Genomic DNA, 56225 nt, shown 5'->3' with positions numbered 1-56225 from the left:
ATGCTACCTTCAAAAGCTTGGTTTGTTCGGTAGATGGCATCAGTAAACGCTGTGTCATCGTCACTCTCTTGTCCACGCGAGAGATGGCGAAAGGCCGTCTCTATGTGCAATAAGACAGCCCTTAATCCAGGAATATATTCGCCTTCTTCGAGGACGATGATTTTTTTTCTTAGTGTGTCAACCAGATCCATAATTTTCTGAGTTCAATGTTGATTAGATCAAAACTATAGAGAAGGAACGGCTATTTCACAGATGGATACGTTCTGCAACTAAAATATGCAACCAGCTCGATACATGCCTGCTCATTGACTCACCCTGTGCCCGTACTAGAAAGATCGTTTGTGGCTGGGTGCGGATTACATTGATGAGCCATGGCAGGCTGCCGGCATAGGGTTGCCTGCGCCTGGGAACTAGCGTAAGCGGCTGCCTATTTGGCAATACCTGTTATTTTAGCACAGGAGCATTTTTATTTGCTTCGGTCTGGAATCTATCAATGAGCCCCTCTGCGGCCTGTGGGGCTCTGTGCCACCTTTCTCCGCAATGTGCCACTTACCTGTCTCTGAGCTGAAACTCACGAGGACGCCATAGTGTGGGCCCGCTTTGATGCGATAACATCGCAGTAACACATAATTTACAGGACACTAGAATGGCTTGCTCCAGAGGGGCCGCATCACCTGATACGCATACGCAGCGCCGACTCTTTGCAGCATCGGCTGGCTACTGTCAAAATCCAGGATGCTCCAACGAATTATTTGTGGACGTAGCAGGCAAGTCCATTCACATCGCAGAGATGGCCCACGTGTTTGCGGCTATTGATGGCGGGCCTCGGACTAATCTAGTTCTCAGCAAGGAGGAGCGCGGAGCCTTCGAGAATCTGATCATGCTCTGCTCCAACTGTCACACGATGGTGGACAAGGCACCGGATGCCTTCCCGGTTGAGATGATGCTGCGCTGGAAGCGTGAGCACGCAAACAAGCTCCAAGGGCTTTTCGGCGCGGTGAAGTTTGGCGACCGCGCCAGTGCCCGCCAGGCGGTGGAGCCGCTCTTGACGGAAAACCATGCAATCTTCAAACAGTATGGTCCTCAAATCGATGCCGCCAGCAACCCGGAGAGTGGCACCGCCGAGCAGTGGAAGCGTAAGATGCTCGCGCGCATCCTCCCCAATAGCAGGCGAATGCTCACGATCTTTGACGCCAATCGCCATCTGCTTGACGGCAATGAGAAGGCGACGCTGGAACTGTTCCGGCAACACATTGATGATCTGGAAGCTTTCCATGTCGAAGGAAATAGAGAAGATGCTTCTCGCTTCCCGTGGGAGTTATCCAAAATTTTGGAAGACTGACGAATGAGCAATCATGTGACCAATTGGGTCGCCGATAAGCTGGTGGCTACGGAAGATATCGAGATTGTCGACCGCACTCCTGAAGATTTTTTGGTCGTCAGAGCGAAGGATGGCTACACGTTCTTGGTTGCCGTTCTAGGTGTGCAGGATGTAGTAGGACTTTCGGATGTGGAGCCTCTTTTTACCGCTGCTACAAAGCCGCAATTCGTTGTGAATGTTCCTTCTAAAACCTTGTGGAGCGGTTCAGCCATCAATCACATTCATGCAGAGTCTGCGGCGTTCGGAACGCTGGGCGATGTCTCTCGGGCTGCCAATATGGGGGACGCCGGTTCCTATCGCGATAAGAACATGGTTTTTTTCATCAACGCGATGGAGCAGCACTCGAACGTATCCAGTGTGACCTACATCTATGGAACGGTTTTCAAAGTTGATCGCAAGGTTGGCGCGAGCCTAGTCGTTGCAGTTATTGATACATACAACATGAGCGCCGAGGATGTGCGGAACACCAGGAGCCGTTTTGGTCACTTTGATGTCGTCGTCAAATCCACGAGTTATGGTTCAATCACTAGCCAAGCTGAAGCGGCTGCTCAGTCGATGGGGGCGCAAGCGTTGACGTTCCGCCAACTGATGGGAATGCTCGGCAATTGATTCGGCAGCGCATAATTGCCAATCTTCGCGAGTTTGCAATCTCGCTTGGACAAATGGCTGAAGGAACTCAGTGGCATCTTTTCGGCTCAGTCGACCGGGACGAGCCGGACGCAGCAGACATCGACTTGATGATCCTCTGCACTGGCGACGACCAAGCCGACACCCTTCGACGAGCAATCGACCCTGATGCTTTTTTACTACCGCTTCATCTGGCCCTAATGACCTTTGACGAGGCAGCCGAGATCGACGCGGTCAGCACACAGCACAGCAGCACCATTTTCCCGTGAACTGCCGCGGCAGACGTGGAGCCTAAAATCTGGAATGTTGGGCAGAAAACTGGGGCGTCACTTGCCACGTAAGTAGTACTGGCAGCAGAACACTGGGCAGTATTTTTGCCAATAGGACGACGGGTACTGTTTTACAGAAATATGGGCGCCAGTTCTGAACGGAGAGCATTCTAGAGACATGCTTTTCCATTGAACAATTCATCGTGAAAAGAGGTCACGCACTCGTTCGAATGGATAACCCCGAGGCTGAGGCTCCAAGGTGGAGAGATCAATGAGCCGCTGTTTCAAGGCAAGGAGCTTCGGGCGATCGAAGGCTGGCTTGGGTGGCTCGCCTTGTGGGGGCATTTGATCAGGCTTGCCCTGCATACGCCGCCTGACAACACCATAATAGTGATTGACGGCAACGACACACGAATTACTGACTATCAGTGCTTGCGTTCACGAAAGCCGCCTTTACCTGCTCGACGCTGAGCCATGTGCGCCTCGAGTGAACGACGCGATGGCAGTTCGAGCATAGGAGCACCAGGTCGACCACCTTGGTTTTTTCTCCCGGCTCCATTGTGTGGACCGGCTTGGTGTGGTGAACGTCAATGATGTTGATACCGAGCTCGCCATATCGCTTCGAGAAGTCGAAGCCGCAAGCTGCGCAAGCCAGCCGGCCATGCAGCTTCATCGCTTGTGCTTTCGCCTCAACTACGAGCCGTCTGTCCCGCTCTCTGTACCGATGCATGCGCGTGGCGACCTTGCCTTCTTCAGCCTCCTCAATTCCGGGCTCATCAGGGCCCGCCAGGTCCTCATCGGCCAGATGTTTGGTGATCCCTTGGCGAATAAATTGAGCGACTTCGGCAAGCCTCACTGGGTCGCTAGCAAACTGATCCCAAACACGAGCTTCGTCTTGGTTACCTCGGGTCAGACCCGTCTTGCCCTCTGCCATGTAGTCGGGATCGACGCGTCTAAAGTTCATCAACTTCATGTAGACGCCGTTCGTGTTCCGATAGGTTGTGCTTGTTCGCTGGCGCAGCACAGCGCCAAGCTGGTTCAGCACCTCAGATAGCTCTTCTATTTCCGGAGAGTCCTTTCCGGGCGGGGAGGTGCGGTGCTGCATGTAGAGGTCGAGCGCGAGGATCAGCTCGTCCCTCGACCAGATGGCGTTGCGCTTGGCCTTCCTTTCCTCGATGACAGCATGGGTCGGCTCTTCTGTCACGAAGCTGAACGCCCAAGCTTTTATCGCTTGCTCTTCTTTTGCAAGCGCGTCTTTCCAAATCAGGTGCGCCTGCCCCGGAAGCCGCTCGGTTTCCCGCAGAACCTTATCGAAATCCTCATCAGTCCACTCCCTGAGCTGAGCTGCACACTGCATCCCCTTAACCGGGAACTCCCACGTCTGTCAATCAGCGTCGAATTTTGACCACCTGTCAGCGTTGAATTTTGACCAGGCATCAGACCGCTTTCCGGCGCTTCTTGAACCGGTAGGAATCGTTCCCCGTCTCCAGAATGTCGCAGTGGTGCGTCACCCGGTCCAGCAGCGCCGTCGTCATCTTCGCGTCGCCGAACACGCTCACCCATTCCCCGAAGCTCAGGTTCGTCGTCACGATCAGGCTGGTCTTCTCGTACAACTGGCTGATCAGGTGAAACAGCAGCGCGCCGCCTGATTCCGGAAACGGCAGGTAGCCCAGCTCGTCCAGGATCACCGCGTCCATCAGCATCAGTTGACGCGACAGGTGCCCGGCTTTGCCGGCGCGCTTTTCATGCTCCAGCAGATTGACTAGGTCCACCGCGTTATAGAACCGCACCCGCTTGCTCTGATGGATCGCCGCCACCCCCAGCGCTGTCGCCAGGTGGGTTTTGCCCGTCCCGGTGCCGCCCACCAGAATCAGGTTGCGCGCTTCCGCCAGGTAGTCGCCGCCGGCCAGCGCGGTCAATCTGTCTGACTGCAGCGGACTTTCCGCCCAGTCAAAGCCTGTCAGATCTCGGTGGTGCGGGAAGCGCGCGGCTTTCATCTGGTAGCTCAGGCTGCGCGCTTGGCGGTCGGCCTGTTCCGCCTCCAACAGTCGCAGCAGCATCGCTTCGCCGGTCAAAGGTTGGCGGCGGGGTTCGGCCATCAGTTCTCCCCAGGCGCTGGCCATCCCGTACAGCTTCAGCGCTTTCAGTTTGCTCAGGGGATCAGTCATGGCAGCCCTCCAGCAACTGGTCGTAACGCGCGCAGTTCGCCGCCGGCGCTTCTTTCAGCTGCAAGTTCTCCATCACGCTCAACGCTGCCGGACGGGCGGGTTCGGTCAGCCGGCGCAGCTCATTCAGAATGATGGGCGCGCTGATAGCCTTGTGCTCCAGCGCCAGCTGGCAGGCCACTTCCAGCGCTTCCAGGCCGGTTTCTCGCGCGGCCAGCAGCAGATCGGCGAAGGCCCGATCGCCTTTGGCTTCTTTCATCAGCGCCTGGCGCACGGTTTCAATCGCCGCCGGCAGCACCCATTCGACAAAGGGCCGGCCATGCCGCAAGGCGCCGGGTTTGGTTTGCAGGATCGGCACGTAGTGCCAGGGTTCGCAGATCCACTGATCCCGCCCGAAGCGACGGTCGTGGCAGGCGATCTCGGCGCCGTCGGCGACGGCGCGGATCTGGCCAGCGCTGACGCGCACCGACACCACCTTGCCCGCCCATTGCGCCGGCACGCTGTAACGATTGCGCTCTATCGTCACCAGGCAGGTGCTGGAGACGCGCAGCGCCTGCTCCACATAGCTGTCGAACGGCATGGCGATCGGCGTCAGCTGCTGCCGCTCGTCTGCCCAGGCTGCGGCCACCGTCACCGGCTGGTGCGGGTGTTGGCGTTGCCCCAGTTCGCGGCAGCGTTGCGCCAGATGGGCATTGAGCGCCGCGAAGTCGGCAAAGCGCGGGGTGGGCGTGAACAGCCATTCCCGGATATTGCCGACCTGATTCTCCACTTGCCCTTTCTCCCAGCCCGATGCCGGCGTGCAGGCCACCGGCTCGAACAGGTAGTGATTGGCCAAAGCCAGGTGGCGGCTGTTGAAACGGCGGGACTTGCCGGTAAAGATGGCGTCCACCACTGCCTTGAGGTTGTCGTAGATCACCTTGCGCGGCGCGCCGCCAAAGAAGGCGAAAGCCTGGACGTGAGCGTCCAGCACCATTTCCTGGGTTTCGCGCGGATAGGCGATGACGAAAGGCTGGCGGCTATAAGCCAGGCGGAAGTGCGCCAGCTTGATGGTCTGGGCGATACCGCCGAGCACCACCTGCTCGTAGCTCCAATCGAATTGGCAAACTTCGCCGGGCGCGAAGAGCAGCGGGACGAAAGCCTGCTTTGGGGTGAGCGTGCCGGGCTGAGCGGCCTTCCAGGCTTTGACGTGGCGCTGGATGCTGTCGTAGGCGCCCCTGTACCCCTCGGCCTGCAGGCATTCGAACAGGCGGCGGGCGGTACGGCGTTGGGCCTTGGGGAGCTGGCTATCGCGCTTGAGCCAGGCGTTCAGCGTGTCCATGAAGGCGCCGAGCCTGGGATGGCGCGGCTGGCGCTGATATTGCGGGGCGGTGGTGGCCTTGAGGTATTTCTTGACGGTGTTGCGGGAGAGGTTGAGGGAGCGGGCAACAGCGCTGATGCTCTCGTTGCCCACCAGGTGACGGCGTCGGATCTTGCCGATGGTTTCCATGCAAATCACTCCAGGTTTGCCCTCGCCAAAAAGACGAAGTGTGGCACATGCCCGGGGTGGTCAAAATTGGACGCTGTTTACCCCGGGAACCTGGTCACTTTTGCACGCTGTTTAACATCCCACGTCCTGCGCTCCTGCGACCATGCCAACTCAAACTGAGCCTCTGCTGCAAGCCCCAGCGGGGGAAGCCCTGCTCGATAGCATGCGAAGTCGATGCGCGACTGCATGTTGCCATGTGCTCGACCGTACTTCTGCATGTCGTAGAGGCCGATTGCTGCAGCCGCCTCTTCGTTGGAAAACGAAGGGATAACACCGTCATTGCCTCTTGCCGCATTCTTCAACCAAGCGATGAACGCTTTGGTCCTGGTCTGCGTGTCGCTGCTCTCTTGTGCAGGAGGATTCGATAATTCGTTGGGCATGCCAAGGGCACGACGGGAATACCAGTTGGCCCGTTCGCTAAATTCGTCCGCATGGTCTACGACAATCTGCTCATAGGAGATGTCGCTGTGATTCGCCTCTGAAAGTGTGCGAAAGCCCTCCGTAGGGCTGCCCCTACAAACGGCGCTTTCCGCTGCGCCTATCAGCCCCCGATTGCGTAACTGATCGAAGGTGCGTGTCGCATGGCTGGACTGAAGCTCCTTGAGCGCTACATACTGGCTAACCGCCAAGACAATCTTCTCTTCAGCAGTGGATAGATTGGTCAAGTTCAGCCCGGTCTTTTGGGCCACCAGTTCTCGTCCAAGTTCAACTGAGCGTCGGTCGAGCGCCGCCTTGACTTCGGGCGTGAGGCGATCCATTGCCGCAGCATTCTTCGTGAACGCTTGATACTCCTTCCAGTCCCTCAACCCAGCAATCGTTCGAGCTATCTTTTCGTCCATGAGCTTCTCACCTACGGTGTTCAAAACAAGCCAACGCAAACGTAAACGCCAAAGCTTACCATTAGCACGGTAGGTTGGGCTGAACTTGTGAAGCCCAACGTTTACCGCGAAATTGCAGCAACCTATCGAGATAGCCATTATTTTTTTAGAATCCGCTTCGCGGATAATGTTTAACATGCCGGTTCCGCCCGGCAAACGGGCAAGGGGATTGCGCGGCCAATCCCCTTGCAACCCCAGGCCGCCCCTACAGCGCCGCGAAACCCCGTCTTTCAAACCAGACTCGGGGAGCTGCCGGAACTAGCGGCGCGCTACCGTCGCGCCGCGTCGAACAGCCGGCAGCTTAAAACCCCGAGTCTGATTCGAAAGCCGGCTTGCGCTGAAGGGGACTATGGGCACATTGGTTCGGTCTAAAAATTTAGAGAGTTGAATTGAAATGACATCACTATTACATGAAGTATGGGAAGAAATTGACGAAGATGGTCAGTCTTTGCCCGGCCTTTGCTTGGCAGGGCATGATGGTGATGGATTCAGGGCATTACTTGGCCCAGGCTCCCGGCTTGTTACAACGTTCTACGCCTCTTCCCATTTTGAAGCAATGACAAAGTATTATAAAATTGTTGGTTATGGCGAGTATGTGAACGACGAATCATGGTCACATGAACCATTTGATGTGCAACGCTAACTACAGTGCTAGATCCAAACCTTTATGATACTAAAATCTAGCTTACCTCTACCCACAACAATATAAAATGACAGCTTGCCCAAGATGCCAGCAAGGCGAAATTAAAGCAATGATGCTGCGAAAAACAAAACAGCCAATTTGGGTTTGCGAGGAATGTGACGCTGCTTGGCTAAACAACGAAATATCGTTTAATAGCTTTGAGGACTATGGGATTATCATGAAAAGAATGGGACTGCCTCCACTCTGGTCTGAATTAAGTTAGCCCTGAACGCAAATCAAAAATTATACTAACACGATAGATTACATGTAGGCTAACTTGAAACTAAATACCGCGTACACCGCATATTAATCATTACACATCGCGGTGGAACGCTTCTACGAGGCTTCCGCCCTACATCTGTCTCGTAGGGCGGAAGCCCCGGCCCTTTCGGGGCGTTCCGCCGAACATGCAAGTACATTATTGGATGACGGGAAAGCGAGTTTTGACTGCGCTACCAAGCCAAGCAACAGGCACGCAAATTCAGCTAACATCATTGAAAATCGAAACTTCGCGGGTCTCGCCCCGCTGGCGAGGTTCTTTCTTTTGCTTCGCCAAAAGAAAGAACCCAAAGAAAAGGCGACCCGGGGCGCTTCGAAACCCCGTTCAAAATGGTGCGCCCCAGGCGCTGCTGAACTCTCAGCGTGTGAATCTCTGATTCGCTCAGCGGTACGCGCTAACGTCGCGCCGCTCGAACAAGCGGCAGCTTAAAACCTGGGCCGCATCATTTTGAATGGCTCGCACCACGGGATATTGGTTCATCATTTATGATGAAATCATTTTAAAAGCGGTGAATCCAAATTCTTACTGCGATATTGCAGGGCATTCAGTAGTAGGCACTACCGTCGCCTCACGTTGAAAGCCAACAGCTCAAAAACTCGAGCCTGATTCGAAAGACAGCTTGCACTGAAGAGAGACTGGCAAGCCGGTCCAATTGCGCCAATTATAACGCTATACATAGGAAGAGATTGAAATGCCGTGGGAGAAAATCTTACCCGTATTCTTCATTGCGCCATTACTCATTTACGGCATATCTCTCGAAAACAAGCGCCGCGCAAAAATTGCTCAAGGCATGGCAAAGGATTGGTTACAGGCCAGTTATGCTGGATGCTATATCCGATCAATGCAATCTTCGACAAACCGTTGGCCTGTTGTAGTTACTATGAAAGTTTACACATCAAAGGATGAAGATTTCGAGATCAAGCTGAAAGTTGGGTCATTTTTTGGCGGGGTGTTTAACGATAAAATCCACATTGTTTACATTCGAAAGTTAAAAATCCAAGATTAAATATCCACAGAATAGAAAATGATAGCGCACCGTGCACACCGGATATCATCGTTGCGCATTGAGGCGGAACGCCTCTGCGAGGCTTCCGCCCTACGAAAAAGTTGCAGTAGGGCGGAAGCTCCGATTTCATCGGGGCGTTCCGCCGAACATGCAAGCAAAATACGGGGTAAGCCTGTTTTGATCGCGCTACCAAACCAAGCAGCAGGCAGCCAGATTCAGCTAGTTATCCTTGATAATCGAAACTTCGCGGGTCTCGCCCCGCCGGCGAGGTTATTTCTTTTGCTTCGCCAAAAGAAATAACCCAAAAAAAAGGCGACCCGGGGCGCTTCGAAACCCCGCCCCAAATGACGCGCCCCAAGCGCTGCCGAACGCTCTGCGTGCGCATCTCTGATTCGCTCAGCGATGCGCGCTAACATCGCGTCGCTCGAACAAACGGCAGCTTAAAACCTGGGGCACATCATTTTGAACGGCTCGCGCCACGGGATGTTGGCGCCTCAATACTATCTTAACGTTTTAAAAACCATGTGCAATGACATGGATTACTCAACCCAAAGAGTCACGACTCAAAAACAGCCCGACTTCGTATGAGGATGCTTCGATAATCGAAATTATACTAGGCTTATAAATAAAAGTTTTAAGCCCCACAGCAAGAATATCACCAATGCAGCTTTTAACTATTGGAATGTGTGACGCCGGAATTTCCAGAACTGGAACAGAGGCATCATCCCAAAAAATATAAAGAATTCCACTTTTATTGTCGAACTTGGCTAACAAATCACTGACATCTCCGCGTACCGAAGAATACCCATCGCAATTTTTGAGACTGCCAGATACTGAAAATAGGAATTTCTTTTCAATATCAGAAAAAACAGCTTCAGCATCATCGGCACTTATAATCTTTGCACCACCACCCAAAGCTTGTAAACATTCGTCAAATAAAACTGACATAGCTATCTCCCAAAGCCAAGTTACTGCCCATTCTACCTGACTGGATTGACCTCAAGCAGCTGCACTGTTAAATTGACAGCCGGTGCTCAACACACCTCTCCGCTAGCGGTTAGCCCGCGCCCGTAAGTCGTGGCTTTTTTGCGTCCATAGGTTTCCTGTCGTGCCGCTATCCCGGCGCGTCCAAAGCTTATGGCCGGGTAGCGTGCAGCCATACAATACCCCGGCAACGGGGGAAATCTGTGGGCCGTCTAGCGGCGGTGTTGAAGTACCCGGCCGCCCCTCTCAACAGGGGGCGCTTTAGACAAAACCGCTAGGAGTCCATGATCATGGATGCTCGTCTTGTGTTTGTCGTTTCTCTCTCCCCTCCCCTCATTCGCCCTCCCCGCCGTTTTTCGCGCGCGGTGTTGCGTCTGCGCGCCGCGTATCGGCTGGCGTTTTTGGCGGCGCGGTTTGCGCGTTTGCTTGGGGAGGCTCGGCCATGAATGCGGCTATCGATCAGCAGGTGAACACGCCGCTGCGGCTGGATTTCGCCAAGGGTTTGGCCATGCGGGTGGTGCGGCGGCCGGAGGGATTTTGGCTGGTGGCGGCGGAGGTGGCCGCGTGCATGAAGCTGGAGGTGAAGGATTTGCTGAAGGCGCTGGGCGAGCCGCTGGGCCGGCCCTTGCGGCTGGCGGGCGAGGCGGAGCCGGTGCTGTGCCTGTCCGAAGGCGAGCTGGACGAGGTGTTCCGCCGCATCAAGAAACCCGGCGCGCGGCGGCTGCGGCGCTGGTGGCTGGAAGAAACCCGCCCAGCCTTGCTGCAGGAGGCCGGCGCGGCCAATACGGCGGAAACCCTGCACCTGGCGCTGGCCCTTGCCGCGGAGGCGGCGCAGCAAGTTAGCCGCGCGGTAATGGAGGCGGTGCTAAGCGAACCCGGCACCTGGCAGCATTCACGCTGGGTGGTGGCGCTGGACTACGCGCCCAACAACAAGCAGCGCTGGCCGCACGGCAGGCTGATCGGCCTGAACTGCAGCGTGTCCACCCTCAGCGCCATGGCGGAGCGGATCGCCCCGCCCGGAAAGATGCCAGCCACCAGCGCGGAGCTGCTCAAGCTGGCCACCGCTTGCCAGCTGCGTTTGGCGCAGCGGATAGACAAGTTCGTCAACTAGCCGCGCTTCGCCATAAAAAACACCGCTTCAGCTATCCGAAGCGGTGTTTTCGTTTACCTAGCGCATTCAGCAAACTCTGGCGGGATGGCCGCTCGTAGGCAGATAGCCCCGATTTCATCGGGCGCTCCGCTGAAACTAAACGACGGCTTTGCTGATTTTGCGCGTGGCAACGGTATGTTCAACGGTGAAGCGCTTGCGCCCCTTCAGCCTGCCTTCCAACCCAAATCCAGATTATCCGGCCACATGAAGTACGGCCCATGCTTGGGGCTGTATTTGAACTCGCCTCCGGCTTCTTTCCCCGCCTCCGTCAGCTTGGCTTTGCCTTCTATGATTTCCAGATACCCCTGCGCTACCAGTTGATCTATCAAGGCCTGTGTGTTTTTGAGGCCCAGCTTGGCCGCCAGCCTTGAACTGGTGAGCTTGCTGGCAGGCTGCCCAGCCACAAGCTCTGGTTCTGGCTCTGGCCTTGGGGGTTCAGGCACGCGGGTCTCTGCCAGAGGGATGCCGAAACGAGCGTGGTAATCGTGCGTTAATGGCTTATGTTGGCTGGCGATAGCCTTGGCCAGCTCCATTACCGTTTCGCTGCTTACCACTTTGGCCAGGCTGGAGATGGCTTGGGCAAAGCTGATGTCGTCATAGGTGCTCAGCCATTCCTTGATTTTTTCCGCTTTGATGACGTTCTTGGTATCTAACTTTTTGGGGCGGGTGATGCGTTGTTTATTGCTGACCATCACCACGTTAAAAAATGAAGGTCTCATTTTTAGCCCCAGGCGCGTGGGCAAGGGCAAGGTCTCGCACAGCTGCGCCAGCACAGCGATATGCTTTTCGTTCTGCGCCAACGGGCTGGGAATGCCGCGCGGCTTTTTTTGGTACCAAGCGGTAAATTCTCCCGCTTCGTTGATCTGCAGATCAGCGGTGAAGTTTTTAGTCTCCACCACGTATATCTCCATCATGCGGCCTATCAATAAGTGGTCTATCTGCGCCACGCGGCCTTGGTGTTCAATGCGCAGGTCATGGATAACAGCCCAGTTTTTAGAATCTTTCAGATAGAAATCAAGTTCATAGGCGCTGTTGCGCTCGCCCAGCTCGCCTTGCTGGATGGCATATACTTCTTTTTCCAGCAGTTCTCGCTGTTTTTCGCTGAGGTCGGATCGGGACAATAATTGCTTGAGCTGCTGGATTTGCGGCTGACGGGAGTCGGCGGATTTGATAATCATGGCTAACGGCTACAGATTATGATGAAAGATTGTATCAAGCCGCGCCACATCATGCCATTTGCGTTTTCAGGCGCTTTGTTAGCAAGATCAACGGCCGCGTTCCGTCCCCAGCCTCCTCAGCTTGGCGGGCCGGCTCAAGTCCGTGCCCGCTGCTGGCTCTTTACGCTTCGACGCTTGGCGAAACCACCTCCCACTTGCCAAACACGCTCAAGCCTGCCGCCGCCGCCAATGCGCGTGAGGCATGGTTGTCCAGCTGGCAGCGGTATTGCGGCTGATAGCCTTGCTGATAGGCATGCCGGCAAATGGCGCGCACCACCTGGCGGGCCAGGCCCTGGCCTCTATGCGCCGGCAAGGTCAGCACGCCCAGGTCGGCGATGGCCGCATCATCCCAGGGATACATGCTGGCCGCGCAGACAATGCGGCCCTGATCAAACGCGCCATACACCGCCCAATGGTCCAGCTCCACATAGGCGTCATCCAGGTCCTGCTCCGGCGCGGCGGCCTGGAATGCGGCAAAGGCATCGCCGTCCTGCTCGGTCAGCCTGCGCAAATTGTCGCAGGGGGCATCCCGCTGCAGCGCCGCCTTGTCGGCCTCGGTGAAATAGAACAGATAATCCGCGCCATGCAGCGCTATGCCTCGCTCCCGCAGCAGGCGCCGCAAAATCGCCTCGCTCAGTTCCGACGCACCATAAAGGCCCAGCCAATCCGCCATGGCAGGCGTCAGCGTCGCCATGACTTGGCCTTCCGCAGTTTCCAGGACAATCACTCTGCGGTCTTGGTCCAGCTCTGGATTGACAGTGACGGTAAAGCCCCCTGCATGGAACAGCTTTTCTCCTTGCTCGAAAGGAAGCCGCCAATAATCACTAATGGTTTGGGAAAACAAGGACATGCAAGCACTCCAGCTTCAAGAAACAATGGCGTTGCCATTCCCGCCTCATCAGCCGGCTCATAGCCATGGCTAGCCGCCTGACACCTCAATGCAAAATGCCAAAATCATAACAAACCACCTCAATCGACGCAGCAGGGAGAGCAATATTTCTAAGCTATTGCTTTGTCCGGCCTCACCGCGCCACCATCCCCCGTCTCTGGATGATATTGTTCTCATACCTCACAAAAGGAAACTGCCATGAACTTCATTCCGCGCCTTGTCATTTCCGCCCTGTTGACGGTTTTCATGGCCGCTACAGCCCAGGCAGGCAGCCCACAAGCCATAGACGGCACCGCCAGCGGCAAGGTGCAGCAGGTGGGTTTCCGCGCCATGATTTTGAAGGCGGCCATCCAGAATAACCTGGCCGGAACGGCGCGTAACACGGAGCAGCAGACCGTGCTGTTCAGCCTGCAAGGCAAGGGCAAGCGGGTTCAGGATGCGCTGGCGCGCATCCGCCGCGGCACGGACAAGTCCGCGCAGGTGAAGATTGCCACCCGCGATGGCAAATACGACCCGGCGCTGCGCACCTTTACCGTGGCGGGCTGGACCTCCACCAGCCGCCACATCACCAAGCCGTATGATCTTGTATTCACGCTGCGCCAGGACGACAAGAAATTGTCCAAGGCGGAGGTGAAGAAAGAATACTGCGCCATTCTGAAAAATACGCTGGACCCGGATGATTGGAAAAAGGCGGCGCCCGGTTGCCAGGCCCGCTAAGCGGCGCGGAAAAGGATAAGCAGCCAGTGAAAATGACCTATCGCAAAATGCTCTACGGCGCGGCGCTGCTGGCGCTGGTCTGGCTAGGCTGGCAGGTGGCGCAGCGGCTAGTGATTCTGCTGCCGTCCCGCCAGGTGGGCGCCACGCCGCGGGACTATGGCGTGCCGTTCACGGAAGAATGGCTGGACGCGCCGGCTGGCGGCGGCACGCGGGCCGGACGCGCGCATGTCTGGTGGCTGCCTGCCGCCCAGCCTGCCGCCCCCGCCGTGCTGTATCTGCACGGCAATGAAAGCACGCTGTCCACTGACATCGGCCTGATCCTCAGCCTGCGCCAGGCCGGCTTTGCGGTGATGGCGGTGGATTACCGCGGCTACGGCCAGGGCGCGCTGCGCCTGCCCAGCGAAACCTCTGTGTATACCGACGCGCAGCTGGCCTGGGCGCGCTTCCTGCAGCTGGCGCCGCGCGCCTCGCGCCGCCTGCTGTACGGACACTCCATGGGCAGCGCCATCGCCATAGACCTGGCCGGCCGCGCCGCGCGGCTGGACGGACTGGTGGTGGACGGCGCGTTCACCTCGGCCGCGGACGTGGGCCGCGCCATGACGGCTGACTGGCTGCCGCTTTCCTTCCTGTTGCGGCAGAAGTTCCAGTCCAAGGACAAGATAGCCGCGCTGAAAATGCCGCAGCTGTTCATTCACTGCACGGCGGACGAGGTCATTCCAGTGGCGCTGGGACAGCGCCTGTACGAAATGAGCACCGCGCCCAAGCAACAGCTGCTGATAGAAGGCGGCGACCACGAGCACTGTTATGGCGCCGCGCCGGCGCGTTGGCGGCAGGCGCTGCGGCGCATGGGCGGGCTGGAGCCATCCGTCGCGCCCACGGCGGGCTAACGCGGTCCGTCCTGCTTCCGCTCAGCTTGATCAGACCCAGCGCCGCGCCGACTACACGCCTAAGATCGGATGCGGGTGAGGCACTGCGCCAGCAGTCAGCGCCACGCCCGCCCCCCGGCCGTCCCACTCGCGGATGAAACCAGTTTTTTCTCGCCCTCGTCGGTGGCTTGGCTCGCCGCGCGATTCAAACTGTTCGGCTTCCATTTATGTTGACTTTATCAACTATTGATCAATACAATAGTTGATAAAGTCAATTTAGGAATCGGCATGCTCCACCTCCTGGGCCATCAACTGGCGCACATCGTCAATCTCAAGCGGCGGCTGATGGACAGCCGGCTGCAAGGCGCCGGCATCACCCGTTCGCAAAGGCAAATCCTGCTGATGCTGCATCAGCATGGCGACTGCACGCAGAAGCACTTGCTCAGCCAGCTGGACATGGACGCGGGCCAATTGGCCAGAACGCTGGACGGGCTGGAAAAGGATGGCTATCTGACGCGTTCCCCATGGGCCGCCAACCGCCGCTGCATGTTCGTGGAAATGACCGAGCGCTGCCGCGCGGAACGGATGCCTCAACTGCTGGCCGCCGTGGACAGCGTGGACAGCCAGTTGTTTCAGGGCTTCAGCGAAGACGAGCAAAAACTGATGCAAGGCCTGCTGGAAAGGCTGCGCGCCAATCTGCAGCCCACAGAGGAAGGAAACCCTCATGAAGACTGATGCGCATGCCCTCGCGCCCAGGCAGCTGAAACGGCTGCTCGCCGTGCTGTTGCTGCTGATGCCGCTGTTTGGCATGGCGGTGGATCTGGTAGCGCCATCGCTGCCGGCCATGGCCGCCATGTTGGGCGAATCCAACGGCGCCATCCAGAATCTGATCAGCCTGTATCTGCTGGGCTATGCGCTGGGCAATTTCGTCTCCGGCTTTTTGACCGATGCCTGGGGCAGGCGCAAGCTGCTGCTGGGCGGCATGGCGGGCTTCGCCCTGATCAGCCTGTTGCCGCTGTGGCTGCCCACGCTGCCGGCGCTGCTGGCCACTCGTTTCGTGCAAGGCCTGATGGTGGGCACCATCTCCGTGGTGGCGCGGTCCGTGTATCCGGACGTGCTGGCGCCGCAGGAGTTGGTCAGGGTCGGCGTGATCGCCGGCAGCATGTTTGGCCTGGGCCCCATCATCGGCCCCGTGCTGGGCGGCTACCTGCAGGTGTACGCCGGCTGGCAAGCCTGCTTTGTGTTCTTCTCGGCATCCATGGTGCTGATGTGGGCGCTGGTAGCCTGTTACGTGCCGGAAACCCATTTCAATCGCCACCCGCTGAATCTGCCCACGATACGGCGCAACCTGGCCGAGGTGCTGCGGCATCGCCACTTCATGGGCATGGTGGTGTTGATGGGCGCCATTTATTCGATGAGCATCGCCTTCAACACCGTGGGCCCTTTCATCATTCAGACGGGTTGGCATTACTCGCCCATCGTGTTCGGCCATATCGCGTTCGGCCTGGGCCTGGTATTCCTGCTGGCCACCTTCCTCTGCCGCTATCTGCTGACCCGCCATCCCGTGGCAGGCGTGCAGCAGGGCATGACCCGCCTGCTGCTGGCGGTAACGCTGGCCGGGCTGGCACTGTCCCAGCACTGGCCAGACAGCCTGGCCCTGCTGTGCGCCATCAGCGCGCTGATGTTCTTCGGCCAGGGCATGCTGTTTCCCATGTCCATGGGCCGCGGCTTGTCCTTGTTCCGCCACATCGCCGGCACGGCCACCGCGGTGATGTATTTGATCAACATCCTGATGACCAGCGTCACCTCCTTCCTGCTGAGCCTGCTGTCGGTGCACGACGCGCCGGCCCTGCTGGCGGTGTACCTGATCTTGGCGCTGATCTGCTTCTTCGCCAACCGCTGGCTGATCCAGCCGGCCGAGCGGGCGCAGGCCTCCGCCCGCGCCTGACACGCCTCTCCTGGCCCGCCCCTCCCAGGGCGGGCTTGGCAAATTCTCCCGCGCGGCGCCATCTTGCTGTACCCTACGCGGCTTGAACCCCAGGCGCGGACAGCCCGCGCAAACGAACACCGTATTTCCCAGCATGCGCATCCAGGATTTTCATCAAGCCCTTGCCGACATCGGCGCCCGCTCCTGCCACATCGGCCGCATCAACCGCGCCTGGCTCAAAGGCCAGCCGCTGGACGCCGGCACCCGCCACCAGAAAAGCGAGGACTATTTTCCCCTGTCCGTCCGCAACGGCCTGCCGCCCATCGCCGCGCGGGTGGAGGGGCTGGCGCGCGTGCATTCGCAGCATGAAGCGGAGGATGGCTCGCTGCGCATGCTGGTGGAGCTGGGCGACGGCCAGATGGTGGAGAGCGTGCTGCTGCCGCGCGACGGTCTGTGCGTGTCCAGCCAGGTGGGCTGCGCGGTGGGCTGCACCTTCTGCATGACAGGCAAGAGCGGCCTGCTGCGCCAGCTGGGCAGCGCGGAAATCGCCGCCCAAGTAGCCCTCGCCCGCCGCATCCGTCCGGTGAAGAAAGTGGTGTTCATGGGCATGGGCGAGCCGGCCCACAATCTGGACAATGTGCTGGAGGCCATCCAGTGGCTGGGCACCGACGGCAATATCGGCCACAAGAACCTGGTGTTTTCCACCGTAGGCGATGCGCGGGTGTTCGAGCGCCTGCCGCAGCTGCAGGTCAAGCCGGCGCTGGCCCTCTCTCTGCACACCACGCGCGCGGATCTGCGCGAACAGCTGCTGCCGCGCGCGCCGCGCATCGCGCCGGACGAGCTGGTGGCGCTGGGTGAAGACTACGCGCGCCGCGTGGGCTACCCCATCCAATACCAATGGACGCTGCTGGCCGGCGTCAACGACAGCCAGGACGAGCTGGACGCCGCCGTGCGCCTGCTCAAGGGCAAGTACGGCGTGCTCAACATCATTCCGTACAACAGCGTGGAGGGCGACAGCTTCCAGCGTCCAAGCGCCGAGCGCGTGCAGGCGATCAAGCGCTACTTGCACGACAACGGCGTGCTGACCAAGGTGCGCGACTCCGCCGGCCAGGACGTGGACGGCGGCTGCGGCCAGCTGCGCGCGCGCGCGGCCGGCAGCATCGACCTCAGCCGCCTGCGCAGGCGCGCCGGACCGTCACCCGCGGCATAAGCGCCAGCCAGAAAAAACCCGGCCGCAGCCGGGTTTGCCTGTTGATGCGCGCCATGCGGCCTACTTGAGCGGCGAGGCGGCGGACGGCGCGGCCTGCGGCTTGCTCACGCTGATGCGCAGGTTCTTCACCTTGCCGGGCACATCCTTCAAATCCCCGCCCACCACGCGGTACTGGATGCCGCCGGACGCCGCCGCGCCCAGGCTGGCCGAGCGCGCGGTCAAGGCCTGCGCCGCCAGCGGCTCCACCGGCCCGGCTGTGATGGTATAGGCCGTGGAATCCACCGCGGTGAACACGCCGGTGAACTGCTGCTTGAACTTGCGTTTGGCAATGGAGCCGATGTAGTACTCGATGGTGCCGCGCGAGTACTGGTTGGTCGCCCACGGCCAGTCCCACTTGGAGGTGGCCGGGTTCAGGTATTGCGACAACAGGTCCTGGGCGCCGTTCAGGCCGTCCTTGCCGCCAAATTTGGCCAGATAGAACGGCCGGTTGGACGGGTGGCCATTCAGCGCGTTGTCGCTGTAGCGCAGGAAGTTGTACAGCTCCGCCTCATAGGTCAGGAACATCTTCGAGGTATAAGGGATGTTGGCCTTTTGCTCGAACAGCGTCAGTGTGATCAGACGCTTGCTTTTGGGCGGCAGCACGGCGCGGTATTCAGCGCTTTGCGAGGTGGTGCTGCTGGTGCCGTTGGTGGTGGTCCAATCGGCGCCGGAAGCGATTTCCACCGCCACCGAGGTTTCCGCTCCGCCTATCAATGGCAGGCCGCCCGTCCATTTATTGGTCATGGTCACCTTGCCGCTGACGCTGATCTTGTCCGCCTTGGACCAGCTGACCGTGGAGTCGTACTTGATATTGGCCACGCCGGTATCGGATTGATCACTGTAATTCTCCAGCAGCACGTTCACGACTTTCAGCGGTTTCTTGTTGTACAGCTCCGGCGCGCCCAGTTTCATGTCGTTCGGCTCCATCATCCACTGGATATTGGAGAAGGCGATGCGGAAACGCTTATCCGCCCAATATCCGCCCGGCCCTTTGGGGTCGTATTTGGCGTTCATCATGTAGCGGTATTTGTTATCCGGCATGGACAAATTGTCCAGCAGGGTGTCGATGCGGCGATATTCAAACTCCTTGCCCACCGCCGTATTGCCATTGGTATTGCCGCCCACCCAGCCATAACCCAGATAATGCGCCAGATAGGCCCATGGTTTGAAGAAAGCGTCCGAGGTGACGATTTTCTGGATGGTGGACTCATTGTCCGGCGACATTTCCGTGTACACCACATCACTGAATTGCGGCACGGTATCCGCAGCCCAGACCGGCTGCTGGTGAGCGGCCAATATGACCGAAACGGGAAGGATGGCTCTTATCAATTTCATGTTTTATCCCCTGCATGACAAGATATACAAATGCGCGCGCCGAACTTGCCAATCTGCCAATGGCAATATCCGGCTTTATGCCGCATGCAAATGGAGCAAATACTTTACTCCATGTGAAGAATCGTAATCATCCCGTGCAAAACACCGCAATATTTCGTAACCATCTATTTGTAAATCGTTACCGACTTTCGTTTACATGTCATTTGGGCCGATTCAATAAGTATTAATGCTTATGTCTTATCGCCAACCGTGCCAAGCGCCACCCCGCGGCCCTGTCGAGCAAGCCGACGCCTTGCCCCGCCCTCGGATAGGCATTGCGGCGCAGCATTTCCATCCTTTTGGACAGGTGCTCGACTGTCACATCCAAGGCGAATCCGCCAGCCGCAATACGCCCGTCGAGCCAAGGCGCCGCGACGCGATCCGCGCAAACGGTACGACAGGCGTCGCAACGCAAGGCCTGGGATTGGGTTGGCGGGTCTCAATATGTTTTAATCATGCCGTGACATCCCTCCTCATCCCGATGCCAAGCCATTCATCCCGCCGTCTTTCCGCGCATGCGCGCGCCATTTGCATCCTGGCCAGCGTGGCCATGGCAGGCCCCTGGCTGGCGGCCTGCTCTCCCCGCCCGCCCTTGCCTAACGACGCCTATGTCTGGCAGCGCCAGTGGACGCCGGCCTTGAGCGACGCCATGCGGCAGAGCGCCGACGTCGTCAGCCGGTGGCGCGTGCTGGCGGGAGAGTGGGAGGCGCCGTCCGGCCAGTCCGCGCGCTGGCGCTTCAGCGAGCCGGACTGGCGCGCCCTGGTCCAAACCCGCCGCCCCGTCATCGCCGTGTTCCGACTCGATGGACAGCGTCCGGAGTGGGATGCCGCTGCCGTCTCCGCCGCCATCGCGCAACGGCTCGATCTCTGGCGCGTCCGCGGCGTGAACGTGGCCGGCGTGGAGATAGACCACGATTGCGCCACCGCGCGCCTGCCTGCCTATGCGGCGTTTCTGCGCCAGCTACGCCCGCGGCTGCCTGCCGATGCGAAGCTTTCCATCACCGTCCTGCCCGCCTGGCTGAACAGCCCCGCGCTGGACGTCCTGCTATCGCTGCCGGATGAGTCCGTGCTGCAAGTCCATGCCGTGATGCAGCCCGGCAAGGGCTTGTTCGACCCCACGCGGGCGCAAGACTGGGCCCGCGCCTATGCCCGGCGCACCCAGCGGCCATGGCGCATCGCCTTGCCCGCCTATGGCAGCCGCGTCGTCTGGACCTCGTCCGGCCGCATCGCCGCTGTGGAGAGCGAACAGCCGCTGCTGACCGGGGACGCCATGGCCAGCGAGTTGGTCGCCCCGCCGGCGCAGGTGCAGGACTTCGTCAACATCGTGGAGGCCGCCCCGCCGCCGGGCCTGGCCGGCCTGGCCTGGTTCCGCCTGCCCAGCCGGGATGACCGGCGGGCCTGGAGCCTACGCGCCTGGCATGCCGTACTGGCGCGCCAGCCGCTGCGGTCGGAACTGAAACTGACGGCCGCGCCGGTCTCCGCCGGACTGTACGACTTGTGGCTGAGCAATAGCGGCAATGCCGACGCCGCGCTGCCCGCCGCCTTGCGCTGGCCGTCCGCATGCCAGGCTGCGGACGGCGCGGGCGGCTACCTTCTGGATTACGACGCCACAGGCATGCTGCTGCGCCGTGCTCAGCCCGGCTTGCTGCCGCCCAGCGCCAAACGGCGAGTCGGCTGGCTGCGCTGCCCCGCGCTCAACCCGAAAAAGGATCTTCATGTTCAAGCCTGATCTGCGCCAGCTCGGCGCCGCCGCCGCCCTGGGGATCATCGCCACCGCCATCGCCTGCGGCCCGGACTTTCCGATGCAACTGCTGGACAACCGCCAGGGCTCGCTGCTGGGCACGCCATCCAATGGCTTTGCCTACGAAGCCGCCCGCCTGGCCGCGCCGCAGGCGGAGCGCTGCAAGAGCCGCCTCAAGCCGGAGCCAGGCTACGAGGAGCTAAGCCGCGCGGTGACCGCTGCGGCGGCCTCCGCCAGCGCGCTGGATGATTGCGCCAAGGGCGCGGCCTGCGCCAAGCAGCTGAACGATGCCCGCCTCGCCTACCGCCGCATCCGCCAGCTGGCCGCCTGCGGCGCGCCCGATCCGGAATCCGCCGCCGTCGCCAGTTTGGGGGACGAGGCCTTGCTCAGCCTGCGCAACGCCAAAACCGGCCAGCAATGCAACTACCTGAGCTTGCTGGGGCAGACCGAATGCGCCGCCGGCATCCCGTCCGCCGGCCTGAAAACCGCCATTGCGCTATATGCGCAGCAAGCCGCGCGCGGTCGGCGTTTGCGGATGTCTGGCGCGGCGGGCAGCGGCATCGACTCGCTGAAGTTCGTCGCCGGATGGGCGCTCAAGAAGCCTGAGCGCTTTCTGCCGCTATTGGACGACGCCGTGGCGCGCCGGCTGCTGGTAGCCTATGCCCTGGCCCGCGTGGGCGACAACGTGGCGGGCCAAGCCGACAGCGCAGACACATTCATCACGGAAGGAGAACTCTCCGCCTCCCAGACGCTGTCCGGCTACGCCGACGCGGCGCGCCAGGATGCCGGCACCACGCCCAACCAGAATCTGCTGCTCCTGATCGACGCGATACAGCGCCGCGGCTATCTGGATACGGACCACGCCGACCGCCTGGCCGCCCTGGCCTACCGCCTGGGCCGCTATCCACTGGCGGAACGCATGGCCGGCCAGCTCGACAGCGCCCTCGCCAGTTGGGTCAAGGCCAAGCTGGCCCTGCGCCGCGGCGATGTGCCGGCCGCCACCCATTACTACGCTCTCGCCGCGCGCGGCTTTCCGCGCTCGGACAACAGCCTGGAAGCCGGATTGCCGCAACGGGTCAGGGGCGAACAGGCCGTGCTGACGCTGGCGCGCGGCCAGTACGTGGAGGCGCTTGGCTATTTTTACCAGGCCGCGATTGAAGGCGCGCGCCGGGGCGATGACTGGGGGCACCCGTCATTTGTGGCGGACAGCGCCAGCGATATGGCCTATGTCGCGGAGCGCGTGCTGACCGCGGCGGAGCTGAAGGCCTTCGTCGATGCCCAGCCCAGGCCTGCGTACGAGCAGGCGCGCCCAGTCTGGACGCGTTTGCGTTATCTATTGGCGCGGCGCCTGCTGCGCGAAGGCCGTGCGGACGAGGCCGCGCCGTACTTCCCGGAAGACGCCATGGCCGCGGCCTATGACGCTGGAGGCCGCCCCACCGGGGAACTGGCCAGCCTGCGCCAGCTGGCCTTGCAATACGGAGACGCGCTGCGCGACACGCAGCGCGCCTACACCCCCACGCTGCGCGCCAAGGCCTGGTACCGTCTGGCCGCGCTGACGCGGCATGACGGCATGGAGCTGCTGGGATACGAACAGGAGCCGGACTACGCCGACTTTGGCGGCAACTATCAGTCCACTTCCGGCCGGGTCGCCGATGGCCTGCCGCAAGTCCCGCTCAGCGCCGCCGGCCGCGCCGGCTATCTACTGCCCGGCCCCTACGTCGCCGCCGGGGAGCGGGCGCGCTTCGCCGCCTCCCAGAGCCAGCCGCTGCAGCGCTATCACTACCGCTACCTAGCGGCGGACTATCTGGACAAGGCAGCGGATCTGCTGCCGCCGCGCGCCCAGGCTTACTCTGCCGTGCTATGCAATGGCGCGGCCTGGCTGAACGACACCGATCCCCAGCGCGCCGCGCATTTTTACCAGCGCTATGTCCGCCACGGCGCGTATCTGGACACCGGCGCGCGCTTTGGCCAGCAGTGCCCCGCGCCGCGATTCCTGGCGGCGGAGTTCTTCCCCTACCCGCACCGGGCCGAGCGCCTGCTGAACCGCTTCGGACTGGCCAACCTGCTGGGGCTGGCGGCGCTGGCCATCCTGATCCTCGCGGCGCGGCGCGCCAGCGGCGCCAAACGGCCGCGATGATGGCGATCCACCCCGTCCTCGCCCACATGACAAAAGTCCGGCATGGCCGGGCTTTTGGCAATGACTCCGCCACCACGCTCAGCCGCAGCGACTGCGCGCCAACCAGGCCGCTTCGCCCAAAGTGGTTTCGTCCAAAGCGGCGAGCACGATGACGTTATCCGCCTCTGTAGTCGCGCTCAAACGGCAGCAGGATGGCCGCCGCCTCCCGCATTTCCGCCGGCGTCAGGCTGGCCTGGCCCTTGGTCTTCGCGATGAATGTTTTTCAGCGCTGAATCAAGCGCCTGCTGTGTTTCTGATCGGCGGGATCATGGACTTCGGTCCCGGCCATGCTGGCTGGCGGCCCATCCTCCTCCAACATCCCGCTCTGGAACAGCAGGCGCGCGGCGCGCGACTCTTGCAGGCGGCCCTCGCGCATCGCCTCGCTCGACTGCGAGTCGCAACAGGCTAGGATGGATGCTTTCTCAGAACGATAATCTCGCCCGCGCCGACACCTCGCGCGGATCGCCCACCCTCACCTGCAACGCGCTGCCGCTGCTGGAGCGGTAATAGGTTTTATCGAACAGGTTCTTGACGTTCAGCTGCAGCTCCAGCCTTTGCTCTCCCAGCTTGCGCCGCCAAGCCACGAAGGCATCCGCCACCGTGTAGGCTGGCAGCAGGAAACTATTGGCCGCGTCGCCGGCGCGCTCGCCCACATAGCGCGCGCCGCCGCCCATGCGCCAGCGGCCGTCCATACTGTCCACGCCCGCATCGTAGGCCAGGGACAGCGAGCCGCTGCGGCGCGGCACATTGTATAGCGTCTTGCCGATATTGGCCGGCGCATCCTCCACCACCTTGGCGTCGGTGTAGGCGTAGTTGGCGATGATGGATACCTTGCGCGACAGCCGGCCGCTGGCGTCGAACTCCAGGCCTTGCGAGCGCGCCTTGCCGATGGCGCGGCTGACCGCGTTTTCCGTTACCAGCACATGGCTTTTCTCCATGCGGTACGCCGCCGCGCTAGCGGACAGGCCATCGCGCTCCAGCTTGATGCCCGCCTCGCCCGACTCGCCCCGCTCCGGCGAGAAGCTCTGACCATCGCTGCCGACATTGGGCCGGAACGATTGGCTGTAGCTGCCGTACAGCGAAACCAGCGGCGTCAGCTTGAACAGCAGGCCCGCCTGCGGCAGCAGCGTCAGGCCGCTGCCGCGCCCGGTGACGACAAACGGCCGCCCTATGCCGTCCTCTTGCCGATAATGCTGGTAGCGCGCGCCCAGGCTGGCTATCCAGCGCGGCGCCAGGGTCCAGTTGTCCTGCAACAGCAGGGCCTGGCTGTCTATGACGCTGCGGCTGTCGCTCTGCGCGGCGCTGAGCTGGCTGGGGTAAGGCAGCGCGCCGTACACAGGCGCGTAGACATTGAAGCCGCCGACATTGCCGCCGCGGTAGGTGTCGCCGCGCGTCTCGCGCTGCCTTTCCATTTCCAGGCCCAGCGTGAGCTGGTGCAATTGGCCAAACAGGCTCAGGCTGCCTTGCAGCCGGCTGCTCAGCAGCCAGTCGCTATTGTCGAAGCGATTGCCGTCGGCGCGGCGGCTCAGCATGCCGGTCTTGGCGTTGAAAGCGACGGGCCGCGCCTGACGGTCGGTATAGCGCAGCTGATTCCACGCCAGCCGCGTCGCCAGCCGCCAGGCGTCGCTGAGCTGCCGCGCATGGCTCAGCGTCAGCGCCTGGGCCTCGCCTTCAGCATTATTCCAGGCCTCGTCCAGCCGCCGCTCGCGCGGGAGGCTCAAGGGCTGGCCGTTGACAAAGAGCGTCCCCCGGTCATATGGCGTCTTGAAAGCCAGGTATTGGTAAGCCAGCAAAAGTTGGTCCGCGCCCCTCTCCCAGGCCAGAGAAGGCGCGATCATGCGCCGCCGGCTCAGACCGAAGCCCCGCCAGTAGTCGCTTTCGTCAAAGTCGCCGATCAAGCGATATGCCAGGCCCTTATCGCCCAGCGGGCCAGTCAGATCAAAACCGCCGCCTCCGCCGCCGAAGCGGCTTCCTCGCAGCTCCACGCTGCCCTGCGGGCTGTATTGCGGCTTTTTGCTGAGCACATTGATCACCCCGCCCGGCTCCTGGATGCCGTACAGCAAGGAGGCCGGCCCCTTCAGCGCCTCCACCGACTCTGTCGTGGCGTCGAAATTATTCAGCCAGGCCGAGCGCACGCCGTCGCGCAGCACGCCGCCGTCCCCGCGGCTGCCAAAGCCGCGCCGGGTGAAGCTGTCCTGTATGCCGGCCAAAGTATTGCTCTCCACCACGCCGCTGATGTTGCGCACGGCGTCGCCCAGGCTGCGCGCCTGTAAATCGCTCAAGACTTGCGGCCCCACGCTCTGCACGGCCTGGGGCGTATCCAACACGGCTTGCGGGCGGCCAGCGACAGCCGCTTGGCGAGACTGGTAGCTCATGCCGTCCGCGACGGCGGTCACCACCACCTTGTCCAGCTGCGCGACATCGTCGGCATGGGCGACGGCGGCCAGCAAGGGCGACAACAATAGGGGGGAATACAGGCGAGGCAAGTTCATCATGCTGCGAGAGGCTGTTTTAATTGATAACGAGAGTTATTATCATTATTATTAACATTGTTTGCAATGTTTACCTATGCGGGCCTGCTGCCCGCCCTCGCTCTGGATGCTTCGTGAAACGCTACTTGATCCTGCTCCATCGTTACCTGGGCCTGGCCGCGGCCGCCTTCCTTTTGCTGATAGGCCTCAGCGGCAGCCTGCTGCTCTTCCGACCCGAACTGGAAAGCCTGAGCGGCGCCCGCCCCGCCCCGGCGCATCGCCCCATCCACTACCAGGCGCTGGCCGATGCGGTCGCCGCGCGCTATCCCGGCGCGGTTTTCAATTTGCGCCTGGCCGAAGACGGCCCTATCCAGGCGCGCGTGCGCCAGCCCGGCGACGAGCGGCGTCTTTGGCTGACGGCGGATGGCCGCGTCGAGTCGGACCGCCCCAGGGGCGATTCGGCCTTCGAATGGCTGCTGGAGCTGCATGAAAAACTGCTGCTGGGCGAAACCGGCGCCGCGCTGGCCGGCATGTGCGGCCTGCTGTTGACGGCGCTGGCCATTTCCGGCCTGGTTTACTGGTGGCCGCGGGACTGGCGCCGCGCTTGGCAAGTCAGGCGCGGAAAAGGGCAGAAAATATGGGTGACGGATCTGCACCGTTTGAGCGGCGCGCTGGCTTCGCTGCTCCTGCTGTCCGCCGGACTGACCGGCGCCTACCAGGCTTTCGACAAGCCGCTGAACCGCGGCATCAACCAGCTATATGGCTATCGCGCGCCCGGCAAGGCCAAACTCGACACGCCGCCCGGCCTGCCGCGGCTGCCGCTGGACGCGCTGGTGGCGCGCGCCGCCCAGTCCATGCCGGACGGCCGCTTGGTGGACATCCGTTATGATCCGTCGCCGCAACGGCCGCTGCTGCTGCGCTGGCGGCTGGCCGGCGAGCTGCACCCCAATGGCCGCAGCCTGGTGGAAATCGACCCCTACAGCGGCCGCCTGCTGCGCGTGACGCCCGTGGAGCAAGCCGCGCCGGCCATCCGGCTCAGCAGCTGGGTCTACGCCCTGCATACCGGCAGCCTGGGCGGCAATATCCTGCGCATGTTGCTCGCCGCCGCCGGCCTGTCCCTGGCCTGGCTGTCCGCCAGCGGCGCATGGCAGTGGGCGGCCAGGCGGCGCAAGCAGCGCGCCAGCCAAGCGGCGCGAGCGGCGGCCTAGCCATTGGCGGCCCGCGCCTCCGCGCCGGCGAACTCCCGCGCCGCCTCGCGCAGGGCCTCGCCTATCAGCAACACGGCCGGACTGCCCAGCCCGGCGGCGCGCGCGTCCTCCGCCAGCCGGCCCAGGCTGCTGAGCACGCGCGCTTCCCGCTCCGTGCCGGCCCACTGCACGGCCGCGGCCGGCGTATCGGCCGGCAGGCAGTCGGCCAAGGCCGCGCACAGGCTGTCTATGCGGCTCATGCCCATATAGATGGCCAAGGTGGTGCCCGCGGCGGCCAGCGCGCGCCAGTCCGGCTCGCTGCCGTCTTGCAGATGCGCGGTGGCCAGCGTGAGGCCGTGGCTCAAGCCGCGCTGGGTCAAGGAGACGCGCAGGCTGGCCGCGGCGGCGAAGGCGGCGCTGACGCCGTTGACGATGTCGACTTCGATGCCGTGGGCACGCAGATAGGCGATTTCCTCGCCGGCGCGGCCAAACAACAGCGCCTCGCCGCCCTTGGCCCGCACCACCTGCTCGCCGCGCTGCGCGTAGCGCCGCATCAGCCGCTGGATGAAGTCCTGCGGCGTGGATTTGCAGCCGCCGCGCTTGCCCACCCGCACCACGCGGGCGCGCGGCGCCAGCTCCGCGATGGCGGGATCGACCAGATCATCCAGCAGCAGCACATCGGCGGCGGCCAGGCTGCGCGCCGCCTTCAGCGTCAGCAGCTCCAGGTCTCCCGGCCCCGCGCCCAGCAGGGTGACGCGGCCTATGGCCTTGAATGTCTTATGCATGCCCATGACTCCTTAAACAGCTTGCGCGGACGATGCCGCCATGCGCTTTATTTCCGGCAGACAGGAGCCGCACACCGTGCCGCAACCCAGCCTGGCCTGCAGCGCCGTCACATCCGCGCCATCCTCCAGGGCGCGCCGTATCGCGCCCTCGCCCACTTGCTTGCACTGGCACACCGTGCGCTCGCGCGGGGCGGCCGCCGCGACGGCCGGCGCGAACACCGCCAGACGCGGGCCTTGCCAGTCTTCGCCGCTCAGCAGCGTTTGCAGCCGCGCCTCGCCCGCAGCCTGATCCGCCGGCAGGCTGCCGGCGAACAGCAGCCGGTCCAAGCGGTTGCCGCGCCAGGCCGCGCGCTTGAACACGCCGCGCTTGTCGTCGCGGTACTCCAGCGTATCCGCGCCTGGCCGCCAGTCCAGCGCCTCCAGCAGACGCGCCAGCCAGTCCGGCCGCGCGTGCGCCTCCGCCGCGCGCAAGTACAGCGTGTCCGTTCCCGCCAGCGAGATGGCCGCGTAGCCGCAGCCCTCCAGCAAGGGCGACAGCCTGGCGCGCAAGCCCGGCAGGTCCGCATGGCGCACCGCGGCCAGCACACGCCACGGCAGCGCCGCGCGCTCCACCTTTACCGCCGCGTGCTTCAGCTCCGGCTGAAAAGAGAGGCTGTCCACCGCCGAAACGGTGGTTTCGTTGACGCCGCCGCTGCTCAGGAACCGTCCATTCCAGTGCATGGCGGCGAATACGCTGCCGCGCGCCACTTCGTCGCTGCGACGCAAGGGCAGCGCCAACCGCCCGCGCTTGCTGGCCACCCACACCAGCTCGCCGTCGCTCAGCCCGCGCCGCTCAGCGTCTTCCGGATGCATGCGCAACTCCGGCTCTGGACTATGCGCGAAGTGCTGCGGCAAGCGGCCGGTGCGGCTCATGCCGTGCCATTGGTCGCGCAAGCGGCCGCTGATCAGGCGGAAGGGATAGTGGGCGGAGACTTTGTCCGCCGGCGGTTGGTAGTCGACGGCGTGGAAGCGCGCGCGGCCGTTGTCCGTGGCATACACGCCGTCCTCGTAGCGCCGCGCCAGGCCCGAGGCGCTGCCGGCGGGCAGCGGCCATTGCTGCGGACCTTTCGCCTCAAGCAGGGCGTAATCCAGGCCGCCCATGTCCAGGTCGCGGCCCACGGTCAGCGCGCGGTGCTCGTCGAAAATCCGCCCCGCGCCGTCGTAGTCGAAATGCCCGGCTTCATCCGGATGCAGCCGCGCCGCCAACCTCCGCGCGAATTCCGCGGCGATCCAGGCATCCGTCCTGGCCTCTCCCGGCGGCGGCGCGGCGGCGCGCACCCGGCTGATCCGGCGCTCGGAATTGGTGACCGTGCCGTCCTTTTCGCCCCAGCTGGCCGCCGGCAGCACAATGTCGGCGAAGGCCGCGGTATCGGTATCGGCGAAGGCTTCCTGCAACACCACCAGTTCGGCGCGGGCCAAAGCCTCGCGCACCCGCGGCAGGTCCGGCATGGAGTGGGCCGGATTGGTGCAGGCTATCCATACCGCCTTGATTTCCCCGCGGGTCATGGCCTCGAACATCTCCACCGCCGGCAGGCCTGGACGCGGCGACAGCCTCTCCTCCGGCACGCCCCAATGCGCCGCGACCTCTCGCCGGTGCGCCGGATTGGCGATGTCGCGGTGCGCGGCCAGCATGGTGGCCATGCCGCCCACCTCGCGGCCGCCCATGGCGTTGGGCTGGCCGGTCAGCGAGAACGGCCCGGCGCCGGGCTTGCCTATCTGGCCGGCGGCCAGGTGCAGATGGATCAGCGCCAGGTTCTTGGCCGTGCCCTGGCTGGATTGGTTCAGACCCATGCAATACAGCGACAGGCTGGCCCGGCTGCGGCCAAAGCACTCCGCAGCGGCGATGATGTCCTCCGCGCTCACGCCGCAGATCTCCGCCGCCAGCTTGGGCGTGTAGTCGCGGACCATGCGCTTGAGCGCGTCGAAGCCCTCGGTATGGGCCGCGATGTAATCGGCGTCGATCAGCCCTTCCCAAATCAGGTGATGCAGCATGCCGTGGAACAAGGCGACGTCGGTGCCGGGCTGGATTTGCAGGTGCAGGTCCGCCATGGCCGCGGTGTCGGTGCGGCGCGGATCGACGACGATCCAGCGCGTGTCCGGCCTGGCCGCGCGCGCGGCCTCCAGCCGGCGGAACAGCACCGGGTGGGCGTAGGCCATATTGCTGCCGGCGAACAACACGCAATCCGCCGCTTCCAGGTCTTCGTAACAGGTGGGCGGGCCGTCCGCGCCCAGCGCCATCTTGTAGGCGGCGACGGCGCTGGACATGCATAGCCGGGAATTGGTGTCGATATTGTTGGTGCCTATCAGGCCCTTGGCCAGCTTGTTGAACAGGTAGTAATCCTCGGTCAACAGCTGGCCGGACACGTAAAACGCCACCGCGTCCGGGCCATGCCGGCGGATGATGCCGGCGAAGCGGTCCGCCGCCGCGTCCAGCGCCTCGTCCCAGCCGGCGCGCCGGCGCGGCGCGTTCCTGTCCATCCGCATTTCCGGATACAGCGCGCGGCCGCTGTCGCTGGCGGCGCTGGCCGCTAGGTTCAGCCCCTTGCTGCACAATCGTCCGTAATTGGCTGGATGGTCCGGATCGCCGCGCACGCCGGCAATGCGGCCATTCTCGCTGCTTATCAGCACGCCGCAGCCGACGCCGCAATAGCAGCAGGTGGAGCGGGTTTCCGTCTTGCCCATGCGCCTGCCCTCCTTTCGCTTACCAGGCCAGCCACACCGCGCCGTCTTCGAGGCGGACCGGAAAACGGTTGGCGCAGCCCACGTCCGGCGCCTGCGCCTCGCCGCTGGCCAGGTCTATGTTCCAGCCATGCAGCGGACAAGCCACCGCGCGGCCGTGCACCATGCCCTGGCTCAAGGGGCCGCCCTTGTGCGGGCAGCGGTCCAGCAGCGCGAACACCTGGTCGTCGTGAATGCGGAACAGGGCGATGTCGCCGCCGTCCCGCGCCAGCACGCGACTGCCTTGCGCCGGAATATCGTCCAGCGCGCACACTTTCACCCAGTTTTCTCTGATCATGGCGCTCTCCTAAACGGCCACCGCGATGGGGATGAATTCGCGCTTCTGCGCCCCGGCCACGCGCGCCGCCCACGGGTCGGGCAGGCCCTGCAGCGAGAACAGCAGCCGTTGATGCAGGGCGCGGCGGCTGTCCGCGTCGCCCACCACGCGCGATTTGATGTAATCCAGGCCGACGCGGGCGATGTAATGCACGGTGCGGTCCAGGTAGTAGGCTTCCTCGCGGTACAGTTGCAGGAAGGCGCCGCTGTACTCCTTCACCTCCTCAGCCGTCTTCACCTTGCACAGGAATTGCGCCACCTCGGTCTTGATGCCGCCGTTGCCGCCCACGTACAGCTCCCAGCCGGAGTCCACGGCGATCACGCCCACGTCTTTGATGCCGGCCTCGGCGCAGTTGCGCGGGCAGCCGGACACCGCCAGCTTGACCTTGTGCGGGCTCCACATATTGGCCAGCATGGTTTCCAGGTCTATCCCCATCTGGGTGCTGTTCTGGGTGCCGAAGCGGCAGAACTCGCTGCCGACGCAGGTTTTCACCGTGCGGATGGACTTGCCGTAAGCGTGGCCGGAGTGCATGCCCAGATCGCGCCAGACATCGACCAGGTCTTCCTTCTTGATTCCCAACAAATCGATGCGCTGGCCGCCGGTCACCTTGAGCATCTTCACCCGGTACTTGTCGGCCACGTCGGCGATGCGGCGCAGTTCGTCGGCGGTAGTGACGCCGCCCTTCATTTGCGGGATGACCGAGAAGGTGCCGTCCTTTTGGATGTTGGCGTGGGCGCGCTCGTTGATGAAACGGCTTTGCGGATCGTCCGCCGCCTCATGCGGCCAGCTGGACAGCAAGTAGTAATTGATCGCCGGCCGGCAGCTGGCGCAACCATTGGGCGTGCGCCATTCCAGGAAGTGGAACACCTCGGCGTGGCTCAACAGATGGTGCTCGCGTATCGCCTTGCGCAGCTCGCCGTGGCTGCGGTCTGTGCAACCGCATACGGCCTTGGTCTTGGGCGTTTCCTGGAAGCCGGCGCCCACCACGCTCATCAGGACTTGCTCCACCAGGCCGGAGCAGGAGCCGCAGGAGCTGGCGGCCTTGGTGTGTTTCTTCACCTCGTCCAAGGTGAACAGGTCCTTGTCCTGGATCGCCTTGACGATGGTTCCCTTGCACACGCCGTTGCAGCCGCACACCTCGTCGCTATCCTGCATTGCGGCAGCACGGCTCTGGCCCTGCACGCCGGCGTCGCCGATGGCGGATTCGCCGAACATCAGCGTGTCGCGCAGATCGCCCACCGGGCGCGCCTCGCGCAGCAGCTTGAAATACCAGGCGCCGTCGCTGGTGTCGCCGTACAGGCAGACGCCGGCCAGCTTGTCGCCGCGCAGCACCAGCTTCTTGTAGATGCCGCCGGCCGGATCGGACAATACGATCTCGTCGCAGCCCTCGCCGCCCATGAAGTCTCCGGCGGAGAACAAATCAATGCCGGTTACCTTCAGCTTGGTGGACGACACCGAGCCCAGATAGCGGGCGATGCCCAGCTGCGCCAGATGATTGGCGCATACCTTGGCCTGCTCGAACAACGGCGCCACCAGGCCGTAGGCCACGCCTCTATGGCTGACGCATTCGCCCACCGCGTAGATGCGCGGGTCGTAAGTCTGCAAGGCGTCATCCACCACCACGCCGCGACTGCAATGCAGTCCGGAGGCCTCGGCCAACGCGGCATTGGGCCGGATGCCCACCGCCATCACCACCAGCTCGGCCGGAATGTCCTCGCCGTCGCTGAAACGAACGGCGGCCACTCGCCCCTGGCCGTCATCCAGCAGCGCCGCGGTCTGCCGCCCCAATAGAAAGCGGATGCCGCGCGCCTCCAGCGCCTGGCGCAGCAAGTCGCCGGCCTGGCGGTCCAGCTGCCGCTCCAGCAGCCAGTCGGCCAGATGCACCACCGTCACGTCCATGCCGCGCTGCTTGAGGCCGTTGGCGGCCTCCAGCCCCAGCAGGCCGCCGCCTATCACCACGGCGTGGCGGCGCGTTTGGGCGGCGGCCATCATGTATTCGGTATCGGCGATGTCGCGGTAGCCTATCACCCCCTCCAGCTCGCGCCCCGGGATCGGCAAGATGACCGGCGTGGAGCCGGTGGCCAGCAGCAGCCTGTCGTAGGCTACCGCTTCGCCATCTTCCGTCACCACCTGCCGCCGCGCCCGGTCTATGGCGGCGACGGGCGTGCCCATGCGCAAGCGGATGCCGCGCTCGGCGTACCACTCCCGCGGATTGAGTATGATATCCGCGAAGGCCTGCTCCCCGGCCAGCACCGGCGACAGCAGGATGCGGTTGTAATTGGGATGCGGCTCCGCGCCGAACACCGTGATGTCGTACAAATCCGGCGCCAGATGCAGCAGTTCCTCCACCGTGCGCATGCCGGCCATGCCGTTGCCCACCACCACCAGCTTCTGCCGCGTCTTGCCCTTCAGTTCCGCCATATCCATGGTCATCCCCCCTCAAACCCTGGCCGCGGCGACGGTCCAGTCGCTGCGCCAGCGCTGCCTCACTCCGGCCAGACTCATCCAGGCCAGCGCGCACAGACAGGCAAACAGCCACAGCCCCGCCGCATAGCCGCCGCTGGCTTGCTTGACCGCGGCCAGCCCGGCCGCCAAAGCGAAACCGCCCACGCCGCCCGCCATGCCCACCAGCCCGGTCAGCACGCCGATTTCCTTGCCGAAACGCTGCGGCACCAGCTGGAACACCGCGCCGTTGCCGGCCCCCAGGCACAGCATGGCCAGCACGAACAGCGCCAGCGCCGCCCCAGGCCCGCCCGCGCCGAAACCGGCCGCGCCTATCAGCAGCGCGCAGGACGCATACACCGCCAGCAGCGAGCGGGTGCCGCCCAACCGGTCCGCCAGCATGCCGCCCAACGGCCGCATCACCGAGCCGGCGAACACGCAGGCCGCGGTGTACAGGCCGGCGGTCTTGGCGTCGAAACCGAACTGGTCATGGAAATAGCCGGGCAAGGCGCTGGCGAAGCCGGAAAAGCCGCCGAAAGTCATCGAATAGAAAAACATGAACCACCAGGCATCGCGCTCGCGCAGCACGGCCAGGTAATCAGCCAGACGCTTGGCCGGCGGCGCGTTCGGCGCATCCTTGGCGCACAGGCTGAAAAACAGCAGCGACAGCAGAAGCGGAATGCAGGCTAGGCCGAATACATTGCGCCAGCCGAAAGCCATGGCCAACGCCGGCGCGAACAAGGCCGCCAGCACGGTGCCGGAGTTGCCGGCGCCGGCGATGCCCATGGCCGTGCCCTGGTGGCGCGGCGGATACCAGCGCGAGGCCAGCGGCAGCGCCGCCGCGAACGAGGCGCCGGCCACGCCCAGCAAGCCGCCCAGCAATAGCGCGCCGCCCAGGCCGTCTATGCCCAGCAGCCAGGCGCCGGCCAGCGCGGCGATCACAACGATCTGCCCAAGGAGGCCGGCGCGGCGCGCGCCGAGTCGGTCCACCAGCACGCCCATCAGCAGGCGCAGCAGCGCGCCGGCCAGGATGGGCGTGGCCACCATCAGGCCGCGCTGCTGGGTGGACAGGTGCAGCGCCAGGGCGATGGGCACCTGCAAGGGGCCCAGCAGATACCAGGCCATGAAGCTCAAATCGAAATACAGAAAGGCCGCGAACAGCGTAGGCCGGTGTCCCGCCTGCCAGAAAGTACGGTCCATGATCGCTCCTTGCGGCCGGCCGCCGGGCCGCCCGCTCAACATCCAAACAAAAACGGCGCCCTTCCCCGAAGAAACCGGGAAAGGACGCCGTTGTCCCTTGCGGCGCGCGCCATCGTTGGCATTCGCCTGCTGCATTCCGCCCGCCGCGCCGTTGCGCCGGGCAATGGCACTACCGCAAATTGCGTGCCAGCTTTTTCCTCACGCCGGAGCCGGCATTCTCTGGCCTGCTCAATTCATGCTGCACTGCATCAGTGCGAAAACGCCGCGCCCGCACCGCTTTTGGGCAGGGACCAGCCGGCCGGCGGCCACGCCTCGCCATCCATCAGCACGCTGCGGCGCGCCGACTCGTCCGGCGCGGCCACGCCCACGCTGGCCGCCGCCTGGCGGTACAGCTCGCGCCGGCTGACGGCGGCGACCACGTCCAGATCGTCCACGCCGTCCCACATGCCCCAACGCCGGTACTGCCGCAGAAACCACAGGCCGTCGCTGAGCCAGGGAAAGTTGACCCTGCCCTCGTCGAAGAAACGCAGCGGCGCCGCCTGCTGCGGATGCGCCTGCCAGTGTTGCAAGATCCGCTCCGCCGGCACGCCCAGCCAGGCCTCTTCCGCCAGCCAGGCCGCCGCCTGGACCCGGTTGTCCGGCTCATCCAGCCAGCGGCAGGCCTGCAGCAGCGCCGCGATCAGGTCCATCGCCAGGCCCGGCTGGCCATCGGCGAAACTGCGCCGGCAAATCAAGGCCTTTTCCGGATGATCCGGCCACACCGCCGCGCTGTCCGCCACCAATCGGGCCGAGCCTTCGCGTTCGGCCATCGCATGCCAGGGCTGGCCGGCGCAGAAACCGTCCAGTTCGCCGGCGCGCATCGCCGCGCCCATCTGCGGCGGCGGAATCACCACGCAGCGCGCGTCGCGCAAGGGATGCAGGCCCTGCGCCGCCAGCCAGTAATGCAGCCACATCGCATGCGTGCCGGTGGGAAAGGTATGCGCCAGACGCAACGGCCGGGCCAAGCCGGCCGCGATATCCGGCAAGGCCGCGCCGCCCAGCCAGCGGGCCGCCAGATCGGGGCGCAGGCTGATGCCCTGGCCGTTGCGGTTCAGGCCCATCAGCAAGGCCATGTCGCACTGCGGCCCGCCCAGCCCCAGCTCCATGCCATAGGCCAACCCATGCAGGGCCAGGGCGGCGTCCAGTTCGCCGCGGATCAGCTTGTCGCGCACCGCCGTCCATGAAGGCTGGCGCAGCGGCCGCAGCAGCAGGCCGTGCCGCCTATCCAGCCCCAGCCGCCGCGCCACCAGCAGCGGCGCGCAGTCGGTCAACGGCAAAAAACCCATGCGCACGGCCCGCAGGCCGCGCTCGTCCGCCATCATGGCATCGCTCATCTCGCCTCCTCAGCCCAACAGTTCGCTGGAATGGATCAATTGCCTGGACAGCTCGGCCAGCCGCAGTCCGGACTTCATCGCCTCGCTGCGCAATAGCGCGTAGGCCTGTTCCTCGCTCAAGCGTCTTCGCTGCATCAGCATGCCCTTGGCGCGCTCGATCAGCTTGCGATCGGCCAGCTGCCGTTCCATGTCGGCCAATTTTTTCTTGAGGGCGGCGTCTTCTTCGAACTTGACCCGCGCCATGTCTATGATGGGCGCCAGCCGCTGCGGCGTGACGTGATCGACGATGTAGGCGGTGACGCCGGCGCGCACCGCGGCCTGGATGCAAGGCAGCTCGCCGTGCTCGGCGAACATCACCACCGGCCGCGGCGCGGCCTGCTCCATCAGCGCCAGTTGCTCCAGCGTGTCGCGGCTGGGCGACTCGGTGTCGACGATGACGATGTCCGGCCGCTGCGCCTCGACTTGCGCCAGCAGCTGCGCCGCGCCGTCAGCCTGGGCGATCACCTGATAGCCCGCCTGCTCCAGCGCGGCGCGCAACTGCGGCATGGGCCGCTCGGTATCGCTCACCAGCAGCAGCCGCAAAGGGGAAGCATCACACATGGCCGGTCCATGGTTGAGACAATGCCGCAAGATAAGCAAGCCCCATGCCTGGAATGAAAAACGCCCGCAAGCGGGCGTTTCGATAGTCAAACGGCGGAGTCAGCCTGACTTGGCCGGCAGCGGCTTGCCCTCGAGCGGCGCCGGGGAAGGCTCCGCCGCCTGATTGTCCTCGGCGCGGCGGCCGGCCCAGTAGGCGGCGTTGGCGATGCCCAGCGTCTCCGGATGGAACACCGGGTCCAGGCCGCACGCCTGCTGCGCCTCGTAATCGCGCAGGCAGGCCAGGGCCGGCTTCTGCAGCAGGATGATGGCGGCGATGTTGAGCCAGGCCATCAGGCCGACGCCGATATCGCCCAGGCCCCAGGCCAGGTCCGCCGTCTTCACCGTGCCGTAGACCGTGGCCGCCATCAGCGCCAGCTTCAGCGCGAAGGCCAGCCAGGGACGGCGCTGATTGCGGGTCAGATAGGCGATATTGGTCTCGGCGATGTAGTAGTAAGCGATGATGGTGGTGAAGGCGAAAAACAGCAGGGCCAGCGCGACGAAGGCCGAACCGAAGCCCGGCATGATGTTTTCCATCGCCGTCTGCACATAGCCCGGCCCGGCCGCCACGCCGGCGATGCCGGTGTACAGCGCCGCGCCATCCGGCCCCTGCACATTGTACTGGCCGGTGATCAAGAGCATGAAGGCGGTGGCGGAGCAGACGAACAGGGTGTCGATATAAACCGAGAAGGCCTGCACCAGGCCCTGCTTGGCCGGATGGCTGACCGCCGCCGCGCTGGAGGCGTGCGGGCCGGTGCCCTGCCCGGCCTCATTCGAATAAATGCCGCGCTTGACGCCCCACTGGATGGCGAAGCCCAGTATCGCGCCCATGCCGGCATCCAGGCCGAAGGCGCTGCTGAAGATCAAGGCGATCACGCCGGGCAGCTTGTCTAGGTTCAGCGCGATGACCACGCAGGCGACGATGATGTAGCCCAGGGCCATGAACGGCACCACCGCGCCTGCGAACACGGCGATGCGCTTGACCCCGCCGAAGATGATGAAGCCCAGCAGCATGGCCAGCAGCGCCGCGGTGACGGTGGGCGCCACGCCGAAGGCGGACTGCAGGGAGGAAGCGATGGAATTGGACTGTATGCCCGGCAGCAGCATGCCGGTGGCCACCACGGTGGTCAGCGCGAACAGCCAGGCATACCATTTCATGCCCAGGCCCTTCTCGATGTAAAACGCCGGCCCGCCGCGGTATTGGCCGTCCATCTTTTCCTTGTAGATCTGGCCCAGCGTGGACTCGACGAAGGCGGAGCTGGCGCCGAGGAACGCCACCAGCCACATCCAGAACATCGCGCCGGGGCCGCCGAAGGTGATGGCGGTGGCCACGCCGGCGATATTGCCGGTGCCCACGCGGCCGGCCAGCGTCATGGCCAGCGCCTGGAAAGACGACACGCCGGCGCTGCTGCTTTCGCGATTGAACATCAAGCGCAGCATGTGTTTGAAATGGCGCAGCTGCAAAAAGCGGGTGCGAATCGAAAAATACAGGCCGGCGCCCAGGCACAGATAAATCAGCGCCGGACTCCAGACCACGCCATTGATGGCGTTGACCAGTTCATCCATGGTTTCTCCTTTGTCAGCGAAGGCTCGCAACCGGCTTTTATTGTTGAGCCGCATGCCGATTGTCGGACCGGAAGCCTGAAGATAAGGAGGAAAACCGGGCTATCTGGTAAATGCACTGTAAAAGTCAGCAATTACAACAATCGCCCCGCATCGGATTTGCCAGGCGCGAAAAAACCTGTCGGCATAAGCGAAATGCGCCATCGGCGGCGCGTGGTATAGTGGCGGCCAACGCAATTCTCGTGACGGAAATCCCTCGCCATGCCCACCTCAGCCCGACTCGCGGCCGGCTTCATCGCCGCCGCGCTGTGCGCCTGCCAGCCGCCGCAGCGCATCCAGGCCAGCTACCATTGCGACCAGCAATTGCAATTCCGCTTCGACCGCCGCGGCCAGACCGTGGAGCTGCAAACCCCGGCCGGCGCTTTCCACGGCTTCATGGATGAAAAGGGCCTGCTGACCTGGCCCAAGAACAAGGCGGCGGACAATCTGCCGGACAGCTTTTTCATCTCGCGCAAGACGCCGGACCAGATGAAGCTTTACGGTGGACTGGCCAAGACCGGCGTCGCCTGCCGGCTGGACCCGAACCAACCTTGATCGCCCCACGCAAAAAGAGCCGCCCCAGGGCGGCTCTTCGCATTCAGCGTGGCGCGCTTACTTCCACAGCTTCCACCACGGCATTTCCTGCACCTGCCACGGCTTGTTCAGGTAGACGCTATGCGGATAGTTCAACGCCAGCACGCGGCGCGCGTCGTCGCGCAGCTTGGGCAGCTGCAGCTTGTCGTAGGCCGCCACCATGATGGCCAGCGCCTCTTCCGGGTACTTGGTGTTAGAGAAGTCCTTCACCACGCCCTGGGCGCGACTGGCCGCCGCCAGATACGCGCCGCGCTTCATGTAGTAGCGGGCCACATGCATCTCGTTGCCGCCCAGCGCATCCACCAGCCGGTTCATCTTGGCCTTGGCGTCAGGCGCGTAAGCGCTGTTGGGGAAACGCGTGGTCAGTTCGCGGAAGGCAGCGAAGGATTCGCGGGCGGCGCGCGGATCGCGCTCGCTCATGTCCTGGCCGGCCCATTTCGCCAGCAGGCCAGAATCGTCGTTGTAATACACCAAGCCTTTCAGATAATAGATGTAGTCGAGGTTGGGATGCGTCGGATGCAGCTTGATGAAGCGGTCAGCCGCGGCGATGGCTTGCTCAGGCTCGCCATCCTTGTAATGGGTGTAGGCCAGGTCCATTTGCGCCTGCTGCGCGTAGCGGCCATACGGAAAGCGCGATTCCAGCGTTTCGTAGAGCTTGACTGCGCGGGTATAATTGCCGCTGTTCAACTCGTCGTGAGCTTCCGAGTACAGCTTCTCCACGGTCCAGCCGCGCGTTTCGTCGTAGGTTTCCGTGGAGGCGCAGCCGGCAAGCCCCACCATCACCAACATTGCAGCAACAACGTATCTTTTCATGACTGATCCTTACATTGACCCGGACGATTATAGCGACATCTCGGAAAACGAGATATCCACCACGCAACATCTCGAAATTCCGCTCGCCCTGTGCGGCGAACGGCTGGATGCCGCGCTGGCCAAACTGCTGCCGGATTACTCGCGCAGCCGCCTGACGCAATGGGTCAAGGACGGCCTGGTCAAGGTGGACGGCCAGGTAGTGGCGCCCAAGACCAAGATGCTGGGCGGCGAGAAGCTGGAGGTCACGCTGCAGCTCACGAACGAGGAAATGGCCTTCCAGCCGGAAGCCATGGACCTGCCCATCGTGTTCGAGGACGACCACATCCTGGTGATCAACAAGCCGGCCGGACTGGTGGTGCATCCCGCCGCCGGCAACTGGAGCGGCACCCTGCTCAACGGCTTGCTGCATCATTGCCCGGCGCTGGCCAACGTGCCGCGCGCCGGCATCGTGCACCGGCTGGACAAGGACACTTCCGGCCTGATGGTGGTGGCCAAGACCGTGCCGGCGCAAACCGAGCTGGTGCGCCAATTGCAGGCGCGCACGGTCAAGCGCGTCTACCGCGCCATCGCCGACGGCGTGGTGCCGTTTGACGGCACCATAGACGCCAACATCGGCCGCGATTCCAACAACCGTCTGAAAATGGCGGTGCTGAAGTTCGGCGGCAAACCGGCCATCACCCACATCCGCGTGCTGGAGCGCTTCGCCAGCCACTCGCATATCGAGTGCAAGCTGGAAACCGGCCGCACCCACCAGATCCGCGTCCACATGCGCGAAGCCGGCCACCCGCTGGCGGGCGACCCGGTCTACGGCAACCCCCGCCACAAGATGGACGAAGACATCGCCGCCGGCGTGAAGGCGCTGGGCCGCCAGGCGCTGCACGCCTACGCCCTGGCCCTGGTGCATCCGGCCAGCGGCGAGGAGCGCAGCTGGAAAGCCCCGCTGCCGGAAGACTTCCGCGCCCTGCTGGACCTGCTGCGCGGCGACGGCGCGGCGGCCGACGCCGAAACCTTCGCCCACGGCGACGGCGAAGACGACGAAGACTGGGACGACGAGGACGACGACGGCGACGTCGAGGTGATCTATGCCCGCTAATGACTGGCTGGAGGCCGACTGGCCAGCGCCGGCGCGGGTGCGCACGCTGATCACCACGCGCAGCGGCGGCCTCAGCCAGCCGCCCTACGCCAGCCTGAACCTGGGCGGCCATGTCGGCGACGATCCTGAGGCCGTGGCGGCCAACCGCGCCCGCCTGCGCGACGAGCTGCCGGCTGAGCCGGCCTGGCTCAACCAGGTGCACGGCGTGGCCGTGGTCGACGCGGCTGCGGTCGGCGCTGCCGCGCCGGACGCGGACGCCAGCTTCGCCCGCGCGCCGGGCGTGGTGTGCGCGGCGATGACGGCAGATTGCCTGCCCGTGCTGCTATGCGACGAGGCCGGCACCGTGGTGGCCGCCGCCCATGCCGGCTGGCGCGGGCTGTGCGACGGCGTGATCGAGGCCGCCGTGGCCGCCATGGCGGTGCCGCCATCCGGCCTCATGGCCTGGCTGGGGCCGGCCATCGGGCCGGACGCCTTCGAGGTGGGCGCGGAAGTGCGCCAGGCCTTTCTGGCGCGAGACCCGGCCGCCGCAGCCGCCTTCACGGACATCGACAACGGCAAATACCTGGCCGACATCTATGTCCTGGCCAGGCTGCGGCTGGAAAAGCTGGGCATCGCGCGCGTCTACGGCGGCGACTTCTGCACCGTGATAGACCGCGACCGCTTCTTCTCCTATCGCCGCGACGGCGTCACCGGCCGCATGGCCTCGCTGATCTGGCTGGAAGATTGACCCCAAGCCCCGCCCAACTGGCGAGGCTTTATTTTCCGCCGTCTTCTCATGCGCCCTTGCGCCAGGGTGGTTGACCCGGCCCGACCACGCGAACATCATATCCATGCCCGCCCTTCCCAGGATGCCCCATGGATATCGCCATCGTCACGCTGGACTGCTTCAACGAACTGGACTCCTTCATCGCCTCCGGCATACTCGGCCGCATGGCGCCGCATGGCTGGAAGGTGCGCATCTGCTCTCCGTCGCCCACCGTGCAAACCCGCTCCGGCGCGCGCATAGAACGCCAGGAGACGCTGTCTTACGCCAACCACGCCGACGCGGTGCTGATAGGCAGCGGCTGGCGCACGCGCGACTGGGTGGCCGACGACGCCATCATGGGTCAGCTCAAACTGGATGCGTCCCGGCAGCTGATAGGCTCGCAATGCTCCGGCGCGCTGGTCTTGCACCGGCTGGGCCTGCTGGCGGACGGCGTCGCCTGTTCCGACGGCATGACGCGTCCCATGCTGGAAGAGCGTGGCGTGAAAGTCGCGTCCGGCGCCTTCCGCGCCGTCGGCAATGTCGCCACTGCCGGCGGCTGCCTGGCCTCGCAATACTTGGCTGCCTGGGTGCTGCTGCGGCTGGCTGGCGAAGCGCGCGCGCGGGAAGTCCTGTCTTATGTCGCGCCGGTGGGCGAAGAAGCCGCCTATGTCGAGCGCGCGCTGGCCATCGTCCAGGCAACAGAGGCCGCCCTGCCATGAACATCGCCTCGCTGGAAGGCCTGCAAGCGGCCGATCTGCATCCCTGCTTCCTGGCAGCCTTCAGCGACTATCTGGTGCCGGCGCAGCCTGCCCTGGAACCGTTCGCGGCCATGCTGAACCGGCGCGGCTGGGTGCCGGAACTCAGCGCCGGCGCCTGGCTGGACGGCGCGCTGATTGGTTTCTGGCTGACCGCCACGCCCTGGATAGACGGCCGGCAAGAGGGCTATTGCATCGCCGCCGGCGTCGCGCCCGAGGGCAGGCGGCGGCACGCTTTGACCGAGATGGCGCGACACGTGACCGCGCGGCTGGCCGAACGCGGCATCCTGCAGCAGCGGCTGGAAGTGATAGACGGCAATCTGCGCGCGCGCCAGGCCTACGCCACGCTGGGTTTCTCCAGCTTGCGCAGGCTGGATTGCTACCAAATCCAGCAGCCCATCGCGGCTCGCCAAGTCTGGGCCGTCACGGCGCATGCCGAACACGGCGCCGCCGCCTGGCCGGATGCCCAGCCGGCCTACCCGCCGGCCGTGCCCAACCGGCGCGAGTCGCTGCGGCGCGCCGAACCCGCCCTGCGCTGGCTGACCGTTGAGCGCGACAGCGCCTTGCTCGGCTCCTTCCTGCTATCGCGCGACGGCGAGGCGGTGGAGCTGCATGTCGCGCCGGAATATCGACGCCGGGGCATCGCCGGCTGCCTGCTGCGGGAAGGCCAGAAACTGACGCCGGGCGGCCGCCTCAGCTTCAACAACGTGGACAGCCGCGACCTGCCGCTGATCCAGTTGCTGTTGAAGCACCAAGCCAGCTACCGATTGTCGCAATGGGAAATGGCCAAGCCGGCGGCGCAGACCGCGCAGTGATAAAATGCAAACCGAGGCGGCCGCTGCGACCGCGATGCGAAACAAGGACTCTCGATGCACCCGCAATTGCAAATTGAATGGCAGCACAAGCTGATCGCGCTGCTGGAACAACAACCGCCCGACGACGACGGCGCCCATGATCTCAGCCACCTGCACCGCGTCTGGGCGGTGGCGCGCCAGTTGCTGGCGCACTACCCTGAAGCCGACCCCTTGGTGGTGATGGCCGGCAGCTATCTGCATGATCTGGTCAACCTGCCCAAGAGCCACCCGCAACGCCACCTCGCTTCGCGCTGGTCCGCCGAGCGCGCGCGCGAATTGCTGGCGGAGAGCGGCCTCAGCCCCGCCCAGCTGGACAATATCGCCCACAGCATCGAGGCTCACAGCTTCTCCGCCGCCATCCCGACGCGCACGCTGGAGGCCAAGATCGTGCAGGACGCCGACCGCATGGACGCGCTGGGTCCGGTAGGCCTGGCCCGCATGTTCTACGTTTCCGGCCGCATGGGCCGCGCCCTTGCCCATCCGCTGGACCCGCTGGCCGAGCACCGCGGCCTGGATGACCAGGCCTGGGCGATCGACCACATCGACGTCAAGCTGGCCAGGCTGCCGGGCATGATGCAGACCGAAGCCGGCCGCGCGCTAGCCGAAAGCAAGCTGCAATGGCTGTTCCAGTTCCGCGACGAATTTTGCCGCGACTGGATGGCGCGCTGAAGAGCTGAAGAAAGGACGAGTCGCCTCCATGATGATCAAGACACTGCCGCGCAACCGCGCGGGGCGAGATTGGGTGGTGGGCGACCTGCACGGCTGCTTCGAACCGCTGCGGCGCTTGATGAAGATCATCGCCTTCGATCCGGCGCGGGACCGGCTGTTCTCGGTGGGCGATCTGGTGGATCGCGGGCCGGACAGCCATCAGGTGGCGGAGTGGCTGGCCCAACCCTGGTTTCACGCCGTGCGCGGCAACCATGAACAGATGGCGCTGGACGCCATGCGCAATCCGCTGGAAGACAGCGAGCGCCACCTGCGCAACGGCGGCCGCTGGCTGACCGAACTCTCCCCCGCCGCGCGCGACGCCTGCGTCGCCGCCATGTCCCAGCTGCCGCTGGCCATAGAGATCGACGCCGAGGGCGGCAAAATCGGCATCGTGCACGCCGACTGCCCCCACAACGACTGGACCACGCTGGCCGCGCGGCTGGAAGCGGACAATCCCAGCGAGCAGGACTACGACACCTTGCTGTGGTCGCGCGAACGCGCCCTGAACCAGGGCGCCGGCCACGTGGCCGGCGTGGACCTGCTGCTGGTGGGCCACACGCCGCAAGAGCGCGCCGTCATGTACGACAACGTGATGCATCTGGACACCGGCGCCGTCTATGGCGGCAAGCTCACCCTGTTCTGCCTGGACGATTTCGTCGAAGTCTCGCTGCCCGCCAGCTTCGAAGCCCTGGCCCGCTTCCAGCTGCATTAGACGCGGCGCGCCCCGGCGGCTAGAATCGCGCTCCACGAAACAAGGAAACCCCATGGCCGAGCGCAAGAAGAAAACCGCCGCCCCCAAACCGGGCCAACAGGAACGCCGCGCCCAGGAGCAGCGCTACCATCACGCCGAGCAAGCATGCCGGCAACTGACCCACCAGCTGGAAACGCTGGCCGCCGCCGGCGCGCTGGACGGCAATGAAGGCGCCGCCCAATACCTGAACTCCACTCGCGCCTACTACCGCCGCATCCGCAACGGCAAGGTGATGGGGCCGGCCGACTTCACCGCCGCGGCGGACGTCTGCGCCTGCGCCCGCCGCGCCCTGGCCGCGCTGGACCCGGAGCTGGCCTTCGCCGATCTGCCGCAGGCCGAAGCCCTGCGGCAGGCGCTGGAACAAGGCGCGCGGGTGATAGAGGAAATGAAGCAGATCAAGGCCGGCAAACCTGGCTGAAAAACCACCCGCATGGCATGATTGAGCATAGCCATCTAGCGGATGCCCGCCATGTACCTGCACATTCCCCATCTGCGCGTCGCGCGTCCGGTCAGCAATCTGGCCCTCAGCCAGGCCATGTATTGCGAGGGCCTGAACTTCCAGCTGCTAGGCAGCTTCCATGATCATGACGGCTTCGATGGCGTCATGCTGGGCCTGCCCGGCGCCGGCTATCACCTGGAATTCATCGTCAGCCATCGGCACCCGCTGCCGCCCACGCCCACTGCGGAAGACCTGCTGGTTTTCTACCTGCCGGACCACGCCGAATGGGTAGCTGCCGGCGCCTGCATGCGCGCCGCGGGCTTCGCCCAGGTGCCGTCCGCCAATCCCTACTGGGACGCGCGCGGCGCCACCTTCGCCGACCACGATGGCTACCGCACCGTGCTGCAAAACGCCAAGAGCCCGGTTTGACGCCCGCGCAACGCCCCGCGCCGCCAACCCGCGAAGCGGATGAGGCGCGCCTGCGCGCCATGATCCTCGGCACGCCCTGGCTGATGGCGGCCTTGCATGCCGCGCGGCAACTGGAACTGGACGCTTGGTGCATAGGCGCCGGCGCGGTGCGCAACGCGGTGTGGGACCACCTGCATGGCTACCACCAGCCGTCTGCCCTGGCCGACATCGACGTCGCCTACTTCGATCCCGCCTGCCTGGAGCAAGCGCAGGACGACGCGCTGCAAGCCCGCCTGCAGGCCATCGCGCCGGACGCTCCCTGGGAAGTGAGCAACCAGGCGGCGGTGCATTTATGGTTTGGCGCGTATTTCGGCCACGAAGTGCCGCCGCTGCGCTCGCTGGAGGAGGCCGTGGCCAGTTGGCCGGAGTACGCCACCGCCGTGGGCGTGCGGCTGGACAAGGACGACGCGCTGCGCATCATTGCGCCGCATGGCCTGGACGATCTGCTGGCCATGCGCATCCGCCGCAATCCGGCGCGGGTCAGCTTAGAGACTTATCGCGCCCGCATTGCTCAAAAACGCTATGCGTTGCGCTGGCCGCGGGTCACGATAAACCAGGAATAGCCAGCCGCTGCAGGGACCTATTCCGTCACCGCCTCGCTCTCCTGCTGCAGCCGCCACATCTCGGCATAGCGGCCATCCTTGGCCAGCAGCTCGCGATGACTGCCCTGTTCCACCACGCGTCCGGCGTCCAGCACCAGAATGCGGTCGGCGTCGACGATGGTGGATAGCCTATGGGCGATGATCAGCGTGGTGCGATTGGCGGAGATGGCGGCCAGCTCGTTCTGGATGGCCTTTTCCGTGCGCGAGTCCAGCGCGCTGGTGGCCTCGTCGAAGATCAGGATCGGCGGATTTTTCAGAATGGTGCGGGCGATGGCCACGCGCTGTTTCTCCCCTCCGGACAGTTTGAGCCCGCGCTCGCCCACCAAGGTGTCGTAACCGTCGGGCAGGCTGCTGACAAAGTCATGGATATGCGCCGACCGGGCGGCCTCGATGACTTCCTCGCGCGTCGCGCCCGGCTTGCCGTAGGCGATGTTGTAATACACCGTGTCGTTGAACAGCACCGTGTCCTGCGGCACGATGCCGATGTGCGCGCGCAAGGAATCCTGGGTCAGCTTGCGTATGTCCTGGCCGTTGATCTTCACCGCGCCCGCCGTGACGTCATAAAAGCGGAACAGCAGCCGCGACAGCGTGGACTTGCCGGCGCCGCTGGCGCCGACCACCGCCAGCGTCTGGCCGGCCGGGATGGTGAAGTCCACCTCGTGCAGGATTTGCCGCTTGGACTCATAGGCGAAGCCCACGCGCTCAAAGCGCACCGTCGCGCTGCGCGCGTCCAGCGCAGCCGCGTCCGAATCGTCAGCCACCTCCAGATTGACGCCCAGCAGCGTGAACATGCGCTCGATGTCCGCCAGTGAGTGCTTGATCTCGCGGTAGACGAACCCCAGGAAATTGAGCGGCGCATACAGCTGGGTGATGAAGGTGGCCACCAGCACCACGTCGCCCACCGTCATGCGGTGCGCCACCACGTCGCGCGCCGCCAGCACCATGACCAGCGTGACGCCGGTGGCGATGATGGCGGCCTGCCCGGCATTGAGCAGCGACAGCGATACCTGGTTCTTGATCGCGGACGCCTCCCAAGCTTCCAGATTGCGGTCGTAGCGTTTGGACTCGTATTCCTCGTTATTGAAATACTTGACCGTCTCGTAGTTGAGCAGCGCGTCTATGGCCTTGGAGTTGGCCTTGGAATCCAGATCGTTCATGGTGCGGCGGTAGACGGTGCGCCATTCCGTGACCAGCAGCGTGAAAGCGATGTAAATGCCGATGGTGCCCAGCGTCACCGCGGCGAACTCCCAGGCGTAACGGTGCAGCAAAATCACTGTCACCATGCCAATTTCCAACAGGGTGGGCAGGATGTTGAACACGGTGAAATTCAGTAAAAAACCGATGCCCTTGGTGCCGCGCTCGATGTCGCGGCTCATGCCGCCGGTGTGGCGCTCCAGATGGAAGCGCAAGGACAGCTTGAACAGGTGGCGGAATACACTGCGCGCCACACTGCGCACCGCGCCCTGGATCACCCGGGCGAACACCGCGTCGCGCAGCTCGCCCAGCACGCCGGACAGCAGCCGCGCCACCCCGTAGCCGGTCAGGGCCAGCACCGGGATGGCCAGCAAGGTGGCCGGCACGGATAGCTGATCGACGATGTCCTTGAGGTACAGCGGCACCGTCACCGCCGCCACCTTGGCCAGCACCATGCAGCAAAGCGCCAGCGACACTCGCCACTTGAAGTCCCACAAATACGGGAACAGCGTTTTCAGAGTCTGCCAATCATTGCGGTTGGTCGGCGCCGGGCCGGTATGGGTGAAACGCATAAAAGCTTGCCTGTGGCTGGAGCCTGACCCAAAGTGAAAACGGCTACACTCGAAAAGGGGCAGACCTCATGTGGATACTGTTGCTGGAAGCATTGGGCGCCGCGGCGCTCGCCTCCTTCATCGTGTGGTGGACCTGGCCGCGCGACGACAAGGACCCGTCCTGTAAAGAGGACTAATGCAGCACGCGCGGCGCGACCAGCGTCATTTCCGGGATGTCCGCCTCGAAACGCTGGCCGTCGTCCGCCACCATCTGGTAGCTGCCTTTCATGCTGCCGTAAGGCGTCTTCAAGTGCGTGGCGCTGGTGTACTCGAAGGCCTGGCCCGGCTCCAGGTGGGGCTGCTCGCCCACCACCCCCATGCCGCGCACCTCCTGCACCTGCTGGTTGGCGTCGGTGATGATCCAGTGGCGGCTCACCAGCTGCGCCGGCTCGCTGCCGGTATTGACGATGCGCACGCGGTAGCCAAACACATAAATGTCGTTGGCCATATTGGATTGTTCGGCGATGTATTGCGGCTCCGCCTCCACCGCTACCTGATAGACTTTGTCGGCCATTTCGGCTCCTCCGTATCGATATGGTTCTCATTTTATCCGGCCAAAGCGCTTTTGGCGCGGTAGAATGCCGGGCATTCCTCGTTTATCGATCCCGAGCCTCGCCATGCGCACTTTTCGTATCGCCCCCAGCATTCTGTCCGCCGATTTCGCCCGCCTGGGCCAGGAAGTCAGCGATGTCATCGCCGCCGGCGCCGACATCATCCACTTCGACGTGATGGACAATCATTACGTGCCCAATCTGACCATGGGCCCGATGTTCTGCGAGGCCATCCGCCCACACAGCAGCGCGCCCATCGACGTGCACCTGATGGTCAAGCCGGTGGACGCGCTGGCCGCCGCCTTCGCCAAGGCCGGCGCCGACATCATCACCTTCCACCCGGAGGGCTCGGAGCATATCGACCGCACGCTGGGCCTGATCAAGGACGCGGGCTGCAAGGCCGGCCTGGTGTTCAATCCGGCCACGCCGCTCAGCTACCTGGACCACGTGATGGACAAGCTGGACATGATACTGATCATGTCGGTCAACCCGGGTTTCGGCGGACAATCGTTCATTCCGCACGCGCTGGAAAAGATCAGACAAGCCCGGTTGCGCATCGATGAATACACCGCCAAGCACGGCGGCGAGATCTGGCTGGAGGTGGACGGCGGCGTCAAGGTGGACAATATCGCCCAAGTGGCGGCAGCCGGCGCCGACACCTTCGTGGCCGGCTCCGCCATCTATGGCCAGCCTGACTACAAGACGGTCATTGACGCCATGCGCGCGGAACTGGCTCGCGTCCAAGCCTAAGAACGCGACCGCATCCTTCCATTTATCAAGGGGTAAAGAATGCATGCCTTCATCGTGACCGGCGCCTCTCGCGGCCTCGGTTTCGCCATCTGCGAAACGCTGCTGAACGACGGCTATTTCGTGGTCGGCATCGCCCGCAACGCCGGCCCGGCGCTGGAAGGCCTGGCGGGCCGCCACCCGGAGCGCCTGCTGGCCGTCAACGCCGACCTGTCCGACGCCGCGCAAGCGTCGGCCTCGATTCATACCGCGCTGCAACAGCTGCCGCTGCCGGAATGCGCGACGATCTCGCTGATCAACAACGCCGGCGTGGTGACGCCCATCGCCCAGGCCGGCCATTATCCGGCCGACGAGGTGATCAAGGCCGTCGCCATCAACGTCACCGCGCCGCTCTTGGCCGCCAATGCGCTGCTGGCCGCCACCGACCATTTGCCGGCGCGCCGCCGCATCCTGAACATCTCGTCCGGCGCCGCCGCCAAGGCCTACCCGGGCTGGAGCGTGTACTGCACCACCAAGGCCGGGCTCGACCATTTCAGCCGCTGCGTGGCGCTGGAACAGCAGGACAAGGCCAATCCGGCGCAAATCGTCGCGCTGTATCCCGGCGTGGTGGACACCGACATGCAGGGCAATATCCGCGCCAGCGACGAAACCCAGTTCCCGCAAAAAGCCCGCTTCGACGCCTACAAGGCGGAAGGCGCGCTGGCCTCGCCGGCCGAAGCGGCCCGCCTGATCGTGGACTACCTGGTATCGCCGGCCTTCGGCCAAGCGCAAGTCGTAGACATCCGCGATCTATAAATCCTTCCTTCCGCCGCGGCCCGACGGCCGCGGCTGCAAAAGCAGACACATGAATCTCAAATCTATCCAAGCCGTCGCCTTCGATCTGGACGGCACCCTGGTCGACTCCATCCCCGATCTGGCCAATGCCGCCAATGCCATGCGCGCCCACCTGGGCCTGCCGCCGCTGGAGCCGGAGCGCATCAAGAGCCATGTCGGCGACGGCATCGCCAGCCTGGTGCATCGCGCCATCACCGACGAGCGCCACGCCGAGGCCGACGGCCACATCTGGGAACGCGGCTACCGCTTCTTCGTCCAGCATTACCGCGAGCACCTGGCCGACCAGACCACGGTCTACGCCGGCGTGCGCGATGGCCTGGCCCTGCTGCGCGCCCTCAAGCGCCCGCTGGTGGTCATCACCAATAAATCCGAACGGCTGGCCGTGCCGCTGCTGGAGCAACTGGAGCTGCGCGACCCCTTCAGCCTGATCCTGGGCGGCGACACGCTGCCGGAAAAGAAACCGTCCGCCCTGCCGCTGCTGCATGCCTGCCAAGTGCTGGGCATCCAGCCGAACGAACTGGCCATGGTGGGAGACTCGCCCAATGACGTGTCCGCCGCGCGCGCCGCCGGCAGCCTCGCCATCGCCGTCGACTACGGCTACGCCGACGCGTCCGCCCTGGGCGCGGACCTGACGGTGGGCAGTATTGCCGAGCTGTACGATTTGATGAAGAATGACTGACCTATCGCAACGCTAAAAAGGAATGCACTCGCCCATGGCTTTTCTTCCCTGCCCCGCCAGCTGGCGATGGCGTCGCCCGCAACACGCCCCGCACGCCATCGCCGCAACTGACACCCTCAAGGAAGAATCCCATGCAAGCGCAAGAGTTTGACCGCCTGGCCGCCCAAGGCTACAACCGCATTCCCGTGATGCAGGAACTGCTGGCCGATCTGGACAGCCCGCTGTCCATCTATCTGAAACTGGCCAACCAGCCCTACAGCTACCTGATGGAGTCCGTGGTCGGCGGCGAGCGCCACGGCCGCTATTCCATCGTCGGCCTGCCGGCGGACACCCGCATCCGCGTCAACGGCCGCAAGGCCCAGGTGGAGTGCGGCGACAAGGTGATAGAGCGCCACGAAGGCGATCCGCTCGCCTTCATCGAAAGCTTCCAGCAGCGTTTCCGCATTCCCGAACTGCCCGGCCTGCCACGCTACTCCGGCGGCCTGGTCGGCTATTTCGGCTACGACACCATACGCTATGTGGAACGCCGCCTGGCCGACGCCCAAAAGCCGGACGCCATAGGCACGCCGGACATCCTGCTGATGCTGTCCGAAGAAATCGCCATCGTCGACAATCTGTCCGGCAAGCTCTATCTGGTGGTGTACGCTGATCCGGAGGTGCCCAACGCCCTGCCCAAGGCGCAGGCGCGGCTGGCCGAACTGCGCGCCATGCTGCGGGCGCCGCTGTCCATTCCGCTGTCGCTGCCGTTGCCCGACGAGGGAGAGGCCGTGTCCGAATACGGCGAAGAGGCATTCAAAGAAGCCGTCACCGCCTGCCAGCACTACATCCACGATGGCGACATCATGCAAGTCGTGCTGGCGCAGCGCATGCAGCAAGCCTTCAGCGGCTCGCCCATCGCGCTGTACCGCGCGTTGCGCAACCTGAACCCGTCGCCGTATATGTTCTTCTACCACTTCGACGATTTCCACGTGGTGGGGGCGTCGCCGGAAATCCTGGTGCGCCGCGACGGCGAAACCGTGACGGTGCGCCCCATCGCCGGCACCCGCCCGCGCGGCCAAACCCGCGAGCAGGACGAGGCGCTGGCCGCCGAGCTGCTGGCGGACCCGAAGGAAATCGCCGAGCACGTGATGCTGATGGACCTGGGCCGCAATGATATCGGCCGCGTCGCCGATATCGGCACGGTCAAGATCACGGACAATATGGCCATCGAGCGCTACTCCCACGTGATGCACATCGTATCCAACGTGGAAGGCGCGGTGGACCGCAAGATCAGCAATATCGACGTGATCAAGGCCACCTTCCCGGCCGGCACGCTGTCCGGCGCCCCCAAGGTCCGCGCGATGCAGATCATCGACGAGTTCGAACCCTCCAAGCGCGGCGTCTACGGCGGCGCGGTGGGCTATCTGGGCTTCAACGGCGACATGGACCTGGCCATCGCCATCCGCACCGCGGTGCTGAAAAACGGCATGCTCTACGTGCAGTCCGGCGCCGGCATTGTGGCGGACTCGGTGCCGCAGTCGGAATGGCAGGAAACCCAGAACAAGGCCCGCGCCGTGCTGCGCGCGGCGCAGATGGTGCGCGACGGCCTGGACGCCTGAACCCGCGTCGACAGCAAAACGCCCCGCCTCGCTGGGCGTTTTGCCTGATGAAGGAGGCTGGCCGCTCAGCCGTGGCGCAGGCCGCGCTGCGCCCGCCACGCCAGCGGCAAGGTCAATAGCAGCATCAAAGCCAAGGCGCACATCGCCCACGGCACGCCCACCCAGTCCCCCAAGCGGCCAAACAGCACCGGCGACAGCGCACCGCCGCCTATGGTGCCGGTGTAGAACAACGCGAAAGCCCGCTCGCGCCCGCCGGCACCGGCCAGTTCCGGCACGGCGCCATACAGCACAGAAGACGTGCCGTTCAGCGCCAACCCCAGCGCAGGCAGCAGGGCCAGCGCGCCGGACAGCGGCGCGACCAACGTAGCCATGATCAACAGCGACGTCATCGACTCGGTCAGCCACACCGTCTTCATCATGCCGACGCGCGCGCCCAGATAACCGCAGAACAGCTTGCCAAAGGCCCCGCCGATGAACAGCAGCGATAGCGCCAGGCCAATGCTCGCGCTGCCGGCCCCCTTGCTCTTCAAGACAAAGGGCAGAAACGTCAGGAAGCCCATGCGCACCGCGCTGTCCAGCACGCCGGTAGCCAACAGCGCGCGCAAGCTGCCGGCGGCGCCTGCCCCCGCCTGGGCGGAAACGGCCGGCTTGGCCTCCGTTTCCACGCGCTCCGGAACCCGCCACCACAGCGCGCCAGCCGCCGCCAGGCCCAGCAAGCCGGCCAGGGTCACGCTGAAGCGCCAACTCGCCACCGTCAGCAACAAGCCCGCCAGCGCCGGAATCAGCATCTTGCCGATGTCGCCGGCGAAGTTGTACTGCGCCAGCGCCGGTTTGACACCGGCCCCCTCATGGCTGTCCGCCACCAGCGACGATGCCAGCGGATGCTGGGTGCTGGCGCCCAGCCCGCCCAGCATCAAGGCAGCCAGCAATATGGCCAAGCCGCCGGCCTGCCCCGCCAGCAGATAGGCCAGCCCGGCCAAAGCGGTTCCGCCCACCAGCAAACGCTTGCGCCCCCAGCGCCGCGCCAGCCGGCTGGCCAGCAGCTGGAAACCGGCCATCATGCCGGAATACGCCCCGCGCAGCAGGCCCACCATGGCATAGCTGATGGCGAACTGGGTCTGCCAGACAGGCAGCAACACATAAACCAGATCGGTCAAGCCGTCATGCACCGCATGCGCCGCGCAGGCAGTCCATAACGCTTGGCGGCGAGTCCGGACTTGCGTGGCGGCGGCGCGCGGCAGCGCGGCGGAGGGGGCATCGTTCAGCATGGGACTTTCAAATGAGCGGATAATGTTGATTGCAACATCATGACATAATCATTAAAGACACTCCATTCCTTGCTTGAAGCCCCCGCCGGGGCCAGCCTCACAGACACAAGCTCGCAAGGCGCTCCGCTTTTGCCGGCGCGTCCTATAGTGAATCCATGCCCTCACTCCGGGGAAGTGACTCATGCCCATGCAGGACTTCGACCGTTTCTTGCTGACTGTGGTCTACGATCTGCCCAATCTGATTTTCGTGGTGGATCAGGCCGATGGCACCATCGTATACGCCAATCAGCACATGCGGCATGCGCTGGGCGCGGACTGCGTGGGCAAATCATTCGCCGAGCAATTCTCGGGCGCGGGCAGCCTGCACCACTTCATCAGCTACAACCAGCAGCACGGGGCCTGCGACGCGCCGCTCCCGCAGCAGTCGGAGTACTACGACGACGAGGCGGAAAACTGGTATCACGTGCAACAGCGTCGCATCGACTGGATAGACGGCTCGCCCAAGATCGTGTGCGTGCTCAGCGAGATCAATGCGCTCAAGCGCCTGCAGAAGGACCTGACCGAGGCCCACGCCACGCTCGCCTTCAAGAATCGGGAGCTGGAAATCTCCGCCAAGACGGACCGCCTGACCAGCCTGTACAACCGCTACCAGCTGGATCAGGTGATCACCAGCGAATGGCAGCGCTTCCGCCGCTACGGCAAGCCCTTCTCCGTGCTGCTGGCCGATTGCGACCACTTCAAGTCCGTGAACGACTGCTATGGCCACCAAGCCGGCGACGCGGTGCTGATCGACCTGGCGCGACTGCTGCAAGCCAACATCCGCGCCACCGACACGCTAGGCCGCTGGGGGGGCGAGGAGTTTCTGGCCATCTTGCCGGAAACCGGGCTGGATAGCGCCGCCTTGCTGGGCGAGAAACTGCGCGCCGTCATCGCCGCCTACCCATTTCCAGCCGTCGGTCACAAGACAGCCAGTTTCGGCGCCGCCCAGATCCGGCCGGAGGAAAACATCAAGGACCTGGTGGGCCGGGCCGATCAGGCGCTTTACCAGGCCAAGAGCAACGGACGAAACCGCGTCGAGGCCATCGCCTGACGCATGCCAGGGCACGCAAACATGGGACAAAAGAGCTTCCTGATCGTCGACGATTCGCCCGCCGTGATCAAGCGCCTGGGCATGATCCTGGAGTCGCTGGGCCACCGGGTGATAGGCTCGGCCGCCAACGGCCGCGAAGCCATAGACTTGGCCAAGACGCTGCGGCCGGATGCCATCACCATGGACATCCAGATGCCGGAGATGAGCGGGCTGGAGGCCACGCGCCACATCCTGCGCGAACAACCCGGCAAACCCGTCATCATCATTACCGCCCATGGCCAGGAGAGCACGGTGGTGGACGCCATCGCCGCCGGGGCCAAGTACTTCATCTGCAAGCCGATTGAAAAAGACAAGGTGGCGGAAGTGCTGGACAAGGTATTCCGCGATGACTGAGGGCGGTACCCCCGTTACGCCTCGCAAGGACCGCTCATGACACGCTCCTGCTTGTTACGCTGCGCCGTGGCAATCATGCTGGCGGCCGTCGCCCCCGCCGAAGCGCGCCACTTGGCCGACATACTCAAGACGCGCCAGCTCAGGGTCTGCATCGCGCCCATCCATGCCGCCGTGGCCGTCGCCACGCCCAAGGGCTGCCGCGAGCAATGCGATTTTTCCGGGCCGGTATACGAGGAAGTGCTCGCCTTCGCCCGCCACCTCGGCAAGGACATCCGGGTCAAGACCCTGCGCGTGGACTGGGATGAACAATTCTTCGACCGCAGCGGCAAGACGGACCGCGAAGCCAGCTACACGCCGCAGCTGCTAGCCAACGGCACCTGCGACTTCTACCCCAGCCGCCTCACCAAAACCGCCTGGCGCCTGAAAAAACTGGATTTCGTCACGCTGTTTCCCAGCCGCATGATGGTCGTCGCCAACAACGCCTGGCGTGGCCGGATCAGGTACGGCGCGCAACTTGCCGGGCTGCGCACCGCGACGGAGAAGGACACCTCCTATCACTCCTGGCTGCAAGAACAGAACCATACCCTGTTCGCCAGCAAGCCGATCAAGATCGAGCTGATGCCGATGGCTGACGGCCTGCAGGCGCTCAATGCCGGCAACGTGGACTTCATGCTGCTCGATGCCGACATGGCGATCTGGCATACCCATCACCAGCTCAAAAACACTTATGTTGCCTTTCCCGTCGGTCCCAAAGACGAAATCGGCTGGGCCTTCCGCAAGGAAGACAAGGACTTGCAGGCCGCGGTCGCCCGCTACTTCGACGAACAAAGGCAAAATCAGGACTCGGACTTCAACCGCATCTGGCTGCACTACCACGGGCGCACGCTGACCGACTTCATCGCCCTGCTGGCCGCCGTGAACTGAAGCCCGCGCCACGAGGATACCGCCATGCGCCCTCTCTTCCGCTTACTCCGCTCACCGATCTGGGCACTGGCCCTCGCCCTAGCCTGGCCGGCCGCTTGCCAGGCCCGCTCGCTCAAGGAGATCCTGCAAACGCATGAATTGCGCGCCTGCATCGTGCCCTACCATCCCTCCTCCGCCACCGCCACGCCGCCAAACTGCCGCGAGCAGTGTCATTTCAGCGGCCCCGTTTACGAAGAAGCGCTGGCCTTCGCCCATCATCTGGGCAAGAACATCCAGCTCAAGACCCTGCGCCTGGAGTGGGACGAGCAGTTCTACAACCAGGACGGCAAAGTGGAGCGAGAGGCCAGCTATACCCCGCGGCTGCTGGCCAACGGCAGCTGCGACATCCTGCCCAACCGCCTCACCAAGAACGCCTGGCGTCTGAAAAAAATGGATTTTGTCACCCTGTTCACCAACCGCATGATGGTCGTGGCCAACATCAAGCTAAAAAATCGCCTGCAATCGGCCGATCAGCTGGCCGGCCTGCACGCCGCCGTGCTCGACAACAGCTCCTACTCCACCTGGCTGCTGGAGCAGAACCAGACACGCTATGCGGCCCATCCCGTGCGTATCGAGCTGATG

Annotated in this window: 54 protein-coding genes (2 of these 54 cut by a window edge); 32 read left to right on the top strand and 22 right to left on the bottom strand. The window is 63.9% G+C overall.

Translation table 11 applies throughout. The annotated features are described in order from the left end of the window. Positions 1-191 carry the start of a hypothetical protein gene (locus FYK34_RS06220; RefSeq protein ID WP_149295558.1) on the bottom strand. 808 nt of this gene lie to the left of the window's left edge, so 191 of the gene's 999 nt are visible here — the first part of the coding sequence; its start codon is at positions 189-191; its stop codon lies off the left edge, out of view. Positions 192-646: 455 nt separating this feature from the next. Between FYK34_RS06220 and FYK34_RS06215 the strand changes: the two genes are divergently transcribed. The 3 genes from FYK34_RS06215 to FYK34_RS06205 are packed head-to-tail and all read left to right on the top strand — an operon-like array spanning position 647 to position 2277. Further along, a complete protein-coding gene (locus tag FYK34_RS06215; protein WP_149295557.1) occupies positions 647-1342 on the top strand; it encodes a hypothetical protein in 696 nt (231 codons plus the stop codon). Between the two features lie 3 nt (positions 1343-1345). Beyond that, positions 1346-1990 (top strand): hypothetical protein, encoded by a 645-nt coding sequence (locus tag FYK34_RS06210; RefSeq protein ID WP_149295556.1) that lies wholly within the window; start codon positions 1346-1348, stop codon positions 1988-1990. After that, positions 1987-2277: a hypothetical protein gene (locus tag FYK34_RS06205; RefSeq protein WP_149295555.1), complete on the top strand. Its 291-nt coding sequence runs from the start codon at positions 1987-1989 to the stop codon at positions 2275-2277. The genes FYK34_RS06210 and FYK34_RS06205 overlap by 4 nt, the downstream gene beginning before the upstream one ends. A gap of 415 nt (positions 2278-2692) precedes the next feature. Here FYK34_RS06205 and FYK34_RS06200 read toward each other — a convergent pair whose 3' ends face one another. The 4 genes from FYK34_RS06200 to FYK34_RS06185 all read right to left on the bottom strand — a co-directional run bounded on the left by FYK34_RS06200 (position 2693) and on the right by FYK34_RS06185 (position 6983). After that, positions 2693-3634 (bottom strand): HNH endonuclease, encoded by a 942-nt coding sequence (locus FYK34_RS06200; RefSeq protein WP_196782628.1) that lies wholly within the window; start codon positions 3632-3634, stop codon positions 2693-2695. Positions 3635-3713: 79 nt separating this feature from the next. Further along, a complete protein-coding gene (istB, locus tag FYK34_RS06195) occupies positions 3714-4445 on the bottom strand; it encodes an IS21-like element helper ATPase IstB (RefSeq protein ID WP_149295554.1) in 732 nt (243 codons plus the stop codon). After that, positions 4438-5928: an IS21 family transposase gene (gene istA, locus FYK34_RS06190; RefSeq protein WP_149295553.1), complete on the bottom strand. Its 1491-nt coding sequence runs from the start codon at positions 5926-5928 to the stop codon at positions 4438-4440. The genes istB and istA overlap by 8 nt, the downstream gene beginning before the upstream one ends. A 77-nt stretch (positions 5929-6005) precedes the next feature. Next, a complete protein-coding gene (locus tag FYK34_RS06185; RefSeq protein ID WP_149295552.1) occupies positions 6006-6983 on the bottom strand; it encodes a hypothetical protein in 978 nt (325 codons plus the stop codon). Between the two features lie 256 nt (positions 6984-7239). Here FYK34_RS06185 and FYK34_RS06180 point away from each other — a divergent pair, with 256 nt between their 5' ends. Further along, entirely contained in the window at positions 7240-7488 is a 249-nt protein-coding gene (locus FYK34_RS06180; RefSeq protein ID WP_196782626.1) for a hypothetical protein, read from the top strand. 1010 nt (positions 7489-8498) lie between these two features. Further along, entirely contained in the window at positions 8499-8813 is a 315-nt protein-coding gene (locus FYK34_RS06170; protein ID WP_149295550.1) for a hypothetical protein, read from the top strand. A 543-nt stretch (positions 8814-9356) separates the two neighbouring features. On the opposite strand, the gene FYK34_RS06165 is transcribed toward FYK34_RS06170, so the two are convergent. Beyond that, positions 9357-9761, bottom strand: a complete 405-nt coding sequence (locus FYK34_RS06165; protein WP_149295549.1) for a CDI toxin immunity protein — start codon at positions 9759-9761, stop codon at positions 9357-9359. A 478-nt stretch (positions 9762-10239) separates the two neighbouring features. On the opposite strand from FYK34_RS06165, the gene FYK34_RS06160 reads away from it, so the two are divergent. Next, a complete protein-coding gene (locus FYK34_RS06160; RefSeq protein WP_149295548.1) occupies positions 10240-10908 on the top strand; it encodes a BRO-N domain-containing protein in 669 nt (222 codons plus the stop codon). 203 nt (positions 10909-11111) lie between these two features. Here FYK34_RS06160 and FYK34_RS20685 read toward each other — a convergent pair whose 3' ends face one another. Beyond that, positions 11112-12125: a nuclease-related domain-containing protein gene (locus FYK34_RS20685; RefSeq protein ID WP_196782624.1), complete on the bottom strand. Its 1014-nt coding sequence runs from the start codon at positions 12123-12125 to the stop codon at positions 11112-11114. Between the two features lie 160 nt (positions 12126-12285). Continuing rightward, positions 12286-13014 (bottom strand): GNAT family N-acetyltransferase, encoded by a 729-nt coding sequence (locus FYK34_RS06150; protein ID WP_149295547.1) that lies wholly within the window; start codon positions 13012-13014, stop codon positions 12286-12288. 237 nt (positions 13015-13251) lie between these two features. Between FYK34_RS06150 and FYK34_RS06145 the strand changes: the two genes are divergently transcribed. From FYK34_RS06145 to FYK34_RS06125, 5 genes are all read left to right on the top strand, one after another. Then, the gene (locus FYK34_RS06145) at positions 13252-13770 is read left to right on the top strand and encodes an acylphosphatase (protein ID WP_149295546.1); all 519 of its coding nucleotides are present in this window, start codon (positions 13252-13254) and stop codon (positions 13768-13770) included. 32 nt (positions 13771-13802) lie between these two features. Next, on the top strand, positions 13803-14657 hold the full coding sequence (locus FYK34_RS06140) for an alpha/beta hydrolase (RefSeq protein ID WP_149295545.1): 855 nt from the start codon (positions 13803-13805) through the stop codon (positions 14655-14657). Positions 14658-14924: 267 nt separating this feature from the next. Next, positions 14925-15371 (top strand): MarR family winged helix-turn-helix transcriptional regulator, encoded by a 447-nt coding sequence (locus FYK34_RS06135; RefSeq protein WP_149295544.1) that lies wholly within the window; start codon positions 14925-14927, stop codon positions 15369-15371. Beyond that, positions 15361-16584: a Bcr/CflA family efflux MFS transporter gene (locus FYK34_RS06130; protein WP_149295543.1), complete on the top strand. Its 1224-nt coding sequence runs from the start codon at positions 15361-15363 to the stop codon at positions 16582-16584. The genes FYK34_RS06135 and FYK34_RS06130 overlap by 11 nt, the downstream gene beginning before the upstream one ends. Positions 16585-16717: 133 nt before the next feature. Next, positions 16718-17773, top strand: a complete 1056-nt coding sequence (locus tag FYK34_RS06125) for an RNA methyltransferase (RefSeq protein WP_149295542.1) — start codon at positions 16718-16720, stop codon at positions 17771-17773. A 60-nt stretch (positions 17774-17833) separates the two neighbouring features. Here FYK34_RS06125 and FYK34_RS06120 read toward each other — a convergent pair whose 3' ends face one another. Further along, complete coding sequence (locus FYK34_RS06120) at positions 17834-19147, bottom strand: aerolysin family beta-barrel pore-forming toxin (protein ID WP_149295541.1); 1314 nt, start codon at positions 19145-19147, stop codon at positions 17834-17836. 589 nt (positions 19148-19736) lie between these two features. On the opposite strand from FYK34_RS06120, the gene FYK34_RS06115 reads away from it, so the two are divergent. Together FYK34_RS06115 and FYK34_RS06110 are read left to right on the top strand one after the other, a co-directional pair. Next, positions 19737-20915, top strand: a complete 1179-nt coding sequence (locus FYK34_RS06115) for a DUF3142 domain-containing protein (protein WP_149295540.1) — start codon at positions 19737-19739, stop codon at positions 20913-20915. Then, positions 20902-23064 carry a hypothetical protein gene (locus FYK34_RS06110; RefSeq protein WP_149295539.1) on the top strand — a complete coding sequence of 721 codons (2163 nt, stop codon included), beginning with the start codon at positions 20902-20904 and terminating at the stop codon, positions 23062-23064. Before FYK34_RS06115 ends, FYK34_RS06110 begins: the two co-directional genes overlap by 14 nt. A gap of 461 nt (positions 23065-23525) precedes the next feature. Here the strand turns inward: FYK34_RS06110 and FYK34_RS06105 are convergent, their stop codons facing one another. Further along, positions 23526-25598 carry a TonB-dependent siderophore receptor gene (locus FYK34_RS06105; RefSeq protein ID WP_231137386.1) on the bottom strand — a complete coding sequence of 691 codons (2073 nt, stop codon included), beginning with the start codon at positions 25596-25598 and terminating at the stop codon, positions 23526-23528. 110 nt (positions 25599-25708) lie between these two features. On the opposite strand from FYK34_RS06105, the gene FYK34_RS06100 reads away from it, so the two are divergent. Then, a complete protein-coding gene (locus FYK34_RS06100; protein WP_149295538.1) occupies positions 25709-26782 on the top strand; it encodes a PepSY-associated TM helix domain-containing protein in 1074 nt (357 codons plus the stop codon). Here the strand turns inward: FYK34_RS06100 and cobA are convergent. The 8 genes from cobA to FYK34_RS06060 form a co-directional block, all read right to left on the bottom strand. Next, a complete protein-coding gene (cobA, locus tag FYK34_RS06095; protein WP_149295537.1) occupies positions 26779-27546 on the bottom strand; it encodes a uroporphyrinogen-III C-methyltransferase in 768 nt (255 codons plus the stop codon). The genes FYK34_RS06100 and cobA overlap by 4 nt on opposite strands. A gap of 12 nt (positions 27547-27558) precedes the next feature. Further along, positions 27559-30267, bottom strand: coding sequence for a nitrate reductase (locus FYK34_RS06090; RefSeq protein WP_149295536.1), 2709 nt, complete (start codon positions 30265-30267; stop codon positions 27559-27561). Between the two features lie 19 nt (positions 30268-30286). Next, positions 30287-30601 (bottom strand): nitrite reductase small subunit NirD, encoded by a 315-nt coding sequence (nirD, locus tag FYK34_RS06085; RefSeq protein WP_149295535.1) that lies wholly within the window; start codon positions 30599-30601, stop codon positions 30287-30289. A gap of 9 nt (positions 30602-30610) precedes the next feature. Beyond that, entirely contained in the window at positions 30611-33067 is a 2457-nt protein-coding gene (nirB, locus tag FYK34_RS06080) for a nitrite reductase large subunit NirB (protein WP_231137385.1), read from the bottom strand. A gap of 12 nt (positions 33068-33079) precedes the next feature. After that, complete coding sequence (locus FYK34_RS06075; RefSeq protein WP_149295534.1) at positions 33080-34282, bottom strand: nitrate/nitrite transporter; 1203 nt, start codon at positions 34280-34282, stop codon at positions 33080-33082. Positions 34283-34530: 248 nt separating this feature from the next. Beyond that, positions 34531-35655, bottom strand: a complete 1125-nt coding sequence (locus tag FYK34_RS06070) for a CmpA/NrtA family ABC transporter substrate-binding protein (protein ID WP_149295533.1) — start codon at positions 35653-35655, stop codon at positions 34531-34533. Positions 35656-35664: 9 nt separating this feature from the next. Next, complete coding sequence (locus tag FYK34_RS06065; protein WP_149295532.1) at positions 35665-36255, bottom strand: ANTAR domain-containing response regulator; 591 nt, start codon at positions 36253-36255, stop codon at positions 35665-35667. Positions 36256-36354: 99 nt separating this feature from the next. Next, a complete protein-coding gene (locus FYK34_RS06060) occupies positions 36355-37857 on the bottom strand; it encodes an alanine/glycine:cation symporter family protein (RefSeq protein WP_149295531.1) in 1503 nt (500 codons plus the stop codon). Between the two features lie 258 nt (positions 37858-38115). Here FYK34_RS06060 and FYK34_RS06055 point away from each other — a divergent pair, with 258 nt between their 5' ends. Beyond that, positions 38116-38448 carry a hypothetical protein gene (locus tag FYK34_RS06055; protein WP_149295530.1) on the top strand — a complete coding sequence of 111 codons (333 nt, stop codon included), beginning with the start codon at positions 38116-38118 and terminating at the stop codon, positions 38446-38448. Between the two features lie 57 nt (positions 38449-38505). On the opposite strand, the gene FYK34_RS06050 is transcribed toward FYK34_RS06055, so the two are convergent. Beyond that, positions 38506-39300, bottom strand: a complete 795-nt coding sequence (locus FYK34_RS06050; protein WP_149295529.1) for an outer membrane protein assembly factor BamD — start codon at positions 39298-39300, stop codon at positions 38506-38508. Here FYK34_RS06050 and rluD point away from each other — a divergent pair. The 9 genes from rluD (at position 39299) to FYK34_RS06005 (ending at position 45676) form a co-directional block, all read left to right on the top strand. Then, positions 39299-40393, top strand: a complete 1095-nt coding sequence (rluD, locus tag FYK34_RS06045; protein ID WP_149295528.1) for a 23S rRNA pseudouridine(1911/1915/1917) synthase RluD — start codon at positions 39299-39301, stop codon at positions 40391-40393. The two genes, FYK34_RS06050 and rluD, sit on opposite strands and share 2 nt — an antisense overlap. Continuing rightward, positions 40383-41120, top strand: a complete 738-nt coding sequence (pgeF, locus tag FYK34_RS06040; protein WP_149295527.1) for a peptidoglycan editing factor PgeF — start codon at positions 40383-40385, stop codon at positions 41118-41120. Before rluD ends, pgeF begins: the two co-directional genes overlap by 11 nt. A 128-nt stretch (positions 41121-41248) precedes the next feature. Then, on the top strand, positions 41249-41857 hold the full coding sequence (locus tag FYK34_RS06035) for a type 1 glutamine amidotransferase family protein (RefSeq protein WP_149295526.1): 609 nt from the start codon (positions 41249-41251) through the stop codon (positions 41855-41857). Next, positions 41854-42708 (top strand): GNAT family N-acetyltransferase, encoded by an 855-nt coding sequence (locus tag FYK34_RS06030; protein WP_149295525.1) that lies wholly within the window; start codon positions 41854-41856, stop codon positions 42706-42708. The genes FYK34_RS06035 and FYK34_RS06030 overlap by 4 nt, the downstream gene beginning before the upstream one ends. 54 nt (positions 42709-42762) lie before the next feature. Beyond that, complete coding sequence (locus FYK34_RS06025) at positions 42763-43416, top strand: HD domain-containing protein (RefSeq protein ID WP_149295524.1); 654 nt, start codon at positions 42763-42765, stop codon at positions 43414-43416. A gap of 28 nt (positions 43417-43444) precedes the next feature. Next, positions 43445-44167, top strand: coding sequence for a metallophosphoesterase (locus FYK34_RS06020; RefSeq protein ID WP_149295523.1), 723 nt, complete (start codon positions 43445-43447; stop codon positions 44165-44167). 52 nt (positions 44168-44219) lie between these two features. Continuing rightward, positions 44220-44624 (top strand): hypothetical protein, encoded by a 405-nt coding sequence (locus tag FYK34_RS06015; RefSeq protein WP_149295522.1) that lies wholly within the window; start codon positions 44220-44222, stop codon positions 44622-44624. A gap of 51 nt (positions 44625-44675) precedes the next feature. Beyond that, positions 44676-45074: a VOC family protein gene (locus tag FYK34_RS06010; RefSeq protein ID WP_231137384.1), complete on the top strand. Its 399-nt coding sequence runs from the start codon at positions 44676-44678 to the stop codon at positions 45072-45074. Next, a complete protein-coding gene (locus FYK34_RS06005) occupies positions 45071-45676 on the top strand; it encodes a nucleotidyltransferase family protein (protein ID WP_231137383.1) in 606 nt (201 codons plus the stop codon). Before FYK34_RS06010 ends, FYK34_RS06005 begins: the two co-directional genes overlap by 4 nt. Before the next feature lie 17 nt (positions 45677-45693). Here FYK34_RS06005 and FYK34_RS06000 read toward each other — a convergent pair whose 3' ends face one another. Further along, positions 45694-47481, bottom strand: coding sequence for an ABCB family ABC transporter ATP-binding protein/permease (locus FYK34_RS06000; RefSeq protein WP_149295521.1), 1788 nt, complete (start codon positions 47479-47481; stop codon positions 45694-45696). A gap of 172 nt (positions 47482-47653) precedes the next feature. Beyond that, positions 47654-48034: a Co2+/Mg2+ efflux protein ApaG gene (gene apaG, locus FYK34_RS05995; protein WP_149295520.1), complete on the bottom strand. Its 381-nt coding sequence runs from the start codon at positions 48032-48034 to the stop codon at positions 47654-47656. 103 nt (positions 48035-48137) lie between these two features. Between apaG and rpe the strand changes: the two genes are divergently transcribed. From rpe to trpE, 4 genes are all read left to right on the top strand, one after another. Next, a complete protein-coding gene (gene rpe / locus FYK34_RS05990) occupies positions 48138-48821 on the top strand; it encodes a ribulose-phosphate 3-epimerase (protein ID WP_149295519.1) in 684 nt (227 codons plus the stop codon). Between the two features lie 39 nt (positions 48822-48860). After that, on the top strand, positions 48861-49613 hold the full coding sequence (locus FYK34_RS05985) for an SDR family oxidoreductase (protein WP_149295518.1): 753 nt from the start codon (positions 48861-48863) through the stop codon (positions 49611-49613). Positions 49614-49662: 49 nt separating this feature from the next. After that, the gene (locus FYK34_RS05980; RefSeq protein ID WP_149295517.1) at positions 49663-50331 is read left to right on the top strand and encodes a phosphoglycolate phosphatase; all 669 of its coding nucleotides are present in this window, start codon (positions 49663-49665) and stop codon (positions 50329-50331) included. 131 nt (positions 50332-50462) lie between these two features. Then, positions 50463-51929 carry an anthranilate synthase component I gene (trpE, locus tag FYK34_RS05975; RefSeq protein ID WP_149295516.1) on the top strand — a complete coding sequence of 489 codons (1467 nt, stop codon included), beginning with the start codon at positions 50463-50465 and terminating at the stop codon, positions 51927-51929. 65 nt (positions 51930-51994) lie between these two features. On the opposite strand, the gene FYK34_RS05970 is transcribed toward trpE, so the two are convergent. After that, complete coding sequence (locus tag FYK34_RS05970) at positions 51995-53197, bottom strand: MFS transporter (RefSeq protein WP_149295515.1); 1203 nt, start codon at positions 53195-53197, stop codon at positions 51995-51997. A 181-nt stretch (positions 53198-53378) separates the two neighbouring features. Between FYK34_RS05970 and FYK34_RS05965 the strand changes: the two genes are divergently transcribed. The 4 genes in view from FYK34_RS05965 to FYK34_RS05950 are tightly spaced (at most 36 nt apart) and all read left to right on the top strand, a layout consistent with a single transcriptional unit that may run on beyond the window. Continuing rightward, entirely contained in the window at positions 53379-54287 is a 909-nt protein-coding gene (locus FYK34_RS05965; protein WP_149295514.1) for a sensor domain-containing diguanylate cyclase, read from the top strand. A 21-nt stretch (positions 54288-54308) separates the two neighbouring features. Next, a complete protein-coding gene (locus FYK34_RS05960; protein WP_149295513.1) occupies positions 54309-54680 on the top strand; it encodes a response regulator in 372 nt (123 codons plus the stop codon). Between the two features lie 36 nt (positions 54681-54716). After that, positions 54717-55604 (top strand): transglycosylase SLT domain-containing protein, encoded by an 888-nt coding sequence (locus tag FYK34_RS05955; protein WP_149295512.1) that lies wholly within the window; start codon positions 54717-54719, stop codon positions 55602-55604. Positions 55605-55628: 24 nt separating this feature from the next. Beyond that, positions 55629-56225, top strand: the 5' portion of a protein-coding gene (locus FYK34_RS05950; protein WP_149295511.1) for a transglycosylase SLT domain-containing protein. Its footprint extends 303 nt past the window's final position; the window shows 597 of its 900 coding nt (coding positions 1-597); it begins with the start codon at positions 55629-55631; its stop codon lies beyond the right edge, outside the window.

The sequence above is a fragment of the Chromobacterium paludis genome, assembly GCF_008275125.1.
Taxonomy (GTDB): Bacteria; Pseudomonadota; Gammaproteobacteria; order Burkholderiales; family Chromobacteriaceae; genus Chromobacterium; species Chromobacterium paludis.
This window is presented reverse-complemented; position numbering and strand designations above follow the sequence as displayed.

Bases quoted from the DNA above. Each gene is read 5' to 3' on its own strand.
- FYK34_RS06215 (WP_149295557.1), top strand. From the start codon at position 647: ATGGCTTGCTCCAGAGGGGCCGCATCACCTGATACGCATACGCAGCGC.
- FYK34_RS06210 (WP_149295556.1), top strand. From the start codon at position 1,346: ATGAGCAATCATGTGACCAATTGGGTCGCCGATAAGCTGGTGGCTACG.
- FYK34_RS06200 (WP_196782628.1), bottom strand. From the start codon at position 3,634: ATGCAGTGTGCAGCTCAGCTCAGGGAGTGGACTGATGAGGATTTCGAT.
- istB (WP_149295554.1), bottom strand. From the start codon at position 4,445: ATGACTGATCCCCTGAGCAAACTGAAAGCGCTGAAGCTGTACGGGATG.
- istA (WP_149295553.1), bottom strand. From the start codon at position 5,928: ATGGAAACCATCGGCAAGATCCGACGCCGTCACCTGGTGGGCAACGAG.
- FYK34_RS06185 (WP_149295552.1), bottom strand. From the start codon at position 6,983: ATGTTAAACATTATCCGCGAAGCGGATTCTAAAAAAATAATGGCTATC.
- FYK34_RS06180 (WP_196782626.1), top strand. From the start codon at position 7,240: ATGACATCACTATTACATGAAGTATGGGAAGAAATTGACGAAGATGGT.
- FYK34_RS06170 (WP_149295550.1), top strand. From the start codon at position 8,499: ATGCCGTGGGAGAAAATCTTACCCGTATTCTTCATTGCGCCATTACTC.
- FYK34_RS06165 (WP_149295549.1), bottom strand. From the start codon at position 9,761: ATGTCAGTTTTATTTGACGAATGTTTACAAGCTTTGGGTGGTGGTGCA.
- FYK34_RS06160 (WP_149295548.1), top strand. From the start codon at position 10,240: ATGAATGCGGCTATCGATCAGCAGGTGAACACGCCGCTGCGGCTGGAT.
- FYK34_RS20685 (WP_196782624.1), bottom strand. From the start codon at position 12,125: ATGATTATCAAATCCGCCGACTCCCGTCAGCCGCAAATCCAGCAGCTC.
- FYK34_RS06150 (WP_149295547.1), bottom strand. From the start codon at position 13,014: ATGTCCTTGTTTTCCCAAACCATTAGTGATTATTGGCGGCTTCCTTTC.
- FYK34_RS06145 (WP_149295546.1), top strand. From the start codon at position 13,252: ATGAACTTCATTCCGCGCCTTGTCATTTCCGCCCTGTTGACGGTTTTC.
- FYK34_RS06140 (WP_149295545.1), top strand. From the start codon at position 13,803: ATGACCTATCGCAAAATGCTCTACGGCGCGGCGCTGCTGGCGCTGGTC.
- FYK34_RS06135 (WP_149295544.1), top strand. From the start codon at position 14,925: ATGCTCCACCTCCTGGGCCATCAACTGGCGCACATCGTCAATCTCAAG.
- FYK34_RS06130 (WP_149295543.1), top strand. From the start codon at position 15,361: ATGAAGACTGATGCGCATGCCCTCGCGCCCAGGCAGCTGAAACGGCTG.
- FYK34_RS06125 (WP_149295542.1), top strand. From the start codon at position 16,718: ATGCGCATCCAGGATTTTCATCAAGCCCTTGCCGACATCGGCGCCCGC.
- FYK34_RS06120 (WP_149295541.1), bottom strand. From the start codon at position 19,147: ATGAAATTGATAAGAGCCATCCTTCCCGTTTCGGTCATATTGGCCGCT.
- FYK34_RS06115 (WP_149295540.1), top strand. From the start codon at position 19,737: ATGGCAGGCCCCTGGCTGGCGGCCTGCTCTCCCCGCCCGCCCTTGCCT.
- FYK34_RS06110 (WP_149295539.1), top strand. From the start codon at position 20,902: ATGTTCAAGCCTGATCTGCGCCAGCTCGGCGCCGCCGCCGCCCTGGGG.
- FYK34_RS06105 (WP_231137386.1), bottom strand. From the start codon at position 25,598: ATGATGAACTTGCCTCGCCTGTATTCCCCCCTATTGTTGTCGCCCTTG.
- cobA (WP_149295537.1), bottom strand. From the start codon at position 27,546: ATGCATAAGACATTCAAGGCCATAGGCCGCGTCACCCTGCTGGGCGCG.
- FYK34_RS06090 (WP_149295536.1), bottom strand. From the start codon at position 30,267: ATGGGCAAGACGGAAACCCGCTCCACCTGCTGCTATTGCGGCGTCGGC.
- nirD (WP_149295535.1), bottom strand. From the start codon at position 30,601: ATGATCAGAGAAAACTGGGTGAAAGTGTGCGCGCTGGACGATATTCCG.
- nirB (WP_231137385.1), bottom strand. From the start codon at position 33,067: ATGGATATGGCGGAACTGAAGGGCAAGACGCGGCAGAAGCTGGTGGTG.
- FYK34_RS06075 (WP_149295534.1), bottom strand. From the start codon at position 34,282: ATGGACCGTACTTTCTGGCAGGCGGGACACCGGCCTACGCTGTTCGCG.
- FYK34_RS06070 (WP_149295533.1), bottom strand. From the start codon at position 35,655: ATGAGCGATGCCATGATGGCGGACGAGCGCGGCCTGCGGGCCGTGCGC.
- FYK34_RS06065 (WP_149295532.1), bottom strand. From the start codon at position 36,255: ATGTGTGATGCTTCCCCTTTGCGGCTGCTGCTGGTGAGCGATACCGAG.
- FYK34_RS06060 (WP_149295531.1), bottom strand. From the start codon at position 37,857: ATGGATGAACTGGTCAACGCCATCAATGGCGTGGTCTGGAGTCCGGCG.
- FYK34_RS06055 (WP_149295530.1), top strand. From the start codon at position 38,116: ATGCCCACCTCAGCCCGACTCGCGGCCGGCTTCATCGCCGCCGCGCTG.
- rluD (WP_149295528.1), top strand. From the start codon at position 39,299: ATGACTGATCCTTACATTGACCCGGACGATTATAGCGACATCTCGGAA.
- FYK34_RS06050 (WP_149295529.1), bottom strand. From the start codon at position 39,300: ATGAAAAGATACGTTGTTGCTGCAATGTTGGTGATGGTGGGGCTTGCC.
- pgeF (WP_149295527.1), top strand. From the start codon at position 40,383: ATGCCCGCTAATGACTGGCTGGAGGCCGACTGGCCAGCGCCGGCGCGG.
- FYK34_RS06035 (WP_149295526.1), top strand. From the start codon at position 41,249: ATGGATATCGCCATCGTCACGCTGGACTGCTTCAACGAACTGGACTCC.
- FYK34_RS06030 (WP_149295525.1), top strand. From the start codon at position 41,854: ATGAACATCGCCTCGCTGGAAGGCCTGCAAGCGGCCGATCTGCATCCC.
- FYK34_RS06025 (WP_149295524.1), top strand. From the start codon at position 42,763: ATGCACCCGCAATTGCAAATTGAATGGCAGCACAAGCTGATCGCGCTG.
- FYK34_RS06020 (WP_149295523.1), top strand. From the start codon at position 43,445: ATGATGATCAAGACACTGCCGCGCAACCGCGCGGGGCGAGATTGGGTG.
- FYK34_RS06015 (WP_149295522.1), top strand. From the start codon at position 44,220: ATGGCCGAGCGCAAGAAGAAAACCGCCGCCCCCAAACCGGGCCAACAG.
- FYK34_RS06010 (WP_231137384.1), top strand. From the start codon at position 44,676: ATGTACCTGCACATTCCCCATCTGCGCGTCGCGCGTCCGGTCAGCAAT.
- FYK34_RS06000 (WP_149295521.1), bottom strand. From the start codon at position 47,481: ATGCGTTTCACCCATACCGGCCCGGCGCCGACCAACCGCAATGATTGG.
- apaG (WP_149295520.1), bottom strand. From the start codon at position 48,034: ATGGCCGACAAAGTCTATCAGGTAGCGGTGGAGGCGGAGCCGCAATAC.
- rpe (WP_149295519.1), top strand. From the start codon at position 48,138: ATGCGCACTTTTCGTATCGCCCCCAGCATTCTGTCCGCCGATTTCGCC.
- FYK34_RS05985 (WP_149295518.1), top strand. From the start codon at position 48,861: ATGCATGCCTTCATCGTGACCGGCGCCTCTCGCGGCCTCGGTTTCGCC.
- FYK34_RS05980 (WP_149295517.1), top strand. From the start codon at position 49,663: ATGAATCTCAAATCTATCCAAGCCGTCGCCTTCGATCTGGACGGCACC.
- trpE (WP_149295516.1), top strand. From the start codon at position 50,463: ATGCAAGCGCAAGAGTTTGACCGCCTGGCCGCCCAAGGCTACAACCGC.
- FYK34_RS05970 (WP_149295515.1), bottom strand. From the start codon at position 53,197: ATGCTGAACGATGCCCCCTCCGCCGCGCTGCCGCGCGCCGCCGCCACG.
- FYK34_RS05965 (WP_149295514.1), top strand. From the start codon at position 53,379: ATGCCCATGCAGGACTTCGACCGTTTCTTGCTGACTGTGGTCTACGAT.
- FYK34_RS05960 (WP_149295513.1), top strand. From the start codon at position 54,309: ATGGGACAAAAGAGCTTCCTGATCGTCGACGATTCGCCCGCCGTGATC.
- FYK34_RS05955 (WP_149295512.1), top strand. From the start codon at position 54,717: ATGACACGCTCCTGCTTGTTACGCTGCGCCGTGGCAATCATGCTGGCG.